Raw genomic sequence first — 57,671 nt, 5'->3', positions numbered from 1 at the left:
TGATTGAAGCATGGTATTATTTGAAAGAATTTTACGAAAGGAAGGATTTAAAAATGGCAAGAGTTTCTAAGGCAACTATGATTGGCGAGCTTCTTCAGATTGATGCTGATGTAGCTCCTATTTTACTTAATATCGGCATGCACTGTCTCGGATGCCCATCATCTCAGATGGAGACAATCGAGGAGGCAGCTATGGTACACGGTATCGATGCTGATGACCTTGTAGAGGAAATCAACACATTCCTTGATTCAAAGGCTTAATATGCAAATTAAAAGCGACTAGCAATTTTGCTAGTCGTTTTTGTTTATCATTCTTTAGATAAGTGCAAGTTGTTGAATTGCATTGCCAGAAACCATTGTCTCGTAGTGTTCTGACATATATGCATCAGTACCTACTACGAAATTCTGCTGGTCACTGTATTCAGATAGGATATTGCATACTTTGTTGTAGTTTTCAGCTGAATCATCTGATTTGCTAACTACAAGATAGTATCTATTATCAAATGGACTCTTATAAAGAGAATTCTTTCCTTTGTAGAAAGTAGCAAGTACACCAGAAAGCTTAAGTACATCTTCGAGATTATCGAAAACGAACATCTTAGTAATATCTACTGGCAAGCCCTTTGCAGCTGCCTTTTCTGGTGAAGCCTTAATTGCTTCCTGAGCTTTTTCAATCAGGCTGTTGAAGATATTTAGGATATCGTCAGCAGCAGCCTCATTAAATGGCTTAACAGGTGCAATTGATGAATCCACATCATCGTCATCATATTCGTCGTCACATTCTGAGAATCGAGAGAAACGAGTATCAAGCTCATCCGGACTCTCGACTTTTGTAACTAAAAGAACTATGGATTCTGATGAAAGCGGTATTGCTTCTATCATAAGTGGAATGTCTTCCGCTTCGAAACCGTACTGGTATGAAGCCTGCTCCATAAGCTCTCTAAAAAGCTCACGTGCCTTGGCAGAACCATAGGCAAGCTCGGATAGCTTAATGTGGCGGCTAATTAAATCTTCTCTTGAAAGAGTGCATCTGATTTGGTTCTCGTTGATTTTTTCAATCTTCATAAAATCACCTCCCGAATCGAAAAAGATGCTGGAACATTTCTTGTTCGACTATTATATATATATTATATCGGAAAGTAAAGGAAACTATCCATAAAAATAGTGAGAAAAATATAAAATTTTTATAAAATGAATGTTATCAAAGATTTAAGAATTTCAATTTAGGGGTTGCAATATAATTTTATCTGTGATATAAAATTATCCGCGAGATGCTTTTTCCGAAAAGGAAGGAGCTGAAAGTAAATGATACCAAAAGGTATTGAAGACAGGTACGAAGTAATTCGAATACTGCAGGAGACAGCAGCTACAGCAGTTTTACTTGTCCGTTACAAACCGATAGGAGCATTGAGGATTCTTAAGGCTATTCACAAGGCCCATCCCGATGCGAACAGCATCCTATCCGAATCAAATCTTTTACAAGGGATAAAATCATCCCAAATACCCACAATTTTTGAAGTAGAAGATACAGAAGAAATTATATATTTGGTTGAAGAATATGTAGAGGGAATATCTCTACGTGAATATTTGTCAGGAACCAAATTATCAATTGAAAAGCTTTTATACATAGCAATAGAGCTTTGTAAAATTGTAGAGACCTTACATACGGCAGGGAGTGAGCCTGTGCTATACAGGGATATGAAGCCTGAACACGTTTTTATGGAAGGTGATACAGTTAGACTGATTGATTTTGGCATATCTATAAAGAAGTCTGAATCCAGTAACGCAAAGCCGCTAGGAACTAAAGGCTGGGCAGCACCAGAACAATTAAAAGGCGACTACCTTGATGAACGTTGTGATGTTTATGGCGTTGGAAAGATAATTGGGTTCATGCAGATAAATAGTTATGCTAAAGATGATTTTAGAATTAAACAGATTGTAGAACTTGCAACGAATTCTGATATCAGTAGGAGAGTTAAGTCTATTACTGAGCTGAAAGAATTGTTGGAGGATATACAGGGAGATCGAGTTAATGATAGAGTCGGAAAAAGGCATCTCGAAAAGAGAATCGCAGTGATTGGCGGGAGCCATGGAGTTGGCACGACCCGCATAGCTATATCCTTATGTCGATTTTTCAATAAAAGGAAAATTGATTGCTATTACAAGGATAATGAAAAAGACACAGTCCGAAAAATATGGATGAATCTAAAGAATACCAAGCTACAGAAGGGTGTTTTATACCACGAAAGTTTTAGAGGCCTGTTCGAATACGGAGAGGCTGTTGAGAATCAAAACCCTCCAATTGGTTTAAAGGTAATTGACTGCGGAACTAACAAAAGTATTCCGATAGGGACAGATGTTGTTATATATGTCACTTCAGGAGTTCCCTGGCAGCAGCATGAAGAAGTGCCAGAATGGATTAGTAATGATGGTGTTTATGTTATCTCTAATTTCTCTGACAAAATATCAAGTGTTTTGCTGGCAAAAAGCTTAAATAAGAAGGTTTACAGGTATCCGATAGTTAACAGGTTAGATATTTCAAAGGATGAGGAAAATGTTTTTTCAGCGATTTTTAAGAATGAAAGAGATTTTATTATTGCTAAACAATAAAATAAAAAAAATCGAAAACAAAGTAAACAAAAAAGTCTGTGTGGTGGGAGTTTCTCCAAATGTTGGTGTTACACATCTATGCATATCATTGGCTAATTTCATGCATTCAGTTCTTGGTAAAAACGTTATTTACATAGAGCTGAGTAATGAGTCTCAGTTGTTAAGTGTGGTTGGAATGAAGCAGATTTTAATCGGCGACATTTTGGCATACGAATACAAGGGCGTGAGATACGTTCTCAGTAATGATATTGATGCAATAAGAAATATAATGCTTAGAGAAAATGCGTGGTTTGTCGTAGATATGGCCAGCTTAAATGAAGAGACTCGCCCCATATTTAACAATTGCAATAATAGAATCATAATAGGGTCTTTGAGACCTTGGTGTCAGCGAGAGTACTATGAATTTATTGATAAATTAGGATTATTAGAATACGACATGGATCAAATGACTTATATCAAAACTGATACGAATAAAAAAACGAATATTATTGCGTCCGGCCTTGCTAACTATACTAAGAGTACAATCAAGGATTTACCAATTATCAATGACCCTTTTTCATTAAAGGAAGAAAATTTTCAGGAACTAATGGATTTAATCAGGTAGCTGCAGAAAGGAGCTGTGGAGAGAAAAATTGAATTACAACCACGTAGGAAGTGTCAGTATCATGGATGCTTCAAGCATTGAGAAAAAGACAAATAATCCTTTTAAGTCTAATGAGGTAAATAGAAAAGGGATTATGTTAAGGTGTAGAAAGTGGTTACTTTAGAGCGGTTCGGCCGCTCTTTTTTAATGCATAAATACTACGCAGAAATCCTTATAAAGTGGAATTTAAGAGCCTATTTTGTTATACTTTACAAGGAATACTAGATACAAAGAGGGAGAAGCTATGAGCTACCGAAAGAGAAAAAGAAGAAGAGGAATACCCAGAGGGTATGTTTATATTGTAGTGGCAGTATTGGCCATGGTGTTGCTTGTTGGAGGAATAGCATATATTAAGAAGTATGCACCTACTAAAGAGCATATGGACTTGGCGGAATACTTCAAGGTTTATCACGAGAATGAAGCTGCAGTAGTGCTGAATGGAGAATTTCAGTCAGTTTCCGAGGACGACGCATACGGATACGCAATAGTAAAGGACGGGCAGCCATATCTTGAAATTGGATTCCTTAAGGATCATTTAGATGATGGATTTGTATATGATAGTACAGAAGTAACTCTCAGATATGCTACTGATATCGAGGTTTATACAGCTACAGTTGGAAATAATGATTACTTCATAGACAAGAGTAATAATTCACTTGGACATCCAGCAGTTGTGGCTCAGGACGGAACAGTATATGTTGCTGTAGATTATATCAATCTCCTTATTGGAGAAGGTAATATAGATTATTTTGATAATCCAGATAGAGTTTTTGTAAATACTTATGGAACAAAATATGACATAGGTATAGTATCCCGTAAAGCTCAGATTAGAAAGCTTAACGGACCAAAGAGCCCAGTGTTAGAGGATTTAAAAAAAGGCGACCAGATATATGTACTTCGCGACACTGGAAAATGGAGCTATGTGTTCTCTGATAATGGAGTATGCGGATATATTAAGAACAGAGCCTTTGAAATATCAGGAAATGTAGATTACAACGTAGGCGACGAAAGAGAATACAAGCATATTTCTGTTGGAAAGGATATTGCATTACTTTGGCATCAGGTAACATCACATGCAGCAAACGGAGATATCGCCAATGTCCTTGCTAATTCAGGCAATGTTAATGTTATTTCACCAACCTGGTTCCATCTCAGTGATAACAAGGGTGGAATAGCATCAATAGCCAGCAGTAATTACGTAAGCATTTGTCATGCAAACAATGTGCAGGTTTGGGGACTTGTGAGCAATCTTGAGGATTCAAGTGTCGACACAACAACAGTACTTAATACAACATCAGCAAGAGATAATCTTGTAAACAATCTTATTGCTCAAGCTATCACTCATGATCTTGATGGTATTAATGTTGATATTGAACAGCTTGCAGCAGAAGCAGGAGATGGATATATTCAGTTCATCAAGGAGCTTTCTATTAAATGTGAGAAAAACGATATTATTCTTTCAGTAGATAATTATGTTCCTACCGCTTCATCTGGAGTTTACAACAGAAGCGTGCAGGCTAAGTATGCAGATTATGTAGTAATCATGGGTTATGATGAGCACTACGGCGGAAGCGAGGAAGCGGGTTCTGTTGCTTCACTTGGCTGGGTAGAGGAAGGTGTAAAGGCTACACTTGATGAGGTGCCAGCGGAGCAGGTAATCCTTGGAATGCCTTTCTACTGTAGAGTTTGGGAAGTAAAGGAAGATGGTAGTGTAAGCAGTACAGCTTACGGAATGAACGCAATTCAGAGCTATCTTAGAACCAATGGTGTATCAACAGCATGGGATGATAATGCTGGACAATATTATGGTGAGTACACAAGTGGTAATGTAACTTACAAAATTTGGGTAGAGGATGAGACTTCTATCGAAGAAAAGCTAAAAGTTATGGACAAATACAACCTTGCAGGCGGAGCTTTCTGGAAGAAAGGATTTGATAGCACAGGTGTATGGAACATAATTGCAAAATACTTTTAAAGATGCATAAAAGACACAAAAAAATCATATTTTTTCCCGTGAATACGGGACTTTCACAGAGTTAAAAAGATTGTGTTCTAAGGGAAAAGTGTTATAATTTTGAGTATGATTACTAGGATTATGGATGTTTCTGAGGAGCCAATCAATATAGAGTTTATCAGAGAGGCTTCTGAGATTTTAAAAAAGGGCGGTTTGGTAGCATTTCCAACCGAAACAGTATACGGACTAGGCGGTGACGCCACCGACAAAGAAGCCTCGAAAAAGATATATCAGGCAAAGGGTCGTCCATCGGATAACCCTTTAATTGTACATATAGCTAAGTTTGAACAGTTAGAACAGATTACAAAGGATTTACCTGAGACAGCTAAGAAGCTGGCAGATGCATTTTGGCCAGGACCACTTACAATGGTCTGCAATAAGAACGAAGTTATACCATACGAGACCACAGGCGGTCTTGATACCGTTGCAGTTCGAATGCCAAATAATCCGGTAGCACTAGCTCTTATAGAGGAGAGCGGATGTATGATAGCAGCGCCTAGTGCTAATACATCAGGCAGACCAAGCCCTACAAAGGCTAGCCATGTGTACGAGGACTTATCAGGAAAGATAGAAGCAATATTAGATGGTGGGACAGTAGATATAGGATTAGAGTCCACTATCGTTGATTTAACAGAGGATGTAGTGACTATTCTTCGACCAGGCTATATCAATATGGATATGCTAAGAGAGGTTGTTGGAGAGGTTAGAATGGATCCAGGCATTGTCTACAATGACAAGGGCACAACAGGGGGTGCTAAGCCTAAGGCTCCAGGAATGAGATATAAGCACTACGCACCAAAGGGCGATTTAACAATCGTTTCAGGTGAAGAAGACAGAGTTATATCCACTATCAACGAGCTTACAGCTCAGGCTGAAAAGGATGGAAAGAAGGTTGGTATTATTGCCACATCTGCAACTGCGGGCAGATATGGAAGGGGTCAGATACTAATCATCGGAGACAGAGAGGAAGAGCAGAGCATCGCTCACAATCTTTACGATATCCTCAGACAGTTTGATGAGTTGGATGTAGACATAATTTACTCAGAAAGCTTTGCAACACCAAAGATGGGGCAGGCTATTATGAACAGACTGCTTAAGGCAGCAGGCCAGAAGACTATAGAGGTCTAGGCTGGAGGGATTTTGGGAGAATAAAAATGAATAACATTAACAGAGTGATTTTTGCGTCGGGTAGCGGGACGTCCAGGTCGCCCATGGCGACAGCGATTTTCCATAGCTTTCCGCATAGCCGACCGATTATTTGCGAATCCAGGGGACTAATAGTTCAGTTTCCTGAACCGCTAAATCAAAAGGCGGAAGCCGTGCTTATCAGTAATGGTATAGAGCTAAAGGATTACTCATCGAAGCAGCTTCAGGAATCAGATTTTTCCGAGAACACGCTGGTAATTACGATGGAGGAAACCCAAAGGCAGAAGATATTAAGTGAATATACAAATGCCACCGAGGAGAACACCAGACTTCTCAATGAGCTTGTGGGGGACGAGCTTGAAGTTATGGATCCTTATGGTGGTTCAGTGCAAACCTACGGTTTGTGCTATGAAGTTTTGAAGGTATCGATTGAGAAATTAATAAAGTTACTAGAAACATAAGGCACAAATGTATTGGAGGAGAGACCATGAGTGACAAGAGACTAGATTATATTAGCTGGGATGAATACTTTATGGGCGTTGCAGTATTATCGGGTATGAGATCGAAAGACCCAAACACACAAGTTGGAGCATGTATTGTAAGCCAGGATAACAAGATTCTTTCTATGGGCTACAATGGTTTTCCAAATGGTTGTTCAGATGACGAGTTCCCTTGGGCTAGAGTAGGGGACCCTCTGGAAAATAAATATTTCTATACAACACACAGCGAGCTTAATGCGATTTTGAACTACAGAGGTGGTTCACTTGAGGGCTCAAAGCTGTATGTGTCACTTTTCCCATGTAATGAATGCGCCAAGGCTATCATTCAGTCTGGCATCAAAACTATCATCTACGATAGTGATAAATATGAAAACACACCATCAGTAATCGCATCGAAGAGAATGCTTCGTGCAGCGGGTGTAGAGTTCCGTCAATATGAGCACACCGGTAGAGAGATTTCTATGACGCTCTAATGCCGGAATAAGGAGCATCAATGAGGGACAGAAGAAAAACAAATAATGAAGTGGCCAATTCTTTGGTGATGGTCCTTCAATTTGGAATAAACGTAATAGTGCCAATCCTGCTTTGTACGGTAGTTGGAACCTTTATCTCAACAAAAACAGGGATAAAAGGATTCTCTATAGCAGGAATAATAATTGGTATATTAGCAGCTTTTAATGGAGCTTACCGGTCGGTAAAGGGGTATCTGAAAAACGAGGAATCTCCAGGACAGCGGGCAAGACGACTGGAGGAGGAAGCTCTTAAGGAGAAGAAAAGCAAAAGCTCAGGGGAATAACTGAATAAGGATATGACATGATTAAATGGATGAAGCGACTTAATCAGGCCCTTCCGGGTTTGGTTTTAGGAATACTTGCATACGGACTATTTGTTGAGCTGATTGGAGTTTGGTTTGTCAGCGATAAAATCAGATATACAACTGGTCTTTTGATTGGAATTGGATGCGCGGTAGGTATGGCCATTCACATTTCAATGATTATCGAAGAGTCAGTAAGAATTGGCGAGGGACACGAGAAGTATCTGTCTTTCAAGTCAGTTATGCGATATCTGGTTTTGTGTGCAATTATGATTACGATGACTTTTTTGAAGCTGGGAAATATGTTCACAGCGATCATCGGTGTACTTGGGCTCAAGGTTAGTGCATACGCACAGCCTTTGCTAATAAAGATTTATCTAGGCATAAAGCATAGATAGAGGATGAATAAGAAAATTTTATAAAGGAGGTGAAAGTGTGACAGAAGGAATTTTGCTGGCCTCAAGCGATACTGTGGACATGATAAAAGGCTTGTTCAAGTACGAAGTGTTTGGACAGGAGGTATGGATTACAACCTCTCATGTTTGCATTTTAATCGTATGGCTTTCATTGGTAATTTTTTCTATTATTGCCAATCGTAAGCTGAAGCACGCCACTGAAGTTCCTGATACCTTCCAAAGCATCCTAGAACTCATTGTTGGGTTACTAGATTCTGTTGTGGAAGGAAGTATGGGTAAGCACGCACCAGTGTTTGCAAACTGGATTTGTACCATTTTCTGCTTTATTTTGGTATCCAACTTATCCGGTTTAGTTGGCCTAAGACCACCAACAGCCGATTACGGTACAACACTGGCACTTGCATTAATTACCTTTGTTTGCATCCATGTAGTAAAGGTAAGGCATCAGAGTGCAAAGGACATTTGGATCGACAAATGTTCACCACTGCCACCATGGCTGCCTATCTGGCTGCCAATTAACGTGATTTCTGATATAGCAGTACCTATATCAATGTCACTGCGTTTGTTTGCAAACGTTCTTTCAGGAACTATCATTATGGGTCTTGTTTATGGATTGCTAGGAAAATTCGCATTAGTATGGCCTGCAGCATTGCATGTATACTTTGATATTTTCTCAGGTGCAATTCAGACCTACGTATTCTGTATGTTAACAATGACATACATAACCCAGTCTTATGGGGATTCTTAAAATTTAAAAACTATATTTTAGGAGGAAAACATTTATGAACATTTCAGGTACAGACTTAATTAAAGCTTGTTCAGCAATCGGTGCTGGTCTCGCAGTTATCGCTGGTATTGGTCCTGGTATTGGACAAGGTATCGCAGCTGGTCACGGTGCAGCAGCCGTTGGACGTAACCCGGGAGCACAGGGACAGATCATGTCTACTATGTTACTTGGTCAGGCCGTTGCCGAGACAACAGGTCTTTACGGTTTGGTTATCGCCCTTCTGTTACTCTTTGTACAGCCATTAGTTGGCTAATTTACATTTAGGAAGAAATATTATAAAAAGGAGGGCTAAAAGTTTTGGAAAGACTATTTGACTTGGACTTTCAATTGCTTAATGATGCTGCGCTTTTAGCCATTGCAGTATTCTTCCTATTCCTTATAATGTCAAACCTCTTGTTCAATCCAGCAAGAAAGCTGTTAAAGGACAGAAAGGATGGCATTGCAAAGGATATTGCAGATGCAAAGAAAGATAAGGAAGAGGCAGAAAAGCTAAAGGCGGAATATGAAGCAAAGCTTAGAGATATCGGAAAAGAAAAGGATGAAATCTTAAGCGAAGCAAGAGCAAAGGCCTTGAAGAATGAAACCAAGATTGTTAACGAAGCCAAGGAAGAAGCAGCAGCTATCGTAGCAAGAGCTAACGAGGAAGCTGAGCTTGAGAAGAAGAAGGTTGCTGATGATGTTAAGCAGGAGATGATTTCTGTAGCCGCTCTTATGGCACAGAAGGTTGTAGCTGCAAACATCGATACAACTATTCAGAACACCTTGGTTGAGCAAACTCTTAAGGAAATGGGTGAAAACACATGGCTAAATTAGTCTCAAACGTATATGGTGATGCGTTGTTTGAGCTAGCCGTGGAAACAGGAAAGGTCGACGACTTCTTAAATGAAGCCCAAGGGGTTATAGAGGTTGTTAAATCAAATGACGGCTTTTCTCAAATGATGAATCATCCAAAGATCAATAAAGAAGAAAAGCTTCAGATAATCGACGACGTTTTCAAAGGCAGAGTAAGTAACGAGATGGTTGGACTTCTTCGCATGCTTGAGGAGAAGGACCACATCAAGGATACAGTTGAAGTACTTAATTACTTCATCGACAGGGTTTTCGATTTCAAGAAAATCGGACGTGCCTTTGTATCAACTCCATTTGAGCTTACGGATGCACAGAAATCAGATGTCGAGAAGCGTTTACTCCAAACTACTGAGTACAGTTCATTTGTAATGGACTATACAGTAGACCCTGATCTAATCGGGGGTATGGTAATTCGCATTAAAGATAGAGTTATTGACAGTTCTGTCAAAACTCAGATTAGTAAATTGTCACACGAGTTATCAAATATTCAATTGAAAGTAGGTGAATGCGCTCCATGAATTTAAAACCAGAAGAGATTAGCTCGGTTATTAAAGAGCAAATGAAACGCTATGCAGCGCAGCTTGACGTGGCAGACGTAGGAACTGTTATTCAGGTTGCCGATGGAATTGCACGTATTCACGGATTACAGAACGCTATGCAGGGCGAACTTTTAGAGTTCCCTGGCGAAGTTTATGGCATGGTCTTAAACCTTGAGGAAGACAATGTTGGTTGTGTTCTCTTAGGAAACGATAAGAACATCAACGAAGGTGATCAGGTAAAGACAACTGGTCGTGTTGTTGAGGTTCCTGTTGGTGACGCAATGCTTGGACGTGTAGTTAATGCACTTGGACAGCCTATCGATGGTAAGGGACCTATTGAGACAACAAAGTTCCGTCCTATCGAGCGTGTTGCTTCCGGCGTTATCTCTCGTAAATCCGTAGATACTCCGCTGCAGACAGGTATTAAAGCTATCGATTCCATGATTCCTATCGGACGTGGACAGCGTGAGCTTATTATCGGTGATAGACAGACTGGTAAGACTGCTATCGCTATTGATACAATCATTAATCAAAAGGGACAGGGCGTAAAGTGTATTTACGTTGCAATTGGCCAGAAGGCTTCTACAGTTGCAGCCCTTGTTAAAACATTAGAGGAATATGGTGCTATGAGCTGGACAACAGTAGTTGCCGCTACAGCATCAGAGCTTGCTCCTTTACAGTATATCGCTCCTTATTCAGGATGTGCTATCGGTGAGGAGTGGATGGAGAATGGACAGGACGTACTTATCATCTATGATGATTTAAGTAAGCACGCTACTGCATACCGTACACTGTCATTACTTCTTCGTCGTCCACCAGGACGTGAGGCTTACCCAGGTGATGTATTCTATCTACACTCAAGACTTCTTGAGCGTGCAGCTAGACTTTCTGATAAGTTGGGCGGTGGCTCACTTACAGCATTACCTATTATTGAGACACAGGCAGGCGATGTATCTGCATACATCCCTACAAACGTTATCTCAATTACTGATGGTCAGATTTATCTTGAGACAGAAGCTTTCAACGCAGGTTTTAGACCAGCCGTTAACGCAGGTCTTTCTGTATCCCGTGTAGGTGGTTCTGCTCAGATTAAGGCTATGAAGAAAATCGCAGCTCCTATCCGTGTAGAGCTCGCGCAGTACCGTGAGCTTGCAGCTTTCGCACAGTTTGGTTCAGAGCTTGATGCAGATACCGCTGAGAAGCTGGCACAGGGTGAAAGAATCAAGGAGATGTTAAAGCAGCCACAGTATGCTCCAATGCCAGTAGAGTATCAGATTATGATTATCTATGCTGCTACTAAGAAGTACCTGCTTGACATTCCAACAGCAGATATTCAGGCTTTCGAGAAGGCATTGTTTGATCTTGTTGATACCAAGTATCCTGAGATTCCAGAGTCTATTAAGACTACAAAGGTTCTTGAGGATGACATGGAACAGAAGCTAATCAAGGCTATCGAGGAGTGTAAGAAGACTTACAAGTAAGGAGGGTGATCTGTTATGGCCTCAATGAGAGACATAAAAAGAAGAAAACAGAGTGTTAGTAGCACTCAGCAGATCACTAAGGCCATGAAGCTTGTATCTACAGTAAAGCTCCAGAAGGCACGTTCTAAGGCAGAGCAGACCACACCGTATTTCAACGCTATGTATAATACGATTTGCAGTATGCTTGCCAAGGCAGGAACAGTTAACAACAAATACCTTAGAGACAATGGCTCAGATAAGATTGGCGTAATCGTCATCACATCTAACCGTGGTCTTGCAGGTGGTTACAATTCTAATATTGTAAAGATGATAACTGGATCTGAAATGAAGCCTGAGGATGTGAAGCTTTACGTAATAGGACATAAGGGTGGTGAGAGTCTTGCCCATAAGGGTTACACAGTGGAGAAGGATTACTCTCCAGTGATGGAAGCACCTACCTATGCAGACGCTATGGCTATCTGCAAGGATGTCCTTGAAGCATATTCAAGCGGGGAAATCGGACAGATTTACCTTGTTTATACACACTTCAAAAATACAGTTAGCCAGATTCCAAAGCTAATGAAGCTGCTTCCTGCTGAAATCGCAGAAGAGGATGTTGAGGCAGCAAAGTCTTCCGGTGCAGAGGCTCTTATGAATTTTGAGCCAAATGAGGAGGAAGCTTTAGACCTTATCGTTCCAAAGTATGTGACTTCACTTGTATATGGCGCTTTGGTTGAAGCTGTTGCTTCAGAAAATGGTGCCAGAATGCAGGCAATGGATTCAGCTACAAATAATGCTGAGGAAATTATTAGTGATCTATCATTAAAATACAATCGTGCCCGCCAGGGATCAATTACTCAGGAATTAACCGAGATTATCGCTGGTGCCGAGGCATTATCTTAAAGAAGATAGGAGTGAAAAAATGGCAAATAATATTGGTAAAGTCACTCAGATCATCGGTGCCGTACTTGACGTAAAGTTCGCTGAAGGCGAGCTTCCAGAAATCAACGATGCTCTTGAAATCACAAGAGATAACGGTGAGAGACTGGTTGTAGAAGTAGCACAGCATTTGGGTGATGATACAGTTCGTTGTATTGCCATGGGTCCTACAGACGGTTTAGTACGTGGAATGGATGTAGTTGCTACAGGAGCTCCAATTTCAGTTCCTGTTGGTGAGGCTACACTTGGACGTATTTTCAACGTACTTGGTGAAGCTATTGATGAACAGCCAGCACCTACGGGTGTTGAAAAAATGCCTATTCATAGAAAAGCTCCAGCGTTTGAGGAACAGGCAACTTCAACAGAAATGCTTGAAACAGGTATTAAGGTCGTTGACCTTCTTTGCCCTTACCAGAAGGGTGGTAAGATTGGATTGTTCGGTGGTGCCGGTGTAGGTAAGACCGTACTTATCCAGGAGCTTATCCATAACATCGCTACAGAGCACGGTGGATACTCAGTATTCACAGGTGTAGGCGAGCGTACCCGTGAGGGTAATGACCTTTACTATGAAATGAAGGAGTCAGGCGTTATCGACAAGACCTGCATGGTTTTCGGTCAGATGAACGAGCCACCAGGAGCCAGAATGAGAGTAGGTCTTACTGGACTTACAATGGCTGAGTACTTCAGAGATAAGGGTGGAAAGGACGTGCTTCTTTTCATCGATAACATCTTCCGTTTTACTCAGGCTGGTTCAGAGGTTTCAGCCCTCTTAGGTCGTATGCCTTCAGCCGTTGGTTATCAGCCAACACTTCAGACAGAGATGGGTGCTCTTCAGGAGCGTATCACATCTACTAAGAACGGATCTATCACATCGGTTCAGGCCGTATATGTTCCTGCCGATGACTTAACAGATCCAGCTCCAGCAACAACATTCGCGCACTTGGATGCTACCACAGTTCTTGAGCGTTCTATCGCCGAGCTTGGTATTTACCCAGCTGTAGATCCACTTGGTTCTACATCTCGTATCCTTGATCCACGTATCGTAGGTCAGGAGCACTTCACAGTTGCACGTGGTGTTCAGGAGATTCTTCAGAAGTATAAGGAATTACAGGACATTATCGCTATCCTTGGTATGGACGAGCTTTCAGAAGAGGATAAGCTTGTAGTTAACCGTGCTCGTAAGATTCAGAGATTCTTGTCACAGCCATTCTTCGTAGCTGGTCAGTTTACTGGTCTCGAAGGAAAGTATGTGCCAATCGCTGAGACAGTACGAGGCTTCAAGGAAATTCTTGAAGGTAAGCATGATGATATCCCAGAGAGTTACTTCCTCAATGCAGGTACAATCGACGAGGTTCGTGCCAAGATGAACGCTAAGTAGGAGGTGGCTTATGGCAGATAACACCTTTAAAGTATCAATCATTACGCCTGAGCGGACCTTTTATGAAGGGGAGGCAACAATGGTTGAGTTTAATACAGTCGAGGGACAGATTGGTGTGCTTCCAAAGCATATTCCTTTGACTACTGTTATTGCGCCGGGTATTTGCACAATCCATGAGGCAGAGTCTGAGAAGAAGGCCGCAGTGCACGCAGGTCTTGCTGAGGTTCTGCCTGATAAGGTAACTTTACTTGCTGAAATAGCTGAGTGGCCAGATGAGATTGACTTAGAGAGAGCCCGCAGCGCGGAAGACAGAGCTAGAGAGCGCTTGGCAAACAAGGACGACGGAGTAGATGTGCTGAGAGCTGAGATAGCATTAAAGAAGGCTTTGGTACGCCAGGACTTAAAAGCCTAATCGAGATATTACATGTAATAAGGGGAGGTAGGACACCATGTTAGATGCTGATACAAGGCGAGATATTGAAGAACTGAAAAGACAGTTGAAATATTATGAGGACCAGGAAGAAAGCTTGCTAAAGGAACTTGACACCATCCGTGCCCGAAAGACGGACGTCAAGGATAAGCTGAAGGTCCTGAGCAATGACGATAAGTACCAGTCTGACATGCTGGCTATGGTCTATCAACAGAGGCATGGAAAGCCTACAGCCAAACCAGAAGAATAATTATTCAAATGAATGTGGCGCCGCAATTGCGGCGCCATTTTTAAGGATTATTACCTATAACTTGACCCATAACAACAGGCGTCTCCTCGCCATTTTCAGAAGCAAAAAGGATTTCTCTATAGATATTTACTTTATTTGCTGGAACTAACACGATAATGGTAGATCCACCATATTCGAAGTGTCCCTTTTCTTCTCCACGTGTAACAGGGCCTGCTTCAGGCTGGTTGTTGACTATTCTACCAACTAACATGGCGCCAACTTCCATCTGCACACATCTTCCAAAATTTTTGCTACTTAGTACAGTGTACTGGCGGCTATTTTCTACAAAAACTGGGCCTGCTTCTAGGGCTATTGGCTGTACTGTATGATAAAGCCCTGGGATTACCACATCGGCAGATTTCTCTCCTGATTCAAAGTATGCATATCTGTGATAGTGGTTTACACATAGTCTGTAGACCAGACAGTAGCCACCTTCAAATTCTTTTGCAAGCTGCTTATCCCTAAGTAAATCCGAAATAGAAAACTTACTCTGCTTAACAGGGATTACTAAATCATCTGTAATTGGGTATACCTTTAAAAGACCATCACATGGAGCCATCAAATGGTTCTCGTCTAAGTCAAGAGGTCTAAGCTCAGGCTTAATCTTGCGGCAGAAGAAGTCGTTAAAGCAATTGATATCATCAAGGATATAATCCTCTAGCTTGATTTCATTAGACTCTGCAAAGCCTTTAATAATGCATTTTGATGCCTTTGAATCAAGCAACCATCCAGAAAAATCAGATACAGGTTTTAATAATAAAGGACGAAGTATAATTCGCCCTACTTTTGTGTTATATAAAAAATTTAATCCACTCATATTTACTCGTAAAATAAAATTAATAATGTTCCAACAAGTTCGATAAATCCAATAAATATTATTACTGCAAACTGTTTCTTATTTGGCTTAGGAACCTTGAAGTTACCTACAAACAAAATGGCTACGATAAACATAAGCCAAAAATAGAAGATTGTTAAATCAGCTCTTGTAAACCAGTGAATAACAAGTGTAAGTGGGAAAATTAATGCTGCTGTAGTAACAGGAAGACCTGTGAAATATGCTTTTCCTTTAATCTTGGCTTCTTCAGCACGCTCATCTGTTGTAGCATTAAAATATGCTAAGCGAATAAGTGCTGCGAGTACATAAAATGCTGCAATTGAGATTAATAAAAGAATCATTGAATAGTGATCTGGTCTCTCGGCATTGCGACCTAAATCGGTAAGAATACCGCTAACTCTAAGCTGAGCAATACCAATTGATGCTGGTAAAACACCGAAACAAATCAAATCTGAAAGAGAATCAATCTGAATACCAAATTCCTTCTCCATCTCAGTTCTGTCCTTCTTAGTACGGGCAACCTTTCCATCAAATCCATCTAACAAACCAGAGAGCATTAAGAACAATGTTCCACAGTATGGATGTCCAATACCTGTCATTGTAACAATGATTCCTACAACTCCTGATATAGTAGATAAGTATGTCAAAATAACTGTATAATCGTAAACACCAATCATTTTTTATTTCTTCCTTTCAAATATCCTATTAAGGTAATCACACCACTTAGTGTGACGCAGATATAGAATGTAAGTCCACGGCTGACCATATCCAGGTTAAATGCCATGTCCTTTGACATGATACTAGAAAAACCATCAATCATCAAATAATCTGCAATTCCAAGTGCTCCAGGAATTGGAACATAATTATATCCGATTGTAATCAGGCACTGCTTTGAAAATAGAAGCGGTGTCAGTCTGCTGTGACCTTCCATCGATATATACACAAGTGCTGGTACAATAATCTGTGAGGCTCTTTGCACCACATTCCAAAAGAATGCCTCGACCATAATGGTAGTCTTACCTGCGATAAGCTTTGAGCAGTTCTCGTAATCCTCTTCTATCTTATCAAGTTTTTCCAATCTAGGCTCCAGCCTGTGAAGAATCTTTCTAGAATGTAAAAATCTAAGAAACCTTCTTATGAGAGCAAAGATTTTCTCACTTCCCCTGAGTACGGAAAAGAAGAATAAACTCAAGACTGTTAGTCCTATAAAGCCAAGTCCTATAAAAATTTTAGAGGATAATTTAAATTCAAAAAAGCCTCTCGGCGCAATAATAATCGCTATAATCCCCAGGAAAACTATTGATGCATTATACATCATCAAGTTTAATATCAGGGATGCTGATGTAGCACCAGCTGGAATTCCATTCTTTAGCATGAAAAACGCGCTGGCTGGCTGTCCACCTGTGGCAGATGGTGTAATAGCTGAAAAATATACATCAGAAGTGCTGTATATCAATCCATCTCTTAATCTCTGTTTATATCCTATTCCTTTTAATATGGAACAAAGGGCAATTGCCTCAAATACTACATAGCAGAAAGCTGATACAATAGCTGCAGTCATCCATTTAGTATCCGCCCCAGATACCAGTTCAATAAGTTTTGGTATGGACATGCTTTGATTTTGCTTTAACAGCGCCCAAATCGTGAGCACTGAAAGTGCCAGGGTGAAGCACATCCAAAATATTTTTTTAGCAACTGATTTATTCATTGTGAATAATCCTTCTTTATAATAATTCCTATATATTATAACAAAGCGTTAGAAGATAGAGAAACGTTTTTAGAGAAATATAAGTATTTGTAGATATGAGTGGAAATAACAAACCAAAGCGTTATAAAAAAATATGTATATTGTGTGAAAAAGATTGACATAACGAAAATGGGGGGGTACTATTCATTCAGTTTCAAAAGAAAGAGTTTTTCTTTAGGAGGTATTTTGAAATGAGAATGAGAAAGTTTTTAGCAAGCATGATGGCAGTTGCAATGGTAGCTTCAGTAGCTCCTGCTTACAATGTGCAGGCAGCAGGTCTTACACAGGCTTCTAATGCAGAAGATGTTAATTATGGAACTATATCTGCTAAGGATATGGAGATGCTTAAGAGTTTATTCGATTTAGAATATTACATGGAAGCAAATCCTGACATTGTTAAATTGGTTGGTGCTGATGCAGATAAACTTTTTGAGCATTTCTGCAAGTGTGGTATTTTCGAAGGACGTACTTGCAATCCTAATTTTGATCCAGCTGCATACGCTTCAGCATATGGCGATTTAAAGGAGCAGTTTGGACTTGATATCCTTAAATATTATGAGCACTACGCAACAGTAGGTTCTAAAGAGAACAGAACTCTTACAACAGTAAAGGCTTGTGCTGAGTCAGGAATTACAGTAAATACATTATCTAAAGAATCTGTAGCTATTACACCTTCAATCTATAAAATTTCTGTTACTATGGGAACAGTTGATTTTACAACAGTTGCAAAGGCTGTAGTAAGAGCACAGGAACAGCAGAGAATGGCGGTTGTAGAGACAGCTAAAGGTACATATGTATTCAGCAGCAGCAAAGATTTGTCTACATTAAAAGGATACACAGCTGTAGATACAATCAAGGTTGGAGACACTACATTAACATATTATGTGTTTAAGAATGATTCAGGAACTGCTGTATACCGTGATAGACATATAGCTGAAGATTCAGTTGCAGTATTTAAGACATCTGATTCTGTAGTAGTAGACGATTCAGATTACAGAGGAAAGGTTTCAGTAGGTATTGAAACTTATTCTAATGACTTGGTTGATAATATTGTAAAAGTAAAGAATGGTGAAGCTACTAGGGATGAAGCTAATATTCCAGCAGATTTAGATATAAAGAGCAATTATGATGAGAATGGAAGATACCATTCCGTGGCAACAAATAAGCAGGAGTCTGGAAATATTATAAATGTAAATAGCCGTATGGTAACCAGTGGTGGAAGTTCCATGAATGGTGGAGGAGAAGGATATAATTGTACATATTTCTACTTAGACGGGGCAGAGAATGAACAGGGTATAATGACTCCATTTGAAGTACAACCAGGAGAAGAAGGATACTATGAATACGTTAAAGAAAATGTAAATAGAAACGGTGGACAGAACGGTTGGCTTGACGTAGACACCAAAGGTGATAATAACACTGAATACACTGTTTGTATTGGCGCAGAACGAGAAGATGGTGTGACAGATTTAACAGTAGGTGTATATAGTGAGACAACCGGAACATACTATTGGAGTGCTTCGCACCTGGAAGACAAATATGATGATGATGCACATGAATATGTAGAGCATTTTGGACAGAACTAATTGATAAATAAAGAATAAACAGTTAAAAAGCCGTCAGACGACAAAGTCTGGCGGCTTTTATTATTTACAAGTTCTAGTATCTCTTTATCTGATCATCCTCATCAGTAGTAGAATTATCAATCTTTCGAATCTCGACTTCATAGGAATAATCATCATTAACCTTTACCATGGCTTTATCGCCAACATGCTTACCTCGAATGGCAGCACCAAGAGGTGACTCGATAGAGATAAGTCCCTTTAATGAATTGCCACGAATAGAGGTAACAAGCTTGTAGGTTTCCTCGCAATCATCTTCTGGAATATAGATAGTAACAGTGTTGTTAATACCTACTTCGTCATCAGCACTGCTGTCATCTACAACCTCAGCAAACTTAAGCATCTTCTCTAAGTAACGGATGCGGCTGTCATTCATATTCTTAGCACGCTTTGCTTCGTGATATTCAAAGTTTTCAGAAAGGTCGCCTTGAGCACGGGTCTCCTTAACTTCTTCCAAAAGCTTTGGACGAATAACAAGCTTTCGCTCGTCAATTTCAGCCTGAATTTTATCAATATCTCCCTGGGTAAGTCTTTCTCCCATAGTAAATCCTCCAATTAATTGTAAAAGTGTAGGTGACAATTCAATTGTCACATCCATAATTTTATAAGATAAATACATATATTGTCAAAACATGATATAGAAATGACAAGATAGAAAACCTTATTGATTGGATAGAATTTACCTATCGAAAATGATATAGTAAATAGAGGGTATTATGTAGAAAAATGGGGTTTTAATATGGTAAAAGAAAAGCTTAGTCAGTTAGAAGAAACAGTACTTGAGAAAATCGACGGTCTTGATGTGAGGGAAAAACTCTTTGAGCGCAGCTTTAATCACTCAGATATAGAGCGTAATCGCTTTATGCTTAAGGGTGCATTGGCGTCAGAGGGCTATGACTGGTGGTGGCACAGCTTCACAGGTCATAACAAAAAGACTGGCGAGGAAAAAGCTTTCTTTATCGAGTTTTTTACAGTTAATCCCGAGTTGGGAGGAGATGAGCCAGTATTTGGTCAGCTGCCAGCTAATAAGAAAAATGGTCTTAAGCCATCTTATGTGATGATTAAAGCAGGCTGCTGGGGAGAGGATGCCAGACAGCTTCACAGATTCTTTGGTTGGAAGCAGGTCAGCATCAAGGAAGATGCCCCTTTCCAAATCAGCGCAGATAATTGTTTTCTTTCAGAGAGCCGTACACTTGGTATGGTGGAGATTTCGCCAGAAGATGCACAGGCTCATCCAGAGTGGATGTGTGATGCAGGAAAGATGGTTTGGGACCTTAACATGGAAAAGAACCTGGCATTTAATGTAGGCTATGGTGCAAGCTGGGCTTCAAGAGAGCTGGATGCTTTCGAGATGTTCTGGCACGCAGAGGGAATGAAGACCTTCTACAATGGTTCAGTTATCTTGGATGGCGAGGAATATATCGTAGATAAGGATTCCTGCTACGGATATGCTGATAAGAACTGGGGTAAGGATTTTACATCCCCATGGGTGTGGCTTGCAAGCTCACATCTTAAGAGTAAGATATCAGGCCAGTGGCTGGAGAACACAGCCTTTGATATTGGTGGTGGTCGTCCAAAGATTAGAACAGGTCAGACCTTTGATAATGTTATCTTAGGTGCCATGTGGTATGAGGGAGAGCCTTATGAGTTTAATTTCTCTAGATTCTGGACTCTCACCAAGACAAAGTTTTATTGCCATGAGGGTGATGATGAAATCACCTGGCAGGTAGAGCAGGAGACACCTCTTGCGAAGATGATAGTGGAGATTTCATGTCAGAAGAAGGACATGTTACTCATAAATTATGAAGCGCCAAACGGCGAAAAGCTTCACAATCGCCTCTGGAATGGAGGTAATGGAAAGGGCGAAATAAAGCTCTATAAAAAAATATTAAAGACCAAAGACAATGATTCAGAGAAAAAGGCTGAGTTTAAATGGGAATTGGTTGATGATATGGAAGCGTACAACATCGGCTGTGAGTTCGGTGAGTACGACAAGAAATAAATAGTAGTTAGGAGATTTTAAAATGGCAGTATTAAGCAATTGTAAGCCAGAGAGAGTATTTCATTACTTTGAGGAGATTTGTATCATCCCTCATCCAAGTTATCACGAGGAAAAGATTAGTGCATACCTTGTAAACTTTGCAAAGGAGCACAATCTTGAATATTACACAGATGACCTTTACAACGTAATCATGATTAAGGAAGCATCTAAGGGCATGGAGAATGTAGCTCCAATCATCCTTCAGGGACATATGGACATGGTTGCAGAGCAGGAGCCTGACTGCACAAAGGACATGCTTACAGAAGGCCTTGATCTTGAGGTTGTAGACGGATACGTTACAGCAAAGGGCACTACACTTGGTGGTGACGACGGTATCGCTGTAGCTATGGCACTTGCTCTTTTAGAGGATGAGACACTTAAGCACCCACGTCTTGAGGTTATCATCACAGTTTCTGAGGAAGTTGGTATGGAAGGTGCAGCAGGCATCGATGTATCAATGATCAAAGGACGTAAGCTTTTAAACCTTGACTCTGAGGAAGAGGGACATTTCCTTGCAGGCTGCGCAGGCGGATGCAGAATGGAGCTCGAATATCCAGCAAAGAAGGAGCAGGTTAAGGGAAATCTTGTTTCAGTAGAGATTAACGATTGTACAGGTGGTCACTCTGGTACAGAGATTGATAAGGGACGTGCAAACGCTACATTAATGGTTAACAGAATGCTTGCAGTTGCCCTTGAGGTTTCTGATGTTAACCTTGTTGATTTTGTTGGTGGTACAAAGGACAATGCAATCCCACGTGCTACATCAGCAAAGGTTATCGTATCAGCTGATGCTGTTAAGGCTATGGAGGCTGAGGCAGCAGCTATCAAGAATGAGTTTGCTGTTACAGATCCAGAGATGAAGATTGATATCAAGAGCGAAGGTGATGCAGCAGTAGACGGTGTTAACGCTGCAGATACAAAGAGAATGATTCAGCTTCTTTCATGCATGCCAGACGGTGTACAGGCTATGAGCCATGATATTGAGGGTCTCGTTGAGACTTCACTCAACCTTGGTATCCTTAAGCTTACAGAGGAGGGACTTAACTTTTCATGTGCACTTAGAAGCTCAGTAGACAGCGCTAAGGCTGCACTTATGAGAAAGGTTTCTATGGTAGGAAATGCCTTTGGTTGCAAGATTTCTACTCACGGTGAGTACCCAGCTTGGGAGTACAAGAGAGATTCTAGCTTCAGAGATGAGCTTGTTGCTCTTTATGAGGAAATGACAGGAGATAAGGCATTAGTAGAGACTCTTCACGCAGGTGTTGAGTGTGGTCTTCTTGCTTCAAAGCTTCCAGGACTTGATGCAGTTTCAATAGGACCAGAGATGCATGATATTCATACTCCAAAGGAGCGTCTTGGCATTGCTTCTACAGAGAGAATTTACAACTACGTAAGAAGAGTTATAGAGACAAGTAAGTAATAGAAATTAAACTATAAGGGTTTTTCTTTAGGGAAGGAGAAGATTTCTATGATGAGAATCGGATTGCTTACAAGTGGTGGAGATTGTCAGGCGCTTAATGCTGCAATGCGTGGCGTTGTTAAGGGTTTGGCTGCAAACGTAAAGGACTTGGAGGTATACGGCTACTTCAATGGTTATAAGGGTCTTATCTATGGAGATTACAGACTTCTTACCAGTCAGGATTTTTCTGGAATCCTTACACGAGGTGGTACAATCCTGGGTTCCAGCCGTCAACCTTTCAAGCTTATGCGTGAGCCAGACGAGAATGGACTTGATAAGGTAGAGGCTATGAAGTCCAACTACTATAAGCTTAATCTAAACTGCCTTGTAATCCTTGGTGGTAACGGTACTCAAAAGACTGCAAATCTTCTTCGAGAGGAAGGCCTTAACATAATTCATCTTCCAAAGACTATCGACAATGATATCTATGGAACAGATTTGACCTTTGGTTTCCAAAGTGCCATTGATATTGCTTGTAACACTATTGATTGTATTCACACTACTGCTTCATCACATAGTCGTGTATTTATTGTAGAGGTTATGGGGCACAAGGTAGGATGGCTTACGCTTTATGCTGGCGTGGCATCAGGTGCTGATATCATCCTTCTTCCAGAGATTCCATACGATATAAAGAAGGTTGTTAAAGCTATCAATAAGCGTGCCGAGGAAGGCAAGGGCTTTACAATCCTTGCAGTAGCTGAGGGTGCTATTTCAAAGGAAGATGCAAAGCTTTCAAAGAAGGAATACAAGAAAAAGCTCGAAGAATCAAAGTATCCTTCAGTATCCTATGAAATCGCAGATAGAATCCAGAAGGAGACCGGCATAGAAGTTCGAGTTACTGTTCCAGGCCATATGCAGCGAGGCGGTAGCCCAGACCCATTTGATAGAGTTCTTTGTACTCGTCTTGGTTCGGCAGCAGCTCAGGCTATTATGGATGGAGATTTTGGAAATATGATTGCCATGGTAAATGGCAAAACAAAGCGAATTCCGCTTGAAGATGTAGCTGGCAAGTTGAAGACGGTAGAGCCTGATTGTCAGATGATAGAAGAGGCTAAGCGAATAGGTATTAGCTTCGGTGATTAAGATAAAATAAGGGTAGGTAATTGTTATGTCCTATATGGCATTATATCGAAAGTTCAGACCGCAGACCTTTGAGGATGTAAAGGGTCAGGACCATATCGTTACAACACTTCAAAATCAAATAAAAAGCGACCGTATAGGACATGCGTATTTGTTTACAGGTACCAGAGGAACTGGTAAGACTACTATTGCAAAGATTCTTGCCCGTACTATCAACTGCGAGAATCCGGTAAATGGTTGTCCATGTATGGAATGCCAGACTTGTAAGTCTATTACAGCAGGCAATTCCATGAACGTAATTGAAATGGATGCTGCATCAAACAATGGTGTAGATAGCATCAGACAGATTGTAGAGGAGGTGGCATATCCTCCTACAGAGGGCAAATATAAGGTTTATATCATCGATGAGGTTCACATGCTTTCTACAGGAGCCTTCAATGCCCTGCTTAAGACCTTGGAGGAGCCACCTTCTTATGTTGTGTTTATTTTGGCTACTACTGAGGTTCATAAGATTCCAATTACAATCCTCAGCCGTTGCCAGAGATATGATTTCCATCGTATCTCTATTGATACTATTGCAGCCCGTCTGCAAGAGCTGATGGATAAGGAAGGTGTACAGGTAGAGGAAAAGGCAATACGCTATATTGCAAAAGCAGCTGATGGGTCAATGCGTGATGGCTTATCCCTTTTGGATCAGTGTATAGCATTTTATATCGGTCAGACTCTTACCTATGACAATGTACTTAAGGTTCTTGGGGCTATCGACACAGAGGTGTTCTCAAGACTTCTTAGAAATATTATTGATGGAAATGTCACAGCAGCCATCGGAATTCTTGAGGAGATTATCACTCAGGGACGAGACCTGAATCAGTTTGTTGTAGACTTTACATGGTATCTTCGTAATCTGATGCTTATTAAGAGCTCAGAAGATATGGAAGATGCACTTGAAATGTCATCAGATAATCTTGCACTTCTAAAAGAAGAGGCAGGAATGGTTGACACAGAAGTGTTAATGAGATACATTCAAGTTCTGTCTGCACTTTCAAATGATATTAAATATGCAAGCCAGAAAAGAGTGTTAATCGAGATTGCTTTAATTAAGCTTTGTAAGCCTCAGATGGAGCCAGATATTTCAGCTTTGAATAACAGAATGGCTAATCTGGAAAAGAAGGTAGAAGAGGGTGTGCCAGTAGTTATGGCTGCTCCACAGGCACCTGTTGGTGGAAATGGCGCTACACCCAGTGCAGCTCCTGTAAAAAAGGAGCCATTACCAGCAGCTGTTCCAGAAGAGGTTAAGAAGATTGCCGGAAGTTGGGGCTCAGTAATGGGAAAGCTTCCAGTAAATATAAAGATGTACCTGAAGGAGGTATCCACAGTCACCACCAATGAATCAGGTGATTTGGTATTGATTTTCGATCAGCCTGAGGGTTCAGGACGAATGGGTGGAGATTTTGTTAATCGCCCAGAGGTTTTAGCAGATATATCAGCTGTTATTGAGCAAATGCTTCAGAAGACAGTGAATATAAAAGTAGAAATTAATTCCAGCGGAGTAAGCTCACAAAATACAAAGACTGATGTGAGAGATTTCTTTGCGAATGTTGGGATTGAAATAGAACATGATGAAGATTAGGAGGAAATAAAGATATGGGTAAAGGAAGAGGTGGATTCCCAGGTGGCGGTATGCCAGGAAACATGAGCCAGCTTATGAAGCAGGCACAGCGTATGCAGCGTCAGATGGAGGAAGCTCAGGCTCAGCTTGAGGAGACAGAGATGACAGGTACTGCAGGTGGCGGTGTTGTTGAGGTTACAGTTTCTGGAAAGAAGGAAATCACAAAGATTAAGATTGATCCAGAGGCAGTAGATCCAGAGGATGTTGAGATGCTTGAGGATCTTGTTATGGCTGCAGCTAACGAGGCACTTCGTAAGGTTGATGAAGTAAGTGCAGCATCTATGTCTAAATTTACAGGTGGATTAGGACTTTAATTAATGGAATATTACAGCAAAGAAATTAGCAACTTAATAGCGGAGCTAAGTGATTTGCCTAGCATTGGAAGTAAGTCAGCCCAGCGGCTGGCTTTCCATATATTAGGAATGGACGAAGAGAAGGTAAATGACCTTGCAAATGCCATTGTTCAGGCTAGGAAAAATGTCCGTTACTGCAAGGAATGCTTCACTCTCACAGACGACGAGCTTTGTCCAATCTGCTCTAACCCAAAGCGTAATAAGAATATTATTATGGTTGTGGAGGACACCAGAGACTTGGCAGCTTACGAAAAGACTGGAAAGTTTGATGGTGTGTATCACGTGCTCCATGGAGCTATTTCTCCAATGGCTGGAATAGGACCTGGAGACATTAAGCTTAAAGAGCTTATGGTTCGCCTCCAGCAGAACGATGTGGAGGAGGTTATCGTGGCCACAAACTCATCTCTCGAAGGAGAAACTACCGCAGCCTACATCAGCAAGCTTATCAAACCTACAGGAATTAAAGTAAGCCGCATCGCGTCAGGCGTGCCAGTAGGCGGCAATCTTGAATATATCGATGAAGTAACGTTACTTCGTGCGTTAGATGGACGCACAGAGTTGTAGGAAAGACCCTAGTAGCTATCAATCTCTGTTCTTACTCAAGCGAAGCATTTTACGCTGAGCGGAGTAAGATACAGGATTGAGAGTGTAACTAGGGTCTTTAGTTTTTCTCGGAAGCGTCCGACATATAAGATGTAAACGTAAATGCCGTGGAGGAACTGTATGCAAATAGAAGGACTCAAGGTAACGGATTACATCAAAACAGAAGGTGGAAGCGACCAGCTTATGGGCGTGGGAACCAGCGGTATCAAGGACGATAAGAAAGCAAATACCTATAAAGAGCTTAAGGCATTGTCGGTTGATAATGCATACTATAACAATAAGGGAGTCATGACTGATGAAGATTTCACCAAGGAAGTGAATGAGGCATCAGCTCTTGGCATGTCTACAGTTGATAAAATCAAAAACGTAGAGAGAGCCTGGGATGAGGAGGCTACTGCAAAAACACGAGAAGGTGGTCATGACCCTATGGATATGGAGCCAGAGACCCTTATTACAGTTGTAGACGAAATAAAGATGAATTTAGCAAAGGCTGGAGCAGACATCTCAAAAATGGGAGGTCTTTCAGATGCTGAGATAGAGGCAATGTCAGGTTCTATTGCTCAGGCAGTGGCTATGACAAAAGGTCTTTCAGATACTCTTCCAGTGGAAGCTCAGGCCTATCTTGTAAAAAATGATTTGGAGCCTACAATCACAAATCTTTATAACGCACAGTATTCTGCGCCAGCAAAGGCTCCAGTGGAGACAAGCGATGAAGATATCATCAGTCTCATTGAATTAGTTGAGGGTAAGGTAGATTCACTTATAGAGCAAATTGAAAGTGAAGACATTAGGTTTGCGCGAAACCCTGTGCCGCCGGTTGAATTAAAGAACATGGTGGCGACCATGTTAAAACAAGATGTTCCTGTAACAAAGGAGCATCTTGAGTACATGGTTCAGTTAGAGCAGTATGAAAAACCATCAGAGGAAAATATCGTAAGTGCAATATCAGATATTTTAGCTGAAGGAAAAGAGCCTACAGAGGCATATCTTATCGAAGGCTATTCACTTATGGATCAGGCGAAGAAGACCTTTGAAGAAGTAATGGGAATGGATGTTAATGATTTAGCATCTGTTACTGCAAAACGTCAGCTTACAGAGATTCAGCTTACAATGACAGTTGAGGCCACATTCACAATGATGAAAAATGGCATCGACGTTAATACAAATGATCTTTCAGATTTGTTGGATAAGCTTAAGCTTCAGGAAACAAATCTTCTTAAGATATTAATGAAGTCTGAAACAGGAGAGAAGACAGATTCCAATGTGAATCTTTTCAAGGAAGTCATGAATGAAATGGCGGAGATTCAGTCTGCGCCAGCGGCTGCATTTGGAAGATTTTCAAATATTGGGATGGAAACTTTCTCTTATGTTCACGAAGTCAGCGTATCTGTGACTGCTGAATATTCACGCATGGAAATGACATATGAGGCTGTTGGCACAGAAGTAAGAAAAGATTTGGGTGACAGCATCAATAAGGCGTTCCAGAATGTGGATGATATTTTGGCAGACCTTGATATTGAGGCTACAGAATCAAGCCAGAAGGCAGTTCGTATTCTTGCATATAATCAAATGGAAATCACAGCAGAATCTGTTACAAGCATGAAGGCTCAGACAGAGTTGGTAAGTCGTACCTTTAAGAGTATGACACCTGCAGTTGTTTCCGAGATGATTAAGCGAGGAAATAATCCGCTTGATATGACTATGAATGACCTTAAGAACATGGCAGAAAATATCAAGGCTGAGATGGGAAGTACCTCTGACGAGGAAAGCTACGCAAAATTCCTTTGGAAGGCAGAGCATAATTCAGAAATCAGCGCTGAGGAGCGTGAGGCTTATGTTGGTGTGTACAGACTTCTTCATCAAGTGGAAAAGTCTGATGGCGCAGCCATAGGTGCGTTGATAAGTCAGGGCACAGATGTGACTCTTCGCAATCTTATGACAGCAGTTCGTTCAAGTAAGCACACAGGTAAGGACTATGAAATCAACGATAAATTCGGTGCTTTAGATGAGATGGTAGTAAGAGATTTATCTATCACCGAGCAGATTGAAAAGGTATTCCTTACAAATAGATGCCGTGATGCCAAGGAAGCAATGACTCCAGCCAAGATGCACATTCTGGGTGAGGATAACATTTTGAATATGAATCCAGATGAATTTGCACAGGCGATGGAAACAGAAACGATCACTTCCGAGCAGTTAGAGGAAAAGGCTTACAACCAATATGTGACAGCACAGCTTAAGGATGCCTTTGCATCAAGTGAAGAAGTAGAATCAGTATTGCAGCAGTTTAACATTCCAACTACTGCAAATATGATTACAGCAGTTCAGGCATTGATGCAGAACGGTTCAAGTCTTACAAAGGATTTATACGGCAGAGCTGCAAAGCTGCAGGAAAATCAAGATATGGATATTGAAGATTTGATTAATCTTGCGTTCCAGAGATTTGATGAAGCCTGCCATAGTCCAGAGGCAATGAAAGAAGCAGAGGAGCTTCTTGGAGATTTAGCAGAAAGTGTCATGAAATCGATGGAAGAATTGGAAGATGTTAAATCAATTGATTTAGATAATATGAAACTAATTATCCAGCAGACAAAAGCTATCCAGCAGATGGCGAATACGGGTGAGACATATCGAATTCCTATAGCAGTTGACGGAGAAGTTGGTGATATGAATCTTCGCATCGTTCGCGGTCAGCAGGAAACAGGTCTTGTAAAGATGGCAATTTATATGGAGCAGACCAGCACTGTATCTACCACCTTTAGATATGAAGCAGGTGAGGTAAAGGCAAGTGTTGAATGTGCAACAGCTGAAACTAGGGAGCGACTTGCCAGCCAGGCCGATAAGCTTTCAGAGTACATGCAGGAACAGACAGGATTTAGTTTTACATTCTCATTTACACGTGAGGCTGGACTTAGCGTCAATGATATTTATAACTGGCAGCTGGGCAACTTCAAGGAAGTGGAAGATAGAGAAAATGAAATTCAGACAGAGGCCCTATATAGCATAGCCAGAAGCTATTTGAACGTTATAGGAGAAATGTTCTGATAAGTGTTCGATTAATTTTTAATGGATTGAACCGATAATAAAATTGTAAGGACAGGGATGATCTTTATCAATTAAAAATACACCGCACGGATGCTAGACTTTTGTTACGGCTTTAGGAGGCGACTATGAGAATTAACAATAACATGTCAGCGGTGATTACAAACAACAAACTTCTTGGTACCGAAGGTTCCCTTTCAGATGTAATGGAAAAGTTAAGTTCAGGCTTCAACATTAACCATGCATCAGACAATCCTTCTGGAATTGCTATTGCAGGTAAAATGCAGGCACAGATTGATGGACTTGACCAGGCATCTACAAATGGTTCCGACGGTATTTCTGTTTTACAGACAGCCGAAGGTGCTCTGAACGAAGTAACAGATATGATTCAGAGAATGAGAGAGCTTTCAATACAGGCTGCCAATGGAACAAACTCAGACGAAGAACGTGAAGCAATTCAAAAGGAGATAGAATCACTTCTATCAGAAATTGACAGAGTATCACAGACAACAGAATTTAATAAGATTAATCTTTTGGATGGATCTTTAGATTGTAGAACTTATGCCAATAATGTAACAAGGATTGCCACATCTAATGGAGTACCCGCAGGTATTTATCAGCTTAGAGTGGATAAAGCAGCAGAACGAGCTGTAAGTTCTACATCATTAACAGGAGAATATGAATTTGACGAGGTATTTGATAATACTTACACAGAAGTAAAAACCACAACACATGTAAAAACAGGTACATTTTCTGGTGGATTTAACTTCAAGGAATTTATAGACACAACTAGATGGGTAACCACAGAAGAGGATTATTCTGATCCAGAAAAAATAGTTACTAAAACCACAGAAGGTGATGGACTTGGTATATCAGGATCGCTTTCAATAAATGGTTATCCAGTAACCTTTACGCAGGGGTCGTCAGGAGAAACAGTGTATGGAATGCTTAGGCAGGCCTGTGAAAAGGGTGGCGCAGTAATAACAGATTTCGACGACCCTGAAGGAATTAAGATTTCTTCATACAAATATGGAGCAGACGCCGAATTAAAAATTGAGTTTTCCAGCGTGGAATTCGCAAGAGCACTTGGCTTTTACAATGATGGAGGCGATGAGGTATTAGACAAAGATGAAGCTGGTACCGTACTTCCAAGAATTGCAGACGCAGGAGAGGATGCAGTAATAGTTCTTTATCAGAACAACAAAGATGATGCTGGAAATGATGTGGAATCTTTATTTGGTGCGCAGGCAACATATAAGACAGACGGAAGAAGAGTCATCGTATCTGATACGAAGGGCTTCGAGATGTCTTTCCTTTTAGATGATGGTTTTCAAAAGGACGCACTTGATCCCGCAGGAAACCCATATGATGGTTTGGTAACTTTCAATGTAACTGATATAGGCTCAATGGCACTTCAGGTAGGTGCAAATGAGGGCCAGAGCATGAAGGTAAGAATCGCATCAGTAAGTACAGAGTTTATGTACATCGATGATGTAGATGTTACAAGAGCAGAGGGACCAGAGGATGCAATGGATGCTCTAGAGGAAGCATTAAGCTATGTTACATCAGTACGTTCACAGCTTGGTGCTTACGAAAACAGATTGGAGCATACAACAAAGTCTTTGGATGCCACTGAAGAAAATATGACATCTGCCATTTCTCGAATCGAGGACGCCGACATGGCGACAACAATGGTTGAATATACAAAGTTAAACGTGTTGGAACAGGCAGGTGTATCAGCACTGGCACAGGCTAACGAGTTACCGCAGTTGGCACTCCAGTTATTACAGTAGTAGGGTATATCATCCTTAGCCAAGATTCATTTTCTAGCCTTGGATATGCACTTAATAGGAGAAATAGTAAATGAACAGAGATAAGATTTCAGCTTTTACCTTAAAAATAGCATCCAGCAATGGTAGCGGATTAATATCAATTCTTTACGATATTTATAATGAATATGAAAAAGAAGCGCTGGATAAATTTGCAGCTGGCCAAGTGGATGAAGCAGTGGTAGCACTGAAGAAGTGTGCCGATGTGGTAAATCACCTCCAGAGAGATTTAAATTTTGATTATAAGGTAAGTTCAAATCTGTACGCGCTTTACGATTATGTACAGCGAAATGTATCCAAATCCATATATAAGGCAAATTCCGATGGACTATTAGAGGCTAAAAGAGTCATGGATGAATTAGGTATTGCGTTTGACCAAGTGGCTAAGAAAGATTCTTCCGCGCCTATAATGCGGAATACACAGTATGTTAGAGCTGGTGTTACCTATGGAAGGGAGGCACTAAATGAAAGCCTAATGGGTAATCAGACCAGCAGAGGATTCTGGGCATAATTTTAATATTAAATTATAGAAAAAGAGATTTCCGTAACAGGGAATCTCTTTTTTAATACTTAGTTATAAGAAGTACTGTGAGAATTATACAACATAGTGCTACTTATTCCTCAAACGTGTATTTATCTCTAACAAAAAAACAAAATGTGATTCTTTACAAAAATTATTATAGCGTGAAATGCTATGTATCTTCCTGGCACCAGATCCTATAATTCCAACTCGAAACGGAGGTGAAGAAAACGAAGACGTTTTTTACGTGGAGTATTTTGACCGTGGCCAATTTATTTGATGCCAGGGAATACAAAATTCCAAATGAGCTGATCATACTGGGATATGCTGCAGGACTTTTCCTGAATATACAGAACTTCCAGATGATTGGAGTTGTTCTTTTCATAATAAAAGCCATATTGCCAGTACTTATACTGTATCTGCTGTATACACTTAAGGGGCTTGGTTCTGGTGACATCAAATTGTTTTCTGTTATGAGTACACTAGTGGGTTTTGAGTACACAACAGAAGTGATGATAACTTCGGTGATGCTTGCTGGCGTCGCTGTATTGGGACTTATCTTATATGAGAAGGGCATCAATTTAAAGAGAAGATTACACTATTCTTTTTATATGACGGCTGCGTTTTTTTTACTACAAATGATAAATGATTAAAAAGAATGGAGTTGAAATCAATGAAAAATTTGGAAATCGCATTATGTGATCTTGATTCGAATTATGTATTAAAATTTGCCAATCATTTAATGATGAAGGCCAACATTGGAGTTCATATATTTACGACACCAGAAGGATTTTTCCAAGATGAAACAGATTTTGATGTTGCCATAATAACAGAAGATTTTGAGGAAATATCAGGCTTTCGACCTAAGGGAGTGGTTGGACATAAATACATACTTACAGAGGACTCAGACAATATGACAGAGGATTTCATTTATAAGTTCCAGGCTGTGGACAAGATTCTAGATGAAATCAAAGAGTTAAAGGAAGTATGTGAAAAACATAGCATTAGTAAAAGAAATTCTAATGGAAAATCTAAGCTTATTGGAGTGTATTCTCCGGCAAATCATGAATTACAGTTGCCATTTTCTATGGCACTTGGTCAAGCACACAGGACAGATGGAAAAGTCCTGTTCGTAGATCTGGAAGAGATTTCTATAATGCCAAATCTCATCGGCAGAAATTGTGAAAGAAATCTTATGGATCTTCTTTATCTATTAAATACTAATGCTGAGGATATGGAAAAAAGTTTGTCAGATTACGTTCGAAGCTTTATGGGCTTTGATTATATAGAGCCATTTTGGAATCCAAATGAAATCAGTGAAATCGATGAAGATACCTGGGATAAGTTCTTCGAGATGCTTGTGAAGACTGATTATGATGTAGTTGTTATCCTATTTGGAAGAGCTATCAATGGGTTTGCAAGATATATCGAGCGTATGAATCGACTTTTCGTCTTGGGACGACCGGGAGATTACTTTAGAAAATGGCAGGAAAACTTTTTAGATTATCTGGATAGAATACAGGCGAATATTTCGGTAGAGAATGTAATTTTGCCAATGTCAGCAGGAAATCTAACTGATGGAAGCTACCAATTGGAAGAGCTTTTGCACGGTAATCTTGGAGTATTCGTAAAGAAACTAATAAACAGCAATGAGAGAAATGTTATAGAGAATTATGGCTAACATAGAAGAACAGGTACGTATAGAGGTAATGAATGAAATTGACTTATCTTATGACGTTACCGATGAAGAAATCCTTAGGCTAATAAAAAATAAAATCATGGAGATATCAAAATCCATTCCAGTTTCTCTAAGCCAGCGTCAGACGATAGAAAACCATGTGTTCAATTCTCTTCGAAAGCTGGACGTGCTGGAAGATTTGTTAGCTGATGAGGAAATCACAGAAATAATGATAAATGGGCCAGACAATATTTTTATTGAAAAGAATGGCAGAGTCATTCATTCGCAAGAAAGGTTTTCATCAGAAGAAAAGCTTAATGACATCATTCAAAGTATAGTGGCCCAAAGTAATAAAATCGTAAATGAGTCAAACCCTATAGTGGACACCAGACTGGAGGACGGAAGTCGAGTAAACATTGTGTTAAAACCAGCTGCTGTGGACCACAGTATTCTTTCCATTAGAAAGTTCCCAAAGGAGCAGATGACAATGGAAAGATTGAAAAATTTGAGCTCAATCGACGAGGAGCAAATAGAGTTTTTGAAAGAGCTTGTAGAGTGCGGATACAACATTTTTGTATCCGGAGGAACAGGAAGTGGAAAGACATCATTTCTAAATGCTTTAGGGGAATTTATCCCTAAGGACGAGAGGGTTATAACCATTGAAGATTCTGCAGAGCTGCAGCTTAAGAATGTTGACAATCTGGTTCGACTTGAGGCTAGAAATGCAAATCTCGAAGGAAAGAATGAAATTAGTATAAGAGACTTGTTGAAATCCAGCCTTCGAATGCGACCAGACAGAATAGTAGTAGGTGAATGTAGAGGTGCAGAAGCCCTAGAAATGCTACAGGCATTTAATACAGGGCATGATGGGAGTCTTTCTACAGGACACAGTAATTCTTGCAAAGACATGCTATCACGACTTGAAACAATGGTGCTTATGGGAGCGGAGATACCACTTCCAGCAATAAGACAGCAGATTGCGTCGGGGATAGATATTATTGTGCAGTTAGGAAGACTTAGAGATAAGAGCCGAAAACTTTTGGAAATATCAGAGGTGGAAGGCATTGATTCAGGTGAAATAAAACTTAATACTCTGTACAAGTTTAAGGAAATAAGTGAAGAAAATGGAAGGATTATTGGTCAATGGGAAAAAGTAGGCAACTTAGTGCATACAGAAAAATTAGTGGAACATGGCAAGGCATGATTCCCTGGCTTCAGGGTATTGGAATAACAATAGCTATAGCATTTCTTTTTTATCGATCTTTCTTTGGAATTCTTTCAGGCGTACTGATTATCCCTTTTTGGTTAAAGCTTAAATCAGAGGAAAAACAGACTCAGCTTCAGGCAAAAATGGAGACGGAGTTTAAGGAATTTATGCTGCTTATAGTGGCTGGTCTTCAGACAGGATATTCCCTTGAAAGAGCTTTGTTGCAGGCAGAGGAAGAGCTAAAGAAGCTATATTCACAAGAATCAGTTTTAGAGAATTCTGTTCATATTATGAATCAGAAAATTGCCATGAACACTCAGGTTGAAAAGGCTTTTGCGGAATTTGCAAAGACAGCTGGACTTGAGGAAGCAGAAAGTCTTGCTGAGATTATTTCCTTTGCAAAAAGATGCGGTGGTGATTACTGCCGTCATATTCGAGAAACAGCTATTAAGATTGAGGATAGTATTGCTGTAAAACAGGAGATACAGACAATCACAACAGAAAAAAGACTGGAACTGAAAGTTATGTGTGTAATGCCAATCCTGATTCTAGGGTATATTTCTTTGACATCTCCGGGATTTATAAAGCCACTATATGGAAACCTAGTTGGAATTATTCTGATGAGTGGATGTCTGGTGGTGTATGGATGCCTGATAGTTTTAGGAAGAAGAATTATTGATATCAAGGTCTGAAGAAGTGGGAGGCGGGAAGTCTTGCAAAAAAGTCATGATTTAACGAAAAAACAATTTATAGAAATATTAGTAGTCACAACATTGCTAGGATTAGGAATTCTGGTTTATGACTTCGTAAATACGAATGTTGGTTTTGATGGAGTCATAGAACGAAATGATGCAGGCGCAGGGAGTGTTTCAGAGGACCTGGAGTTGGGTTTTTCGGACCAAAAACAGGAATATGAAATAGAGGTGTCAGATAGAAGGTTATCAGAAAAGGAAATAGAAAAAAGCTTTGATAAGGCCATTCAGGAAATCGAAGAAACCTATCTTGGACAAAACAAATCTGCGAATAATGTGACCTATGATTTGGTACTGGAAACAGAATATGTGGATGGGTTGATAGAAGCAAGCTGGAAGTTATCACCCTATGGAATTATATCCAGAGATGGAAAAATTAAGGTTGAAAACATCCCAGAAGGCGGAGAGTTAGTAGATGTTCAATGTACGCTTTACTACGAAGAGGCTGAAAGAATATATAGTTTTTCTGTTCTTGCTAACCGCAAGGGGATGGATACATTAGATGGTCAGCTTGAGGCAATAGATAGAACAGTCAAAGAATTGGATGAAAGTACACGTGAAAAATCTGAGTATGTCCTTCCAAAAGAAATATCAGGAATGGAATTAAGCTGGAAGAAAAAGATGAATTTCAGAGGCTTGCAGATTATTTTCCTTGGGATTCTTACTGTGGCAGGACTTGCTGTAGGTAAAAAACAGGATGAAAAGAAGGCTCGACAAATGTACATAGATGAATTGGCGAAAGATTATCCACAGATAGTGAGTCAGCTGTCAATTCTTATGGGAGCTGGAATGAGTCTTAGAAAAGCACTGGAAAGAATTAGTGGTAAGTATGTACTTTCACTGAAGAAGGGTGAAAAACAAAAAGCTGGCTATGAAGAGATATTAAAAACATATAGAAAAATAAATGATGGCCGAGGGGAAATACAAGCTTTGGAAGAGCTTGGAAAGAGTTGTGAATGTAAGGAATACAGGAAACTAACCATGCTGTTGGTACAGAATTTAAGGAAAGGCTCACGGGATTTGTTGGATTCGTTGGAAAAGGAAGAAGAAAACGCTTTTGACATGAGGAAGCAAAGAGCAATCAGAGCCGGAGAAGAAGCTTCTACAAAGCTTCTGATACCAATGGGTGGAATGCTATTTATAGTAATAATTGTGCTGGTTGTACCAGCAATAATGCAGATTAATTAGAAAGAAAGAGGAAAGAAATGAAGAATTTAATGTTACATATGAAGAATAAAATGATGGAGTTTTGGAATGAGGAGGATGGAATCGGTACAGTTGAGATGATCCTTATCCTGGTTGTATTAATTGGAATTGTGCTTATCTTTAAGGATAATCTTAACGATTTGGTAGAGAGCCTGTTCAAGACAATCAATTCTCAGGCTAAGAGAGTATAGTGGCCAAGGGCTCTGTTTCTGTGTTCTTCACATTTATTCTGGTTTCAGTAATGAGCCTGATTTTCACAATGAGTGAATGTATAAGGCTATACGAGATGCTAAGCTTTGCTCAGGAGTACACAGATATGGCAGTTGAAAGTTCTTTTTCAGAATATAATCCCTATCTATGGTCAAACTATAAGATTCTGGCGGTGGATTTAGGATATGGAGAAAACATGACTGGTCCAGGATCTTTGGAGCAGAAAACATTGGATTATTGTAAATATAATTCTGATGTGGACAGTGGATTTAATTTTGCAAGAATGACAGCTGAAACCAGTTCAGTAAATAAATACGCACTTCTTACTGATAGAGATGGTGCAGGTGTTATAGGACTTGGTGTAAAGGCTGCTAAATATGGTATGACCAGTCAGATAATTGATGGAATACAGAATCACATAGACAGTGTCAATGGTATAGAAAAGATTCCAGTAGAAATAAAAATCGAGAGTAGTAAGAGTTCTTTAAACAACGCAAAAGAGGAGCTCGCAGAAAAAAGGAGAGCAGCTGATGAGGATGATGACCCCAACACAAAACCTGAGGACTATCAGGGACCAGAAAAGTTAGAGGATGATCCTCTGGATGCTTTTGATATTTTGAAGGAATCATTTTCAAAAGGAGTTCTTGCTACGGTGACGAATGCAGAGTCGCTTTCAGATAGAAGTACACAGTTGGAAAATCTTCCATCACATCGAAAGCTATTAAAAGGGAACATGGATTTTGAAGAAGGTAAAGGAATAGTAGATAAGGCCCTTTTCATAGACTATCTGATGTCAAATTACAGTTATTTTGGAAATGACTTAAAGCATGATGGCTTAAAGTATGAAGTGGAATATCTGATTTCTGGAAAAGAAACTGACCCTCAATGCCTGGCATCTGCCGTAGAGCAGATACTTTTGGTTAGAGAGGGAGCTAATTACACGACAATCATTAAAACACCTGCGTTGGAGTCACAGGCAACAGCTGTTGCTGAAGCAATGGCAGGTTTTACTATGAATCCAGCCATTATCGAGGCAGTTAAATATGCAGTGATAGGTGCCTGGGCATATGCAGAAGCTACTTTGGATGTACGTTTGTTATTGAGCGGAGGAAAGGTAGCACCTATAAAAAACTTGAATCAATGGACATCGGATGTTTGGCATTTATCAAATGTCTGCAATATAAAATTCAAGGCAATTGATTGCGGCAGTGGAGCTGGATATAAGGAATACCTCATTGGTTTTCTTGCACTTAGAACTAATGAAAAATTAGCTATGAGAGCATTGGATATTATGGAAAATGCTCTTAATTCCACTGAAGATTATAAGAATGTAAAGGTAGACAATATGATTTGGGCAGCTGATATAGAACTTACATATTCTGCAGAGGAGATGTTTTTGTCTCTTTTTGCAGGAAACAATACGAGAAAGGGAGAGCTGGGACGTTATCATTTTGTAAGAAACAAAACAATGTCCTACTAGATTTTGAAAGGAGGTGTAAATAGGTGTCTCATTGTAACTATCAACCAAACTTGTACATTCAACCCAGTGTTCAAGGCCAACCAAGGGAAGTAAGGGGTATTCTGCACAAATACCTTCAAAAGGAGATGCCTTTTTATGCCTCCTTTGAAAAGGCTAGCTATACCATAGAGGCAGCAGTAATCTTGCCATTATTTATTACCCTTATGATTTTTGGAATGTTTATTTTCAGAATGCTACAGGTTCAATCAGGGGTGCAGCAGTCGTTAGATGCAGCAAGCAGAAGAATGGCAGTTACACTTGGAAATATGGCAAATGAGGGTGAGTCTGATAAGGATGTAGATACCTCTAATGCAGAGCCGACACTAAGGGGAGAACTGTCTGAGGCAGGTCTTTTGATTGCAACTATTTCCATGGCTGGTTACGAAGTAGTAGAGCATAAAGTACCCATTGAATACATAGATGGTGGTGCAGCAGGATTAGATTTCAGTGAGTCCACTGTTGAGGGAAATTACATCGATTTAAAGGTGAATTATAATCTGACATTTCCTATTGGGTTACTTGGAAACTACACATATGAAGTGACCCAGCGATCGAGGTGTCGAAAATGGGTGGGGTGTGACAAAGCAGAGTTTTCCCTAGATGCAAGGTATGTTTACATAACTGAAAAGGGCGAGGCATATCACAGAAACTATATGTGCACATATTTAAATCCATCGGTGCATTCTATGCCTGCTGAAGATATAAAATCAGCGAGAAATAAAAGTGGCGGAATATATTATCAATGTCACAAATGCAAGAATATCAAGCCAGGTGGCTTAGTGTATGTGACTGATTATGGAACCGCCTGGCATAGTGATATTAGTTGTAAAGAAATAAAGCATAACATTAAGAAAGTTTTATATGAGGAAGTAAAAAATAGCATGAGACCCTGCAGTAAATGTACGGGTGAACAGTAGAGGAAGAAATGGAAGTATATGGTTTAGTTTGTTTGTATTGCCTGACGACCTTTGATGATTTAAAGGATAGACGGGTGAAGGTAAGTGAAATACTTATATTTGGCGCAATTGGAATAATAATAAATATAGTTTATAGGCCTAATGATTTGCTTAGTATTTTGGGCGGAGTGATGATTGGAGTTTTGTTATATCTATTTAGCATCATTTCAAAAGGGAGGATTGGAAAGGGGGACGCGTTACTGATTATGGTTACGGGATTGTACCTTGGATTTAAAGATACTCTGTTGCTTTTATGGTTGAGTATGGTATTAGCGGCAATTGTTGGAACAATATATGTAAGAAAACATCACGTTAAGATGGATGTAGAATTGCCTTTTGTACCATTTTTATTAATAGGTTATGTAGTTATGTTCATGGTTACAAACTTAGGAGGACTTATAGTATGCGGTTAAAGGGAAGCTATACAGTGGAGGCTGCATATGTATTCAGTTTTTGTATTTTGGTTGTAGGCATGGCTATATGTATAGCATTTGATTTGTTTTATGATGCCATGGATTACGTAAGCTATGAGCCAGATGCTTTTGATGCAGTTAATCTTTTTAGAACAAAGGAAGGAGTAGTTGGCACAATACATGCCATATTGGATTAGTGAATTTATGGAAATTAATTATAAACGACAGCATAATGAAAGCTTTATGGTGCTGGAAGTGGCAGAAGCTTCTTCCGGATACGAAGAGCGAATGATAGAAGAAAACGAAATACCTGCACTGCTTAAGTATACAAAAGTAAATTTGAATGGAGTGCAGCAGTATAATTACTGCATTAGTAGAAAAGAAAACCTGGAGGATTTTGTCGAGGCAAGGGATTTGACACTGGAGGTTTTCAGAAGGTTGATATTGAACATCCAGTTAGCTTATGAGGAGATAGAAAGATATCTAATTGATGAAAATCACATTTTCCTAAGCAAGGAAACTGTGTTTTTAGAAAAATCAAATGATAGCTTTAAGGTAAGTCTTTGCTATTATCCTCATGATATGGGAGGAGTGCAGCAGCAGTTTAGAGAGCTGATTGAATACTTTTTGAAGCTTGTACCCAATGATAATCGCAAGTTGGCAGAATACATATATAATGCCTATGATTTGTGCCTTAAGGATGATTTTACATTTGATGAAATCTTGGACAGTCTTCAAGAGGAACAAGATAATGAAACTTTTGTAGAGAAAATAGATCCATATGCCATGGAAGGAAATCAGGAGTCGTTAGAATTACATAATGACTATATTCCGCAGGGAGATAGTTTATCTGAAATGTACGATTTGTATGATAATGAGAAAACTGGCAAATTTGGAAATTTCTTTGATTCCGTAAAATCATTTTTAAATATGCGAATACAGTTTAAGGATGATGTGGAATCTTCATACGAGGATTTTATCGTGGAGCCTGATTATGAGCTGGAGGAGAAGACAATCCTACTTACTGATGTGAAACCTACAGGAAAACTTGTTTATGATGGGCAGAAGCAGGAGGACGATTTTCTGGTTAACAAGGATGTATTCAGGATTGGAACGGGAAAAAACAATGATGCCATCTTGAAAGAACGAACTGTTAGCAGCAATCATGCGAAAATTATTAGGGATGGGGATGACTTTTTTATATCAGATTTGAATTCTACGAATCAGACTTACCTGAATAATGAGCCATTAGTATACAAAATCCCTAGAAAACTGAAGATAATGGACAAAATTTCCTTTGCCAACGTAAATTATATTTTTCAATAAAGCGAAGTTCATCAAATCATTGAGAAACTAGCCTTTTTCTGTTAAAATAGATGCAGTTTGTGGGATTTTGTAACTGTTAAAATCCCTTAGGTTAGGAGATTAGATGTAATGAATATTATTGATAAGGTATTTGGAACACATTCGGAGCGAGAGCTTAAGAGAATTAAGCCTATCGTTGATAAGATAGAATCGTATAAGGATGCTATGGGGGCTCTTTCAGATGAGGAGCTTCGTGGAAAGACAGCTGAGTTCAAAGAGAGACTTGCAAATGGAGAGACATTAGATGACATCCTCCCAGAGGCATATGCTACAGTTCGTGAGGCAGGTAAGCGTGCCCTTGGAATGGAGCACTTCAGAGTGCAGCTTATTGGTGGTATCATCCTCCATCAGGGCCGTATCGCTGAGATGCGTACTGGTGAAGGTAAGACTCTTGTATCTACACTTCCAGCATATTTGAATGCCTTGGAGGGCAAGGGCGTTCACATCGTTACTGTAAATGATTACCTGGCAAAGCGTGATGCTGAGTGGATGGGAGAGGTTCACCGTTTCCTTGGTCTTACAGTTGGCGTTGTTCTTAACGACATGACAAAGGAGGAGCGTCAGGCAGCTTACAATTGTGATATTACATACATCACAAATAATGAGCTTGGTTTTGATTACCTCCGTGACAATATGTGCGTATATGAGAAAGACTTAGTTCAGAGAGGCCTTCACTATTGTATCATCGATGAGGTTGACTCAGTTCTTATCGATGAGGCACGTACACCACTTATTATTTCTGGACAGTCAGGAAAATCTACAAAGCTTTACGAGCTTTGCGATGTTTTAGCTCGTCAGCTTAAGCGCGGTGAGGATCTTCCAGAATTCTCTAAGATGGACGCTATTATGGGCGTAGAGAGAAATGAGACTGGAGATTTCATCGTAGACGAGAAGGATAAGGTAGTAAACCTTACAGCAGAGGGTGTTGCAAAGGTTGAGCAGTTCTTCCACATTGAGAACCTTGCAGATCCAGAGAATCTTGAGATTCAGCACAACATTATCCTTGCACTTCGTGCTCACAACCTTATGTTTAAGGATCAGGATTATGTTGTTTCAGATGGTCAGGTTATGATTGTTGATTCATTCACTGGCCGTATCATGCCAGGTCGTCGTTACTCTGATGGGCTTCATCAGGCTATCGAGGCTAAGGAGCATGTTGAGGTTAAGCGCGAGTCTATGACTCTTGCAAGCATCACATTCCAGAACTTCTTCAACAAATACGATAAGAAGGCTGGTATGACAGGTACAGCTCTTACAGAGGAGCAGGAGTTCCGTGATATTTATGGAATGGACGTTGTTGAGGTTCCTACAAACCGTCCAGTTCAGCGTATCGATCATGATGATGCTGTTTATAAGACAAAGAAAGAAAAGTATAAGGCCGTTGTAGAAGAGGTTAAGAAGGCTCACGAAAAGGGTCAGCCTGTTCTTGTCGGTACTATTGACATTGATATTTCAGAGCTCGTTTCAAAGATGCTTCGTAGAGAGGGCATCGAGCATAACGTACTTAACGCTAAGTTCCATGAAAAGGAAGCTGAAATTGTAGCTGAAGCTGGAAAGCATGGCGCAGTAACAATCGCTACTAACATGGCTGGTCGTGGTACTGATATTAAGCTTGATGAGGATGCTCGTGCAGCAGGTGGTCTTAAGATTATCGGTACAGAGCGTCATGAGTCACGTCGTATCGACAATCAGCTCCGTGGACGTTCAGGTCGTCAGGGAGATGTGGGTGAATCTCAGTTCTTCATCTCGCTTGAAGATGACCTTATGAGACTCTTCGGTTCAGAGAGACTTATTAACATGTTCAACGCTCTTGGAGTTCCAGAGGGTGAGCAGATTAAACATAAGATGCTTTCAGATGCTATTGAGAAAGCACAGAAGAAGATTGAGGAAAACAACTTCTCAGCTCGTAAGAACCTTCTTGATTATGATCAGGTTATGAATGAGCAGAGAGAGCTTATCTACGCACAGCGTCATAGAGTACTTATGGGCGAGGATATGCATGACCAGATTCTTGGTATGATTCGCGATAAGGTAGACGAGTGTATTGAAAAGACTATTCCAGATGATGTGGAAAAGGATTTATGGGAGCTTCAGGAGCTTAATCATCTTCTTTGCCCAGTAATTCCAGTTCCTGTTATGACACAGCTTTCTATCGGAAATATCAAGAGCAAGAAGGAGCTCAAAGAAAAGCTTACAGAAATCGCTCTTAAGATGTACGATGCTAAGGAAAAGGAATTCGAACAGCCAGAGCAGTTTAGAGAGGTTGAGCGAGTTATCTTACTTCGTGTTATTGACCGCAAGTGGATGGAAGAAATTGATGATATGGAGCAGCTTCGTCAGGGTATCCGTCTTCAGGCTTATGGTAACCGTAACCCAGTTGATGAGTACAAGGCAGCCAGCTACGATATGCTTGATGCAATGAATGCAGCTATCATCAATGATACACTTACAATGCTTTACAGAATCCGCATTGAGAAGAAGGTAGAGCGTGAAGAGGTTGCTAAGGTTACTGGAACAAATAAGGACGACACAGCAACACGTGCTCCAAAGAAGCGCGAAGTAAAGAAGGTCTTCCCTAACGATCCATGCCCATGTGGCTCAGGATTGAAATACAAGCAGTGTTGCGGCCGTGCTAAATAATAAAAATAATATAGACAGTGTAGGACCTCATACAACGTATGAGGTCCTTTTTAAAGGAGATATATGACTAATCTTGAAGAGTACTACAATAAATTCAACGAAGACAAACGCTTAAACAGCCGTCATGGCATCATGGAATTTACAGTCACTATGAAATATGTTCATAAATACCTTGATAAGCTTGCAGAAGAGACTGGTAAAGCAAAGTCTGAAATTCAAATTTTGGATATTGGTGCAGCTACAGGCGGTTATAGTATTCCTCTCTGGGAAGAAGGTTACGATGTGACAGCAGTGGAGCTTGTAAAACATAATCTAGGCATGCTAAAAGCAAAGGGTACAGGTGTAAAGGCATTCCAGGGAAATGCAGTGAAGCTTAAGAGATTTGAAGAAAACAGTTTTGATTTCACATTGCTTTTTGGCCCTATGTATCACCTCAAGACCAGAGAAGAGCAGTTAAAAGCTTTATCAGAAGCAAAGAGAGTTACCCGCCCAGGTGGCTATATATTAGTAGCCTACGTCATGAATGAATACGCTTTCCTTACATACGGAATTAAGGAAGGTCATGTTCTTGAAAACATTGCAGATGGAAAGCTTGATGAAACATTCCATGTACGCCCAGGTGAAGATGACCTTTACATGTTCATGAGAACAGAAGATATAGAGAGTCTTAATGCAGAAGCAGGCTTGGAGCGCATGCAGATTATCTCTCCAGATGGACCTGCAAATTATATGCGCCGCGAGGTAAATGCCCTCATAGAAGAACAGTTCCAGCAATTCATAAACTATCAGATGTCAGTCTGTGAAAGAGCCGATCTTTTAGGGGCAAGTGCACACACGGTGGATATATTAAAAAAGTAAAAATTATATATTGATTGGGTATTTAAAATACTAAGAAAGGATGATAAAATGTAACTAGAAAATAGTTGCATTTTTATATTTTAAATGCCTAAAAAGAAAGATTTAATTGAAAAGTTATTTAGAAAACCATATCCAAGAAACTTTACTACTAGAGAATTGGATACACTTATGGGAAAGTGCAATTGTGTAAAGTTCCAAGGAGGAAGAGGATCTGGAATAGGATATCGTCATACTATTACAGGACGACAAGTTCAATTTGATGGGCCTCATCCAGGTAACGAATTATATAGAGATATGGTTGATCGAATAAAAAATTTTATTATAGAAATAGATGAAAAGGAGTAGAGCTTATGAAATCAGATATGATGAAATATAAGGGATATCGAGCTACTGTAGGTTATGATAGTTATGACCATATTTTTGTGGGTCATGTTTTTGGAATTAAGGACTCCTTAAACTTTTATGGACGATCTATAGAAGAATTAGAGAACTCTTTTCATGATTCAATAGAAAACTATTTGGAATCTTGCGAGAGATTTGGAAAGGTTCCAGAGAAAGAATTCACAGGAACTTTCAATATTAGAACAACACCTGTTATTCATGAAAAAGCTTCTATTTATGCAGCAGAGAATGGAATTACATTGAATCAGGTTGTAACTATGGCAATGGAGAAGTTTCTCAAGAAAGTAGCAATTAATTAGATTTGTTGTGCAATATGTACAAATATACAAGGCGTGAATTGTATAATTTATACACTAAGTCAGTAGAATTATCTGAAAATCATGATATCCTATAGGCAGATAAGAAAAGAGTTTATAGGAGGTTTTTATTATGAACATTTTCAGAGAGTTATTTGATAGCGAAAACGGAACAATGATGACATTCGTTGATTATTTAAAGAGCGGCTACATGGGCTAATAACCATGTAGCTTTTTTATTGTGTTAAAGTAAAATCTACAATTATTTTATGTTGACGCATAAAATTCGGTATGCTATTATTTTACGCAGATTAAATAAAAAGAAAGGAGGACGCACTAATGAGCATTTTAAATTTTGGAAATGCAATTAAATTAAACACTTGTTACTTTAAGATTGGTGCGCTCTCTTTGTGTGAATAGAAGCGTATAGTATTATCGTATTTACGAAACCAACCCCTTGAAGTAATTATTCTTCAAGGGGTTTTCTTTATGCTTTTTTACGCAAGGAGACGCTGGCTTACATAGGAGGACTAATGACGGACTGTACTATTACAAATCAAACGAATAATAAAAACACCTTATGGACCAGAGATTTTACAATCATAACAATAGGTAGTGTGGTTTCGATGTTGGGAAACTCAATGGTTGGATTTGCTATGAGTCTAATGGTGTTGGATTATACTAATTCACCTATGCTTTATGCTGTTTATATGGTTATGTTTACATTGCCACAGCTTATTGCACCAATTATTTCGGGTGCAATATTGGATAGATTTTCTAGAAAGAAGATGATTTACACACTGGATTTTATTAGTGCAGGGGTGTATTTAATTATGGCAATATTGCTTATATCTGGGACATTTAATTTCCCTTTATTTGCTGGAATTTGTTTCTTGCTTGGAGGAATTCAAAGTACCTACATGGTTGCTTATGACAGCTTTTATCCTTTATTAATTACAGAGGGAAATTACCAGAAGGCATATTCTATTTCTTCCATGCTTGAAACTATGACTGTAGTAATGGTTCCTGTGGCGACATTTATTTATAATCTCGTCGGAATCGGACCATTAATGGTGATGAATGCGGTTACTTTTTTAATTGCGGCTATATTTGAGACGCAGATTGAGCATGAAGAGGAATACATAGAAAAAAGAAAAGCAGAAACCAGAGAAGAGGTAAGCAGCGGAAAGAGAATGTTGCTAGATATTAAAGAAGGTTTGGAATATCTGAAAGGTGAGCCAGGATTACTCGCCATCGCAATATATTTCCTTTTCAATATGATGGCATGTGGAGCACAAGACGTATTGCTTTTACCTTTTTATAAAGGGAATTTTACAAACGGTGAGTACATTTATGTTATAGTATTTGGTGCAGCCTTCGTTGGAAGAGCATTAGGTGGAGGGATTCACTATAAAGCCAAAATACCTGTAAAATATAAATTCGCATTTGCGATGTTCATTTATGTATTTATAGGTATATTCGAAGGTTCATACCCTTTCATGCCGATAAAGATAGCCATGGTTATGTCATTTATGGCAGGATTGGCAGGCGTGACAAGTTATACAATTAGAATATCTTCTACTCAGAATTATGTTCCAGATGAGAAGAAGGGAAGATTCAACGGAGTATTCTTTATTCTTATGACAGGTGGAATGCTGGTTGGTGAGATGATAGCAGGAGCTATAGCAGAGATTGTTGACGCAAGAATAGTTATTTTAGTATTTAACCTGATTGCAGTTGCAGCAGCGGTAGTCATCATCGGTGGAAACAGAAGAGCAGTAGCAAAAATTTACAACACAGATAACTAAAATATATACAGAATAAGGAGAAGAATAATGGCAGAAACATTGAAAAAAAGAAGTGAAGTCCCAGTTGAATTAACATGGGATACATCAAGACTTTTTAAGTCATCTAAGGAGCTTATGTCAGCACTTGAGGAATTCAAGAAACTGACATCTGACATGGAAAAGGAATATAAAGGAAAGCTTACAACAGCTGAGGCAATTAATGATTGCATGGATAAGCTCAACAAGTGGAATATCATGGCAGATCATTTATACAACTATGTAGATTTAAATGTGTCTGTAGATTACACAAATGCTGATGCTCAGAAGGAGCAAGCGCTTGTTATGAGTGAGTTTTCAAGAGCACTTAGCACTGTATCCTTCGTAGACAGTGACTTGGCAGAGGCTCCAAAGGAATTAATCGAGGAGGCTATTAACTCAGCAACAGTTGGTAAGCATTACTTAGAAGATGTTGAGCGTCAGCGACCACACCGTCTTACACCAGAGACAGAAGCAGCAATAGCAGCTCTTAGAGATACAATTGAAGCTCCATATAAAATATATGAGACAAGTAAGCTTGCAGATATTCAGTTCCCTGATTTTGAGGCAAATGGAGAGAAGCATCCTCTTGGCTATTCATTATTTGAGGATAACTATGAGTATGAAAGAGATACAGAGGTTCGTAGAGCTGCATTTGATGCTTTTTCAAAGAAAATCCGTGAGTATATGTACACAACCGCTACAGTTTATGGTAGTCATGTTAGAACAGAAAAGACTATTTCTGAATTACGTAAATACGATAGTGTTTTAGATTATCTTCTGTTTGAGCAAAAGGTAACTCGTGAAATGTATGACCGTCAGATTGACCTCATCATGGAGAAGCTAGCTCCTCATATGAGAAAATATGCACGCCTTTTAAAGGAAGCAAATGGTCTTGATAAGATGACCTACGCCGATTTAAAGATTGCTTTAGATCCAGATTACGACCCAAAGGTTACAATCGAAAAGTCTAAGGAATACATCATCGATGGTCTATCTATTATGGGTGATGATTACAAGGAAATGCTTGAGACTGCTTACAAGGAGAGATGGGTTGATTTTGCACGCAACATTGGTAAATCTACAGGTGGTTTCTGTGCCAGCCCATACCAGAAGGGATCATACATCTTACTTTCTTGGAACGACAGAATGAGCGATGTATTTACACTTGCTCACGAGTTGGGTCACGCTGGACACTTTAGAGCATGTGGAAAAGCTCAGAGCGCCCTTGATGTAGAGGTATCAGACTATGTTGTTGAGGCTCCATCTACAATCAACGAGCTTCTTATGGCTGAGTACCTTAAGGAAAAGAGCGGAGACGATAAGCGATTCCGTAGATGGGTCCTTGCTTCACAGATTTCAAATACTTACTATCATAACTTTGTAACTCATCTTCTTGAGGCAGCTTATCAGCGTGAGGTTTACAAGCGTGTTAATAAGGGGGAAGCAGTACCAGCTGAGACTCTTAATGAGATTTACAAGGATGTACTTAAGAAGTTCTGGGGCGATGAGGTTGAGCTTACAGAAGGCTGTGAACTTACATGGATGAGACAGCCACATTATTATATGGGCTTGTATTCTTACAGCTATAGTGCTAGTCTTACTATCGCGACACAGGTTATGAAGAGAATCCGCAAGGAGGGTCAGCCTGCAGTCGAAGATTGGAAGAAGACACTTGCAGCAGGAGGAACAGTTACACCAGTAGAGTTTGCTAAGATGGCTGGTGTTGATGTGACAACAGATGCAGCACTTCTTGATACAATCGATTACATCGGAAGTATTATCGATGAAATTGAACAGATAGGAGTATAAGAAATTGAATAGTAACGAGAACAAAAGTAGAAATAAGATTTTGTTAATTACACAGGGGGCTATGATAGCGGCTCTTTATGTGGTACTTACTTGGGTAGCAAATGTGCTAGGTCTTGCAAATGGCGCCATTCAGGTTAGATTTTCCGAGGCACTTTGCATTCTTCCAGTATTTACACCAGCAGCCATCCCAGGATTATTTGTAGGATGTCTTATTTCTAATATTGTAAATGGCTGCGTGATTTGGGATATTATTTTTGGAAGCTTAGCAACACTTATTGGAGCATTTGGAACATACTTCCTTAGAAAGACAAAGTTTATTTTCACATTACCACCAGTAATTGCCAATATGGTAATAATTCCTTTTGTTCTTCGCTATGCATATATGTCTGAGGATGCATATTGGTTTATGGTAGTGACAGTAGGAATCGGAGAGATTATTAGTGTTTGCATTTTGGGATTTATTCTTAAGAGCGTATTAGATAAAAATAAAAGAGCCATCTTTAATTAGATTCAAAAAAATATTTTAAGGGTACAAATCAAATGAGGTTTGTACCCTTTATTTATCCTTTTTTTACATAAATTTAAAAATATGTGAAACTTTTTAAATCCTCACACGTCTAATGTATGTAAGAACAATTGAAGGACGCTTTGATTATTCTTAATACTGTGTGCACAACAGGAGGCTGCATCAATGCAGAGACGCGATATAAATGAACTTATAGTAAGAGCGAAAAGGCGTGATAAGGATGCTTTTACTGAACTGATTAACAGACACATGCAGGATATGTACAAGGTGGCACTGGCAATTCTTATGAATGATGAGGATGTGGCAGATGCCATCCAAGAGACAATCCTTAATTGTTGGGAGAAAATCGATACACTAAAGGTTAACAAGTATTTTAAGACCTGGCTTACAAAGATTCTGATGAATAATTGTTATGACATCATCAGAAAAAAGCAAAATCAGGTTGAGTTGAATAACTGGGAAGAACCTACATATGAGGATGACTGTAATTTAGAACTCAAAGAGGCGTTAGGTAAGCTTGAAGAAAAATACAGGGCAATCATAATTATGTTCTATTGGCAGGGATATTCCTTAGAAGAAATTTCTAGAGTGCTAAATATCCCAACAAATACCGTCAAAACAAGATTGAAACGTGGCCGAGAGCACTTGGCCAGATATTACGAGATAGTTGAGTAGAAAGGAAGACAGTGAAATGGATAAAAAGAAATTGATAATATCTGATGCTGAGATTCCTACAATAGTTCAGGAAAAAGTAGACCATGCCTTTACTCAGATTTATGAGGAAGAGGAGAGGACAATGAAAAAAAGAAGTTTCAGACTAATAAAAACAATCGTAGCAACAGCTGCAGCACTTGGCGTGGTAGTTTTCTCAGGAGTATGCATTACAAATCCTACTTTTGCTGAGGAGGTTCCTGTTGTAGGAAATGTATTTTCTAGCTTGGGTCACAAGCTTGGGTTTGGCGGAGATTATGAAAAATACGCAAAGCCTATAGCATCAGACTCATTGAACGAGGCAGTAGCACTTACACAAACAGTAGATGGAAACACAGTTACACTTCAAGATATTTACTGCGACGAAAAGGCAATGTACATAAGCATGATAGTGGAAAGTAAAGAGCCATTCCCTATCAGCCAGATGTATCCTGATTTGGATAATAAAGATATGTATATGTTCTATCTATTTGATTCAAAGGTAAAATATAGCTTTGAGACAGAAGATAGCAGTTATAATGATAATTCGTTGGAGTACTTAAAGGGAGATTTTATCGATGACAATAAATTCCAGGGAGTTGTAAAAGTGGATTTGGATTATGTGCTAAATTACTATTCAAAAGATGTTTTGGACGATAGTGATTTTTATACAGATGCTGATACTCCAGTTTCTCATTATGATTTACCAGACTCATTTACTGTAGACTTCGACCTAAACTCTATTGTGACAGATATTAATAATCCAGCCGCTTCAGAGCTGACTGTAGACGAGCGAGATGCACTTGGTTGGAAAAACGAATATGAGAATTGGTGGATTGACGGACCTTGGCATTTTAACTTTGAAGTAAATGTGGATAGACAGAACACCACATCAAAAACTATTGACGTTGAAGGTTTGTCAGGAATTAGCTATATAACTGTCAGCAAGACACCATTTGAATTACAATTGGATTATGATGATCCTTATGCTAATTATATAGTTGTTGCACTTGATAAAGATGGAAAACACATGGAGGCAGAGGATAATTTGGATATGCTTCCAGTTAAAGGACATGATGTTTCAGAAATTACATTATATGTTTGTGATTATTATGATTATATGGATGAAATAAAAGGGCAGCAACTAGAGACAGATAAAGCTAAGGATATTCTTGATGAAAAAGCATTGTGGAGTGGAGTCCTTTCATTCTAGCAATTCGCAAAAACAGATGGCCCGGTTTTGAGCCATCTGTTTTTTTATAAAATATATTCCATAATACGTTCTTTGGTTTTGAAACCTATTCTATCATAAAATCTTTCGGCGCCATCATTTCCTGCCTACACAGCAAGAGTGAGTTCGTAACAGCCTAGGCGCTTGGCCTCAGTTTTAACATATTCAAATGTTGCTCACCGATGTGTTCCAGATTATATCATAATAATTTGTTATCAGTAAAATTTATAATTGATTTAGCACAATCGAATGGTGTAATATCAAATTAAATTGGAGGTAATGAAATATGTTTATTGATGACGTAAAAAACAGACGTAGTGTAAGAACCTTTGATGGCAAAGGTGTAAGTAACGAAGTAATAGATGATTTAAAGGAATACGCAGGAAGCATCGTAAATCCTTATAATATTCCAGTTGAATTCGTATTTTTAAAAAAGGATGAGCATGGACTATCAAGCCCAGTTCTATCTGGTGAAAAGGAATATATCGCTGCTAAAGTGAAGAAGGGAGCAAACGCTGATGTGGCATATGGATATAGCTTTGAAGAGCTCTTAATGTATGCAGTAAGCAAAGGCCTTGGCACAGTTTGGATCGGCGGCACATTATCAAGAGATAAGTTTGAAAAGGCCATTAATCTTAAGGATGATGAAATTATGCCATGCATGAGTCCTATAGGATACGCCGCAGATAAAATGGGTGTTAAGGAAGTTCTTATGCGAAAAGGCGTTAAGGCTGATAGCAGATATAATTTTTCTGAGCTGTTTTTTGCAGACAGCTTCGATACACCACTTACAGAAGATAAAGCAGAAGAGCTTGGAATAAAGACTGCACTTGAAGCAGTTCGCCTTGCCCCATCAGCTGTAAACAAGCAGCCATGGCGTGTTGTTGTCACAGAGAATGGAGCTCATTTCTATGAGAAAAAGGATAAGGGCTACGACAATGGAACTTATGATTTGCAGAAGGTAGACCTTGGAATAGCACTTTATCATTTTGAAAACCAGTGCCGAGAGGACGGTAAAAAGCTTGCATTCAAGCAGGCAGACCCTGGTATTGCAACTCCAGAGAAAACTGAATACATAGCAAGCTACGTATGGTAAGAATATAATCTTAATTGTAGATGATTAGTAAGAGTCGACAAATTGAACTGTCGGCTCTTTTTTAGAATACAAATTTTTTTATATAACATGATATAGACAAGTTTGACAGAAACTTCTATTCCATATTCAGAAGATGATTATAAAGCAGAAGAGGCTCGACTTAAGTATAAAAGTTGTAATATAAAATAAAACCTGTAATAAGTTGTAAGATGATTATAAACATGTACAAAAGGTAACAGAAGCAATTTCAGGTTTTGAGGATAATGTATCTGTTAAGACAGTAAGAGAGAGCATCCAGATGGATTCAAATAATTTTTCATCATATCAAAGTACGTTGGAAAACTCCGGGATTCTTAAGTCAGATGGGGCCTATGGAAGATTATGTTTTGCTCTTCCATTTTTTAAGGAGTTTGTTCAGCATCAGACAATATAAATTAAAACGATAGCGAGGCCTGTGACGCCGCCTTCTTTTTAGGGCTGGTGCCATAGGTCTTTTTGTATGCACGAAGGAAAGTGGAATAGGTACCAAAGCCAGATTGTTCTGCGGCATCTGCGATTGGCTTGCCAGCGTCGATTAATGACTGAGCTAGGGCTAGGCGCTTGATAGTGATGTAGTTGCCGATGGTGTAGCCAGTCTCATCCTTGAAGGTATGCATGAGATAGTAGCGGGAAAGATAGAACTGCCCAGCTATAGCATCAACTGATAAATCTGATGTCAGGTTTTCATTAATATAATTAATGATGGAATTGATTTTACTGCCAGAGTAGCTTGTAGATAGATATTCCACCTCATTACTTATGGCAGCGCGATTAAGCTCTACCATAAATTCAAGAAAGAGTACCTGCATGAAAAGTTCGTTTGCATAATCATCCTTTCCAAGATTTGAAGTAAGCTTGCCTACTGTGGCAGCTACACGAGAATTCTTAAAGGAATGTAGTCTCAAAACATGTGAACCATTCTCTATTGCATTTCTAAAGCAATAGGATAAATCATTATCAGTTTGGCTATATTCAGCCAAAAACTCCTTAGATATATATATGATAATTCGCTCGTAAGTGGAATTATCATGAAAAATAGGGCGATGAACCTCGCCGGCATTTACAAACACAATATCGTTAGCCTGTAAATCAAAGGTTTGACCTTCAATGGAATAAGAAGTATTTCCGGATAAATGAATCAAGACCTTGTGGAAATCGTGGTAGTGAAAATCGATTTCTCCAAGGTTAGAGTCAGAAAGATGGAATATTTTGAAGTTTGAATATAGGTAACCTTTTTTGCTGTATTCGGTCATAGCTTCACCTTTTTTTAACAAGAATATATTATGATTCTCCCTTGAGTATAAAACTCGATAGCACTATTTGCAATATTTTGCGCACTAATAGTGCTTAGCAAATGAAAAAGTGCGGAGTATACTAAAATCAAGATTGAGGAAACTATGTAAATGATTCGAAAGGACATCCCATGAAATTTACTAAAATGCACGGCTGCGGTAATGACTATGTATATGTAAACCTTTTTGAAGAGAAGGTTGAAAACCCAGCAGAAGTTTCTATTAAAGTAAGCGACAGACATTTTGGAATCGGTTCAGACGGCCTCATTACTATAGGCCCATCTGACAAGGCAGATTTCAGAATGCACATATATAACGCAGATGGCTCAGAGGCAGAGATGTGCGGAAATGGTATCCGCTGCGTTGCCAAATATGTTTATGACCACAAGCTTACAGACAAGACTGAGATTTCAGTGGAGTCTGGAGCAGGCATCAAATATCTCACATTATTCATAGAGAATGGTAAGGTACAGCAGGTGAGCGTAGATATGGGAGAGCCAATCCTTACACCAGCTGAGATTCCAGTGGTAGCTGATGGGGACAAAGTGATAGATGAGCCAATCGAGGTAGGTGGAAAGACCTGGAACATGACTTGTGTTTCTATGGGCAACCCACACGCAGTTGTGTTTGTAGATGATACAGCTAGCTTCCCTCTTGAGACCTACGGTCCGCTTTTTGAAAATCACGAAAGATTTCCAAAGCGCACCAATACAGAATTCGTGCAGATAATTAGCAGAACAGAAGCAAACATGCGAGTTTGGGAGCGAGGTTCTGCAGAGACCTGGGCTTGCGGAACAGGCACTTGCGCCACAGTTATGGCTTGCATCTTAAATGGAAAGACAGAGGACAAGGTTCTTGTTCACCTTCGTGGTGGCGACCTTACAATCGAATACGATCGCGCGACAAATCACGTATTCATGACAGGTCCAGCAACTGAGGTATTTAACGGAGAAATCGAGGTTTAAAATGAAATTAGTAGATTTATTAGATAGATTAGATTATGAGCTTTATGCAGGTGAGCTTGATCGTGAAATCAGCACACTTACATATGATTCAAGAAAAGTAGAGAAAGATAGTGTATTCGTTTGTATCTCAGGTACAGTGAGAGATGCACACGATTTCATCCCTGATGTAATCGAAAAGGGCGCTACTGCAATCATCATTGAAAAGGACGTTGAGCCAGTAGATGGCGTTACATATATCAAGGTAAAAAATAGCCGTGAGGCGCTTGCATATACATCAGCAGCATATTTTGGTCATCCAGCTGAAAAGCTTAAGACTATTGGTATCACAGGTACAAAGGGAAAGACTACTACCACATACATGGTAAAGTCTATCCTTGATAGTGCAGGAATTAAGACTGGTCTTATCGGAACAATCGAGTCAATCGTTGGCGAGGAGCGCATTCCAGCTGTGAACACTACACCAGAGTCTTACCGCGTGCAGGAGCTTTTTGCTCAGATGGTTGAGGCTGGTCTTGATGCAGTTGTTATGGAAGTTAGCTCACAGGCTCTTATGCTTCACAGAGTATCAGGCTTCATTTTTGACATCGGTGTATTTACAAACCTTGAGCCAGATCACATCGGTGATAATGAGCACAAGGATTTCGAGGATTATATGCACTGCAAGAGTCTTCTTTTCCAGCAGTGTAAGACAGGTATCTTTAATGGCGACAGCGAGCACATCGAAGGAATCTTAAAGGGTCACACTTGTGATGTTATCAAGTATGGCTACGGCAAGGATAATGACCTTATTGCTGAGAATGTTGAGCTTCTTAATGAGCACGGAGCTCTTGGAGTTCGTTACCACATCACTGGCAAGGAAGACATGACAGTAGAGGTAAATGTACCGGGTACATTCTCTGTTTACAATTCACTTACTGCAGTGGCTATCTGCAAGCAGTTTAATGTGGCTGAGGACAAGATTAAGGCAGCTCTTAAGGACGTTCACGTAAAGGGACGTATCGAGCTTGTTCCAGTTTCAAAGAAGTTTACAGTAATGATAGATTATGCCCACAATGCTATGGCACTTGAGAGCCTCCTTACAACCCTTAAGGCTTATGAGCCGGGCAGACTTGTGTGCATGTTTGGATGTGGTGGAAACCGCGCGAAGAGCCGTCGTTATGAGATGGGAGAGGTAAGCTCAAAGCTTGCTGATCTTACAGTTGTCACATCAGACAACCCACGTAACGAGGAGCCAATGGACATTATTAATGACATCTTAATCGGTGTTAAAAAGGCTGACGGTGAGTACGTGACAGTGCCAGACCGTAAGGAAGCCATCAGATATTGCCTTACAAATGCAAAGGAGGGTGACATAATCGTTCTTGCAGGTAAGGGCCACGAGGATTATCAGGAAATTAAGGGAGTTAAGCACCACATGGATGAGCGAGAGCTCATTGCAGAGGTTATTAAGGAGGACGGCAATGACATTATTTAAGGGCGCAGGAGTAGCATTAATCACTCCATTCAATGAAGATGAGACCGTTAATTATGACATGCTTGGAACTCTTATAGACAGACAGATTGAAGGCGGAACAGACGCAATCATCGTATGCGGCACTACAGGTGAAGCTGCTACCATGAGCGAGGAGGAAAAACTATCAGTAGTCGAGTATACTGTAAAGCGCGTAAATCACCGCGTTCCTGTAATTGCAGGTTCTGGTGCCAACAGCACACGTCTTGTTATCGATTTATCTAAGAAGATAGCAGCTCTTGGAGCAGATGGACTTCTTATTGTTACACCTTTTTATAACAAGGCTACACAGGAGGGCTTATACCAGCATTATTCTACAATTGCTAAGGAAATCGACCTTCCTATCATTATGTACAACGTACCTAGCCGTACTGGATGTAACATACTTCCTGAGACAGCTTTGAAGCTTGCTCTTGAGTTTAGAAACATCGTAGGTATTAAGGAAGCAAGTGGAAATATTTCACAGATTACAAAGCTTGCCAGCCTTTGCCGAGGATGTCTTGATATATACGCAGGAAATGATGACCAGATTGTACCAATCCTTTCACTTGGAGGTGTTGGTGTTATTTCAGTATTATCTAACGTTGCACCAAAGGGCACACATGATATGGTTATGTCTTACTTAGAGGGCAATGAAGATAAGGCTCGCAGACTTCAACTTGATTATCTTGAGCTTGTAGATGCACTTTTCTGCGAGGTAAATCCAATCCCTGTTAAATCCACTATGAATATGTTAGGATTTAATGTAGGTAGTCTTAGACTTCCACTTACAGAGATGGAGGATAAGCATAAGGTGGCAATGAGCCAGTTGCTCAGCAGAATGCCACAGGAAATGCTTGCGTAGTGTGAAAAGTAATAAAGAAGATTTTATAAATCCAAAAAACGGTCCAGTTACATTTTTACTTGTGGCAATTAATATAATTGTCTTTCTTGTGCTGGAATTAATGGGAGATACAGAGGACGGCACCTTTATGCTTCTAAATGGTGCCATGAATCCGTATCTCGTTTTATATAATCATGAGTGGTATCGCCTGTTTACGGCTACATTTATGCATTTTGGAATAGATCATTTGGCAAATAACATGCTATTGCTATTCCTGTTAGGACAGATTTTTGAACGTGCAGTAGGTACCACAAGATACGTTGGAATCTATTTAGGCTCAGGTCTGGCAGGTTCCTTTTTGTCGTTCTTCTATATGTGCCTGGTGGGGAAGAATGATATCGTCGCAGGAGCTTCCGGAGCGATATTTGGCATAGTTGGTGGAATGATAATTGTTGTAATTGTAAATAAGGGAAAATACAGTGGAATCAGCACAAAAAGAATGATTTTTATGGCGCTACTTACATTGTATTTTGGTTTTGCTACAGCGGGAACTGATAATGTGGGCCATCTAGGAGGGCTGATAGCAGGATTTGTTTTTACATTTATCAGCTATGGAATACCAACCCTTATCAGGAATTTTAGAAATAAGGGTTCGCTAGCGTAAAAATTTTCTCGGAAAATATACACAAATAATAAAAGAACATCCTTCTTTGTGATAAAGTATTGGTTTGCGAAAACTATACACACAA

Annotated in this window: 59 protein-coding genes; 53 read left to right on the top strand and 6 right to left on the bottom strand. The window is 39.6% G+C overall.

What is annotated here, in order from left to right; genetic code table 11:
- The first annotated feature begins 53 nt into the window (after nucleotides 1–53).
- Nucleotides 54–260, top strand: coding sequence for a DUF1858 domain-containing protein (locus BUA88_RS09855; protein ID WP_015550586.1), 207 nt, complete (start codon nucleotides 54–56; stop codon nucleotides 258–260).
- A 54-nt stretch (nucleotides 261–314) separates the two neighbouring features.
- Here BUA88_RS09855 and BUA88_RS09850 read toward each other — a convergent pair whose 3' ends face one another.
- Entirely contained in the window at nucleotides 315–1,064 is a 750-nt protein-coding gene (locus tag BUA88_RS09850) for an adaptor protein MecA (RefSeq protein ID WP_072916999.1), read from the bottom strand.
- A 240-nt stretch (nucleotides 1,065–1,304) separates the two neighbouring features.
- Between BUA88_RS09850 and BUA88_RS09845 the strand changes: the two genes are divergently transcribed.
- The 17 genes from BUA88_RS09845 (at nucleotide 1,305) to BUA88_RS09765 (ending at nucleotide 14,774) form a co-directional block, all read left to right on the top strand.
- A complete protein-coding gene (locus tag BUA88_RS09845) occupies nucleotides 1,305–2,609 on the top strand; it encodes a serine/threonine protein kinase (RefSeq protein ID WP_072916995.1) in 1,305 nt (434 codons plus the stop codon).
- Nucleotides 2,578–3,213 carry a hypothetical protein gene (locus BUA88_RS09840; RefSeq protein ID WP_072916991.1) on the top strand — a complete coding sequence of 212 codons (636 nt, stop codon included), beginning with the start codon at nucleotides 2,578–2,580 and terminating at the stop codon, nucleotides 3,211–3,213. Before BUA88_RS09845 ends, BUA88_RS09840 begins: the two co-directional genes overlap by 32 nt.
- A 283-nt stretch (nucleotides 3,214–3,496) precedes the next feature.
- Nucleotides 3,497–5,227 carry a glycosyl hydrolase family 18 protein gene (locus BUA88_RS09835; protein ID WP_072916986.1) on the top strand — a complete coding sequence of 577 codons (1,731 nt, stop codon included), beginning with the start codon at nucleotides 3,497–3,499 and terminating at the stop codon, nucleotides 5,225–5,227.
- A 105-nt stretch (nucleotides 5,228–5,332) separates the two neighbouring features.
- Nucleotides 5,333–6,394: an L-threonylcarbamoyladenylate synthase gene (locus BUA88_RS09830; protein ID WP_072916981.1), complete on the top strand. Its 1,062-nt coding sequence runs from the start codon at nucleotides 5,333–5,335 to the stop codon at nucleotides 6,392–6,394.
- 83 nt (nucleotides 6,395–6,477) lie between these two features.
- Complete coding sequence (locus tag BUA88_RS09825; RefSeq protein ID WP_334292448.1) at nucleotides 6,478–6,873, top strand: arsenate reductase/protein-tyrosine-phosphatase family protein; 396 nt, start codon at nucleotides 6,478–6,480, stop codon at nucleotides 6,871–6,873.
- Nucleotides 6,874–6,899: 26 nt separating this feature from the next.
- Nucleotides 6,900–7,385: a deoxycytidylate deaminase gene (locus tag BUA88_RS09820; protein ID WP_072916977.1), complete on the top strand. Its 486-nt coding sequence runs from the start codon at nucleotides 6,900–6,902 to the stop codon at nucleotides 7,383–7,385.
- A 20-nt stretch (nucleotides 7,386–7,405) separates the two neighbouring features.
- Nucleotides 7,406–7,708, top strand: coding sequence for an AtpZ/AtpI family protein (locus tag BUA88_RS09815; protein ID WP_072916973.1), 303 nt, complete (start codon nucleotides 7,406–7,408; stop codon nucleotides 7,706–7,708).
- A gap of 17 nt (nucleotides 7,709–7,725) precedes the next feature.
- Nucleotides 7,726–8,124 carry a hypothetical protein gene (locus tag BUA88_RS09810; protein ID WP_083572475.1) on the top strand — a complete coding sequence of 133 codons (399 nt, stop codon included), beginning with the start codon at nucleotides 7,726–7,728 and terminating at the stop codon, nucleotides 8,122–8,124.
- A gap of 37 nt (nucleotides 8,125–8,161) precedes the next feature.
- Nucleotides 8,162–8,890, top strand: coding sequence for a F0F1 ATP synthase subunit A (atpB, locus tag BUA88_RS09805; RefSeq protein ID WP_200798862.1), 729 nt, complete (start codon nucleotides 8,162–8,164; stop codon nucleotides 8,888–8,890).
- Between the two features lie 34 nt (nucleotides 8,891–8,924).
- Nucleotides 8,925–9,182 (top strand): ATP synthase F0 subunit C, encoded by a 258-nt coding sequence (gene atpE / locus BUA88_RS09800; protein WP_015550578.1) that lies wholly within the window; start codon nucleotides 8,925–8,927, stop codon nucleotides 9,180–9,182.
- Nucleotides 9,183–9,226: 44 nt separating this feature from the next.
- Nucleotides 9,227–9,742, top strand: a complete 516-nt coding sequence (gene atpF, locus BUA88_RS09795) for a F0F1 ATP synthase subunit B (RefSeq protein WP_028247236.1) — start codon at nucleotides 9,227–9,229, stop codon at nucleotides 9,740–9,742.
- Nucleotides 9,730–10,296 (top strand): ATP synthase F1 subunit delta, encoded by a 567-nt coding sequence (atpH, locus tag BUA88_RS09790; protein ID WP_072916964.1) that lies wholly within the window; start codon nucleotides 9,730–9,732, stop codon nucleotides 10,294–10,296. Before atpF ends, atpH begins: the two co-directional genes overlap by 13 nt.
- Nucleotides 10,293–11,798 carry a F0F1 ATP synthase subunit alpha gene (gene atpA / locus BUA88_RS09785; RefSeq protein WP_072916959.1) on the top strand — a complete coding sequence of 502 codons (1,506 nt, stop codon included), beginning with the start codon at nucleotides 10,293–10,295 and terminating at the stop codon, nucleotides 11,796–11,798. The genes atpH and atpA overlap by 4 nt, the downstream gene beginning before the upstream one ends.
- A gap of 15 nt (nucleotides 11,799–11,813) precedes the next feature.
- Nucleotides 11,814–12,680, top strand: a complete 867-nt coding sequence (gene atpG, locus BUA88_RS09780; RefSeq protein WP_072916954.1) for an ATP synthase F1 subunit gamma — start codon at nucleotides 11,814–11,816, stop codon at nucleotides 12,678–12,680.
- A gap of 19 nt (nucleotides 12,681–12,699) precedes the next feature.
- Nucleotides 12,700–14,094, top strand: a complete 1,395-nt coding sequence (atpD, locus tag BUA88_RS09775; protein WP_015550574.1) for a F0F1 ATP synthase subunit beta — start codon at nucleotides 12,700–12,702, stop codon at nucleotides 14,092–14,094.
- A gap of 10 nt (nucleotides 14,095–14,104) precedes the next feature.
- Nucleotides 14,105–14,506, top strand: coding sequence for an ATP synthase F1 subunit epsilon (atpC, locus tag BUA88_RS09770; protein ID WP_072916950.1), 402 nt, complete (start codon nucleotides 14,105–14,107; stop codon nucleotides 14,504–14,506).
- A gap of 37 nt (nucleotides 14,507–14,543) precedes the next feature.
- Nucleotides 14,544–14,774 (top strand): hypothetical protein, encoded by a 231-nt coding sequence (locus BUA88_RS09765; protein ID WP_072916946.1) that lies wholly within the window; start codon nucleotides 14,544–14,546, stop codon nucleotides 14,772–14,774.
- Between the two features lie 40 nt (nucleotides 14,775–14,814).
- On the opposite strand, the gene BUA88_RS09760 is transcribed toward BUA88_RS09765, so the two are convergent.
- From BUA88_RS09760 to BUA88_RS09750, 3 genes are read right to left on the bottom strand one after another with little or no spacing between them, the layout of a single operon-like run.
- Complete coding sequence (locus BUA88_RS09760) at nucleotides 14,815–15,630, bottom strand: phosphatidylserine decarboxylase (RefSeq protein WP_072916940.1); 816 nt, start codon at nucleotides 15,628–15,630, stop codon at nucleotides 14,815–14,817.
- Between the two features lie 2 nt (nucleotides 15,631–15,632).
- Entirely contained in the window at nucleotides 15,633–16,325 is a 693-nt protein-coding gene (locus BUA88_RS09755; RefSeq protein WP_072916937.1) for a CDP-alcohol phosphatidyltransferase family protein, read from the bottom strand.
- Nucleotides 16,322–17,356, bottom strand: coding sequence for a lysylphosphatidylglycerol synthase transmembrane domain-containing protein (locus BUA88_RS09750; protein WP_072916932.1), 1,035 nt, complete (start codon nucleotides 17,354–17,356; stop codon nucleotides 16,322–16,324). Before BUA88_RS09750 ends, BUA88_RS09755 begins: the two co-directional genes overlap by 4 nt.
- Before the next feature lie 230 nt (nucleotides 17,357–17,586).
- Here BUA88_RS09750 and BUA88_RS09745 point away from each other — a divergent pair, with 230 nt between their 5' ends.
- A complete protein-coding gene (locus BUA88_RS09745) occupies nucleotides 17,587–18,981 on the top strand; it encodes a hypothetical protein (protein WP_072916927.1) in 1,395 nt (464 codons plus the stop codon).
- A 73-nt stretch (nucleotides 18,982–19,054) separates the two neighbouring features.
- Here BUA88_RS09745 and BUA88_RS09740 read toward each other — a convergent pair whose 3' ends face one another.
- Nucleotides 19,055–19,558 (bottom strand): GreA/GreB family elongation factor, encoded by a 504-nt coding sequence (locus tag BUA88_RS09740; RefSeq protein ID WP_072916924.1) that lies wholly within the window; start codon nucleotides 19,556–19,558, stop codon nucleotides 19,055–19,057.
- 198 nt (nucleotides 19,559–19,756) lie between these two features.
- Between BUA88_RS09740 and BUA88_RS09735 the strand changes: the two genes are divergently transcribed.
- The 30 genes from BUA88_RS09735 to BUA88_RS16610 all read left to right on the top strand — a co-directional run bounded on the left by BUA88_RS09735 (nucleotide 19,757) and on the right by BUA88_RS16610 (nucleotide 52,726).
- Nucleotides 19,757–21,019 carry a hypothetical protein gene (locus tag BUA88_RS09735; RefSeq protein ID WP_200798861.1) on the top strand — a complete coding sequence of 421 codons (1,263 nt, stop codon included), beginning with the start codon at nucleotides 19,757–19,759 and terminating at the stop codon, nucleotides 21,017–21,019.
- 22 nt (nucleotides 21,020–21,041) lie between these two features.
- Nucleotides 21,042–22,478 carry an aminoacyl-histidine dipeptidase gene (locus BUA88_RS09730; protein ID WP_072916920.1) on the top strand — a complete coding sequence of 479 codons (1,437 nt, stop codon included), beginning with the start codon at nucleotides 21,042–21,044 and terminating at the stop codon, nucleotides 22,476–22,478.
- A 48-nt stretch (nucleotides 22,479–22,526) separates the two neighbouring features.
- On the top strand, nucleotides 22,527–23,600 hold the full coding sequence (locus BUA88_RS09725) for a 6-phosphofructokinase (protein ID WP_072916915.1): 1,074 nt from the start codon (nucleotides 22,527–22,529) through the stop codon (nucleotides 23,598–23,600).
- Nucleotides 23,601–23,625: 25 nt separating this feature from the next.
- Nucleotides 23,626–25,227, top strand: a complete 1,602-nt coding sequence (dnaX, locus tag BUA88_RS09720) for a DNA polymerase III subunit gamma/tau (protein WP_072916912.1) — start codon at nucleotides 23,626–23,628, stop codon at nucleotides 25,225–25,227.
- Nucleotides 25,228–25,241: 14 nt separating this feature from the next.
- On the top strand, nucleotides 25,242–25,580 hold the full coding sequence (locus tag BUA88_RS09715; RefSeq protein WP_072916907.1) for a YbaB/EbfC family nucleoid-associated protein: 339 nt from the start codon (nucleotides 25,242–25,244) through the stop codon (nucleotides 25,578–25,580).
- A 3-nt stretch (nucleotides 25,581–25,583) separates the two neighbouring features.
- Nucleotides 25,584–26,183 (top strand): recombination mediator RecR, encoded by a 600-nt coding sequence (gene recR, locus BUA88_RS09710; protein ID WP_072916902.1) that lies wholly within the window; start codon nucleotides 25,584–25,586, stop codon nucleotides 26,181–26,183.
- Between the two features lie 159 nt (nucleotides 26,184–26,342).
- On the top strand, nucleotides 26,343–29,267 hold the full coding sequence (locus BUA88_RS09705) for a DUF6240 domain-containing protein (protein WP_072916898.1): 2,925 nt from the start codon (nucleotides 26,343–26,345) through the stop codon (nucleotides 29,265–29,267).
- Nucleotides 29,268–29,392: 125 nt separating this feature from the next.
- Entirely contained in the window at nucleotides 29,393–31,057 is a 1,665-nt protein-coding gene (locus tag BUA88_RS09700) for a flagellin N-terminal helical domain-containing protein (RefSeq protein ID WP_072916895.1), read from the top strand.
- A 70-nt stretch (nucleotides 31,058–31,127) separates the two neighbouring features.
- On the top strand, nucleotides 31,128–31,604 hold the full coding sequence (locus tag BUA88_RS09695; RefSeq protein ID WP_072916891.1) for a flagellar protein FliS: 477 nt from the start codon (nucleotides 31,128–31,130) through the stop codon (nucleotides 31,602–31,604).
- A gap of 230 nt (nucleotides 31,605–31,834) precedes the next feature.
- Entirely contained in the window at nucleotides 31,835–32,266 is a 432-nt protein-coding gene (locus BUA88_RS09690; protein WP_072916887.1) for a prepilin peptidase, read from the top strand.
- A 20-nt stretch (nucleotides 32,267–32,286) separates the two neighbouring features.
- On the top strand, nucleotides 32,287–33,294 hold the full coding sequence (locus tag BUA88_RS09685) for a hypothetical protein (RefSeq protein WP_072916884.1): 1,008 nt from the start codon (nucleotides 32,287–32,289) through the stop codon (nucleotides 33,292–33,294).
- Nucleotides 33,287–34,495: a CpaF family protein gene (locus tag BUA88_RS09680; RefSeq protein WP_072916880.1), complete on the top strand. Its 1,209-nt coding sequence runs from the start codon at nucleotides 33,287–33,289 to the stop codon at nucleotides 34,493–34,495. Before BUA88_RS09685 ends, BUA88_RS09680 begins: the two co-directional genes overlap by 8 nt.
- Complete coding sequence (locus tag BUA88_RS09675; RefSeq protein ID WP_143151421.1) at nucleotides 34,435–35,190, top strand: type II secretion system F family protein; 756 nt, start codon at nucleotides 34,435–34,437, stop codon at nucleotides 35,188–35,190. Before BUA88_RS09680 ends, BUA88_RS09675 begins: the two co-directional genes overlap by 61 nt.
- A 21-nt stretch (nucleotides 35,191–35,211) precedes the next feature.
- Nucleotides 35,212–36,438: a type II secretion system F family protein gene (locus BUA88_RS09670; protein ID WP_072916871.1), complete on the top strand. Its 1,227-nt coding sequence runs from the start codon at nucleotides 35,212–35,214 to the stop codon at nucleotides 36,436–36,438.
- 17 nt (nucleotides 36,439–36,455) lie between these two features.
- Nucleotides 36,456–36,647, top strand: coding sequence for a Flp1 family type IVb pilin (locus tag BUA88_RS09665; protein ID WP_083572474.1), 192 nt, complete (start codon nucleotides 36,456–36,458; stop codon nucleotides 36,645–36,647).
- Nucleotides 36,648–36,772: 125 nt separating this feature from the next.
- Nucleotides 36,773–38,146 carry a DUF5702 domain-containing protein gene (locus tag BUA88_RS09660; protein ID WP_143151420.1) on the top strand — a complete coding sequence of 458 codons (1,374 nt, stop codon included), beginning with the start codon at nucleotides 36,773–36,775 and terminating at the stop codon, nucleotides 38,144–38,146.
- Nucleotides 38,147–38,271: 125 nt separating this feature from the next.
- Entirely contained in the window at nucleotides 38,272–39,102 is an 831-nt protein-coding gene (locus BUA88_RS09655; protein ID WP_072916862.1) for a TadE/TadG family type IV pilus assembly protein, read from the top strand.
- Between the two features lie 8 nt (nucleotides 39,103–39,110).
- A complete protein-coding gene (locus BUA88_RS09650) occupies nucleotides 39,111–39,554 on the top strand; it encodes a prepilin peptidase (RefSeq protein WP_072916858.1) in 444 nt (147 codons plus the stop codon).
- Nucleotides 39,545–39,751 (top strand): hypothetical protein, encoded by a 207-nt coding sequence (locus BUA88_RS09645; protein ID WP_072916854.1) that lies wholly within the window; start codon nucleotides 39,545–39,547, stop codon nucleotides 39,749–39,751. Before BUA88_RS09650 ends, BUA88_RS09645 begins: the two co-directional genes overlap by 10 nt.
- Complete coding sequence (locus tag BUA88_RS09640) at nucleotides 39,723–40,880, top strand: DUF6382 domain-containing protein (protein WP_159430886.1); 1,158 nt, start codon at nucleotides 39,723–39,725, stop codon at nucleotides 40,878–40,880. Before BUA88_RS09645 ends, BUA88_RS09640 begins: the two co-directional genes overlap by 29 nt.
- 108 nt (nucleotides 40,881–40,988) lie before the next feature.
- Nucleotides 40,989–43,559 (top strand): preprotein translocase subunit SecA, encoded by a 2,571-nt coding sequence (secA, locus tag BUA88_RS09635; RefSeq protein ID WP_072916847.1) that lies wholly within the window; start codon nucleotides 40,989–40,991, stop codon nucleotides 43,557–43,559.
- Between the two features lie 63 nt (nucleotides 43,560–43,622).
- Nucleotides 43,623–44,417: a class I SAM-dependent methyltransferase gene (locus BUA88_RS09630; RefSeq protein WP_072916843.1), complete on the top strand. Its 795-nt coding sequence runs from the start codon at nucleotides 43,623–43,625 to the stop codon at nucleotides 44,415–44,417.
- Between the two features lie 350 nt (nucleotides 44,418–44,767).
- On the top strand, nucleotides 44,768–45,118 hold the full coding sequence (locus BUA88_RS09620; RefSeq protein ID WP_083572473.1) for a type II toxin-antitoxin system HicB family antitoxin: 351 nt from the start codon (nucleotides 44,768–44,770) through the stop codon (nucleotides 45,116–45,118).
- Nucleotides 45,119–45,648: 530 nt separating this feature from the next.
- Nucleotides 45,649–46,923 carry an MFS transporter gene (locus BUA88_RS09615; protein ID WP_072916835.1) on the top strand — a complete coding sequence of 425 codons (1,275 nt, stop codon included), beginning with the start codon at nucleotides 45,649–45,651 and terminating at the stop codon, nucleotides 46,921–46,923.
- A gap of 27 nt (nucleotides 46,924–46,950) precedes the next feature.
- Nucleotides 46,951–48,750: an oligoendopeptidase F gene (gene pepF / locus BUA88_RS09610; protein WP_072916832.1), complete on the top strand. Its 1,800-nt coding sequence runs from the start codon at nucleotides 46,951–46,953 to the stop codon at nucleotides 48,748–48,750.
- A 4-nt stretch (nucleotides 48,751–48,754) separates the two neighbouring features.
- Nucleotides 48,755–49,258 (top strand): QueT transporter family protein, encoded by a 504-nt coding sequence (locus BUA88_RS09605; protein ID WP_278335523.1) that lies wholly within the window; start codon nucleotides 48,755–48,757, stop codon nucleotides 49,256–49,258.
- A gap of 183 nt (nucleotides 49,259–49,441) precedes the next feature.
- The gene (locus tag BUA88_RS09600) at nucleotides 49,442–49,951 is read left to right on the top strand and encodes an RNA polymerase sigma factor (RefSeq protein WP_083572472.1); all 510 of its coding nucleotides are present in this window, start codon (nucleotides 49,442–49,444) and stop codon (nucleotides 49,949–49,951) included.
- Nucleotides 49,952–49,967: 16 nt separating this feature from the next.
- Nucleotides 49,968–51,179 (top strand): DUF4179 domain-containing protein, encoded by a 1,212-nt coding sequence (locus BUA88_RS09595; protein ID WP_072916828.1) that lies wholly within the window; start codon nucleotides 49,968–49,970, stop codon nucleotides 51,177–51,179.
- Nucleotides 51,180–51,483: 304 nt separating this feature from the next.
- Entirely contained in the window at nucleotides 51,484–52,293 is an 810-nt protein-coding gene (locus tag BUA88_RS09590) for a nitroreductase family protein (protein ID WP_072916824.1), read from the top strand.
- Between the two features lie 298 nt (nucleotides 52,294–52,591).
- Nucleotides 52,592–52,726 carry a hypothetical protein gene (locus BUA88_RS16610; RefSeq protein ID WP_278335522.1) on the top strand — a complete coding sequence of 45 codons (135 nt, stop codon included), beginning with the start codon at nucleotides 52,592–52,594 and terminating at the stop codon, nucleotides 52,724–52,726.
- A gap of 1 nt (nucleotide 52,727) precedes the next feature.
- Here BUA88_RS16610 and BUA88_RS09585 read toward each other — a convergent pair whose 3' ends face one another.
- Nucleotides 52,728–53,606 carry an AraC family transcriptional regulator gene (locus BUA88_RS09585; RefSeq protein WP_242939606.1) on the bottom strand — a complete coding sequence of 293 codons (879 nt, stop codon included), beginning with the start codon at nucleotides 53,604–53,606 and terminating at the stop codon, nucleotides 52,728–52,730.
- A gap of 149 nt (nucleotides 53,607–53,755) precedes the next feature.
- On the opposite strand from BUA88_RS09585, the gene dapF reads away from it, so the two are divergent.
- From dapF to BUA88_RS09565, 4 genes are read left to right on the top strand one after another with little or no spacing between them, the layout of a single operon-like run.
- On the top strand, nucleotides 53,756–54,589 hold the full coding sequence (gene dapF / locus BUA88_RS09580) for a diaminopimelate epimerase (RefSeq protein WP_072916821.1): 834 nt from the start codon (nucleotides 53,756–53,758) through the stop codon (nucleotides 54,587–54,589).
- A 1-nt stretch (nucleotide 54,590) separates the two neighbouring features.
- Nucleotides 54,591–56,063 carry a UDP-N-acetylmuramoyl-L-alanyl-D-glutamate--2,6-diaminopimelate ligase gene (locus BUA88_RS09575; RefSeq protein WP_072916817.1) on the top strand — a complete coding sequence of 491 codons (1,473 nt, stop codon included), beginning with the start codon at nucleotides 54,591–54,593 and terminating at the stop codon, nucleotides 56,061–56,063.
- The gene (gene dapA, locus BUA88_RS09570; RefSeq protein WP_072916813.1) at nucleotides 56,050–56,943 is read left to right on the top strand and encodes a 4-hydroxy-tetrahydrodipicolinate synthase; all 894 of its coding nucleotides are present in this window, start codon (nucleotides 56,050–56,052) and stop codon (nucleotides 56,941–56,943) included. Before BUA88_RS09575 ends, dapA begins: the two co-directional genes overlap by 14 nt.
- A 1-nt stretch (nucleotide 56,944) precedes the next feature.
- Complete coding sequence (locus BUA88_RS09565; RefSeq protein WP_242939605.1) at nucleotides 56,945–57,586, top strand: rhomboid family intramembrane serine protease; 642 nt, start codon at nucleotides 56,945–56,947, stop codon at nucleotides 57,584–57,586.
- Nucleotides 57,587–57,671 lie beyond the last annotated feature (85 nt).

Origin of the sequence: Pseudobutyrivibrio xylanivorans DSM 14809, assembly GCF_900141825.1 — a bacterium.
GTDB classification, from domain to species: domain Bacteria; phylum Bacillota; class Clostridia; order Lachnospirales; family Lachnospiraceae; genus Pseudobutyrivibrio; species Pseudobutyrivibrio xylanivorans.
The sequence above is the reverse complement of the archived record's forward strand: the minus strand, read 5'-3'. Positions and strand labels throughout refer to the sequence as shown.

Excerpts from the sequence above, each read along its gene's own strand:
- BUA88_RS09855 (WP_015550586.1), top strand. The coding sequence starts at position 54 with ATGGCAAGAGTTTCTAAGGCAACTATGATTGGCGAGCTTCTTCAGATT.
- BUA88_RS09850 (WP_072916999.1), bottom strand. The coding sequence starts at position 1,064 with ATGAAGATTGAAAAAATCAACGAGAACCAAATCAGATGCACTCTTTCA.
- BUA88_RS09845 (WP_072916995.1), top strand. The coding sequence starts at position 1,305 with ATGATACCAAAAGGTATTGAAGACAGGTACGAAGTAATTCGAATACTG.
- BUA88_RS09840 (WP_072916991.1), top strand. The coding sequence starts at position 2,578 with ATGAAAGAGATTTTATTATTGCTAAACAATAAAATAAAAAAAATCGAA.
- BUA88_RS09835 (WP_072916986.1), top strand. The coding sequence starts at position 3,497 with ATGAGCTACCGAAAGAGAAAAAGAAGAAGAGGAATACCCAGAGGGTAT.
- BUA88_RS09830 (WP_072916981.1), top strand. The coding sequence starts at position 5,333 with ATGATTACTAGGATTATGGATGTTTCTGAGGAGCCAATCAATATAGAG.
- BUA88_RS09825 (WP_334292448.1), top strand. The coding sequence starts at position 6,478 with ATGGCGACAGCGATTTTCCATAGCTTTCCGCATAGCCGACCGATTATT.
- BUA88_RS09820 (WP_072916977.1), top strand. The coding sequence starts at position 6,900 with ATGAGTGACAAGAGACTAGATTATATTAGCTGGGATGAATACTTTATG.
- BUA88_RS09815 (WP_072916973.1), top strand. The coding sequence starts at position 7,406 with ATGAGGGACAGAAGAAAAACAAATAATGAAGTGGCCAATTCTTTGGTG.
- BUA88_RS09810 (WP_083572475.1), top strand. The coding sequence starts at position 7,726 with ATGATTAAATGGATGAAGCGACTTAATCAGGCCCTTCCGGGTTTGGTT.
- atpE (WP_015550578.1), top strand. The coding sequence starts at position 8,925 with ATGAACATTTCAGGTACAGACTTAATTAAAGCTTGTTCAGCAATCGGT.
- atpH (WP_072916964.1), top strand. The coding sequence starts at position 9,730 with ATGGCTAAATTAGTCTCAAACGTATATGGTGATGCGTTGTTTGAGCTA.
- atpA (WP_072916959.1), top strand. The coding sequence starts at position 10,293 with ATGAATTTAAAACCAGAAGAGATTAGCTCGGTTATTAAAGAGCAAATG.
- atpG (WP_072916954.1), top strand. The coding sequence starts at position 11,814 with ATGGCCTCAATGAGAGACATAAAAAGAAGAAAACAGAGTGTTAGTAGC.
- atpD (WP_015550574.1), top strand. The coding sequence starts at position 12,700 with ATGGCAAATAATATTGGTAAAGTCACTCAGATCATCGGTGCCGTACTT.
- atpC (WP_072916950.1), top strand. The coding sequence starts at position 14,105 with ATGGCAGATAACACCTTTAAAGTATCAATCATTACGCCTGAGCGGACC.
- BUA88_RS09765 (WP_072916946.1), top strand. The coding sequence starts at position 14,544 with ATGTTAGATGCTGATACAAGGCGAGATATTGAAGAACTGAAAAGACAG.
- BUA88_RS09760 (WP_072916940.1), bottom strand. The coding sequence starts at position 15,630 with ATGAGTGGATTAAATTTTTTATATAACACAAAAGTAGGGCGAATTATA.
- BUA88_RS09755 (WP_072916937.1), bottom strand. The coding sequence starts at position 16,325 with ATGATTGGTGTTTACGATTATACAGTTATTTTGACATACTTATCTACT.
- BUA88_RS09750 (WP_072916932.1), bottom strand. The coding sequence starts at position 17,356 with ATGAATAAATCAGTTGCTAAAAAAATATTTTGGATGTGCTTCACCCTG.
- BUA88_RS09745 (WP_072916927.1), top strand. The coding sequence starts at position 17,587 with ATGAGAATGAGAAAGTTTTTAGCAAGCATGATGGCAGTTGCAATGGTA.
- BUA88_RS09740 (WP_072916924.1), bottom strand. The coding sequence starts at position 19,558 with ATGGGAGAAAGACTTACCCAGGGAGATATTGATAAAATTCAGGCTGAA.
- BUA88_RS09735 (WP_200798861.1), top strand. The coding sequence starts at position 19,757 with ATGGTAAAAGAAAAGCTTAGTCAGTTAGAAGAAACAGTACTTGAGAAA.
- BUA88_RS09730 (WP_072916920.1), top strand. The coding sequence starts at position 21,042 with ATGGCAGTATTAAGCAATTGTAAGCCAGAGAGAGTATTTCATTACTTT.
- BUA88_RS09725 (WP_072916915.1), top strand. The coding sequence starts at position 22,527 with ATGATGAGAATCGGATTGCTTACAAGTGGTGGAGATTGTCAGGCGCTT.
- dnaX (WP_072916912.1), top strand. The coding sequence starts at position 23,626 with ATGTCCTATATGGCATTATATCGAAAGTTCAGACCGCAGACCTTTGAG.
- BUA88_RS09715 (WP_072916907.1), top strand. The coding sequence starts at position 25,242 with ATGGGTAAAGGAAGAGGTGGATTCCCAGGTGGCGGTATGCCAGGAAAC.
- recR (WP_072916902.1), top strand. The coding sequence starts at position 25,584 with ATGGAATATTACAGCAAAGAAATTAGCAACTTAATAGCGGAGCTAAGT.
- BUA88_RS09705 (WP_072916898.1), top strand. The coding sequence starts at position 26,343 with ATGCAAATAGAAGGACTCAAGGTAACGGATTACATCAAAACAGAAGGT.
- BUA88_RS09700 (WP_072916895.1), top strand. The coding sequence starts at position 29,393 with ATGAGAATTAACAATAACATGTCAGCGGTGATTACAAACAACAAACTT.
- BUA88_RS09695 (WP_072916891.1), top strand. The coding sequence starts at position 31,128 with ATGAACAGAGATAAGATTTCAGCTTTTACCTTAAAAATAGCATCCAGC.
- BUA88_RS09685 (WP_072916884.1), top strand. The coding sequence starts at position 32,287 with ATGAAAAATTTGGAAATCGCATTATGTGATCTTGATTCGAATTATGTA.
- BUA88_RS09680 (WP_072916880.1), top strand. The coding sequence starts at position 33,287 with ATGGCTAACATAGAAGAACAGGTACGTATAGAGGTAATGAATGAAATT.
- BUA88_RS09675 (WP_143151421.1), top strand. The coding sequence starts at position 34,435 with ATGGGAAAAAGTAGGCAACTTAGTGCATACAGAAAAATTAGTGGAACA.
- BUA88_RS09665 (WP_083572474.1), top strand. The coding sequence starts at position 36,456 with ATGAAGAATTTAATGTTACATATGAAGAATAAAATGATGGAGTTTTGG.
- BUA88_RS09660 (WP_143151420.1), top strand. The coding sequence starts at position 36,773 with ATGGCAGTTGAAAGTTCTTTTTCAGAATATAATCCCTATCTATGGTCA.
- BUA88_RS09655 (WP_072916862.1), top strand. The coding sequence starts at position 38,272 with ATGCCTTTTTATGCCTCCTTTGAAAAGGCTAGCTATACCATAGAGGCA.
- BUA88_RS09650 (WP_072916858.1), top strand. The coding sequence starts at position 39,111 with ATGGAAGTATATGGTTTAGTTTGTTTGTATTGCCTGACGACCTTTGAT.
- BUA88_RS09645 (WP_072916854.1), top strand. The coding sequence starts at position 39,545 with ATGCGGTTAAAGGGAAGCTATACAGTGGAGGCTGCATATGTATTCAGT.
- secA (WP_072916847.1), top strand. The coding sequence starts at position 40,989 with ATGAATATTATTGATAAGGTATTTGGAACACATTCGGAGCGAGAGCTT.
- BUA88_RS09630 (WP_072916843.1), top strand. The coding sequence starts at position 43,623 with ATGACTAATCTTGAAGAGTACTACAATAAATTCAACGAAGACAAACGC.
- BUA88_RS09620 (WP_083572473.1), top strand. The coding sequence starts at position 44,768 with ATGAAATCAGATATGATGAAATATAAGGGATATCGAGCTACTGTAGGT.
- BUA88_RS09615 (WP_072916835.1), top strand. The coding sequence starts at position 45,649 with ATGACGGACTGTACTATTACAAATCAAACGAATAATAAAAACACCTTA.
- pepF (WP_072916832.1), top strand. The coding sequence starts at position 46,951 with ATGGCAGAAACATTGAAAAAAAGAAGTGAAGTCCCAGTTGAATTAACA.
- BUA88_RS09600 (WP_083572472.1), top strand. The coding sequence starts at position 49,442 with ATGCAGAGACGCGATATAAATGAACTTATAGTAAGAGCGAAAAGGCGT.
- BUA88_RS09595 (WP_072916828.1), top strand. The coding sequence starts at position 49,968 with ATGGATAAAAAGAAATTGATAATATCTGATGCTGAGATTCCTACAATA.
- BUA88_RS09590 (WP_072916824.1), top strand. The coding sequence starts at position 51,484 with ATGTTTATTGATGACGTAAAAAACAGACGTAGTGTAAGAACCTTTGAT.
- BUA88_RS16610 (WP_278335522.1), top strand. The coding sequence starts at position 52,592 with ATGGATTCAAATAATTTTTCATCATATCAAAGTACGTTGGAAAACTCC.
- dapF (WP_072916821.1), top strand. The coding sequence starts at position 53,756 with ATGAAATTTACTAAAATGCACGGCTGCGGTAATGACTATGTATATGTA.
- BUA88_RS09575 (WP_072916817.1), top strand. The coding sequence starts at position 54,591 with ATGAAATTAGTAGATTTATTAGATAGATTAGATTATGAGCTTTATGCA.
- dapA (WP_072916813.1), top strand. The coding sequence starts at position 56,050 with ATGACATTATTTAAGGGCGCAGGAGTAGCATTAATCACTCCATTCAAT.